Here is a 55,562-nt window from a genome sequence, read left to right on the forward strand (position 1 = left end):
CGGTGCGCCGTCCAGCCCTTCGCGTGTCTCTGTCTGTGGTGGAGCCAGGGAGGATCGAACTCCCGACCTCGTCATTGCGAACGACGCGCTCTCCCAGCTGAGCTATGGCCCCACAGGGACGGCAATTCTATACGCCCTCTTCGCCGCTCGGCAATTCCTCCGGGGCCTCCGCGAGCAGCGGCGCGAGCACGGGTTCCAGCTGCCGGCGACGCCAGCCGCCGAACGCGGACCAGTCGCGGTCGTCCAGCAGCGCCTCGAGCTTCCTGCGCGAGGCCAGCACGCCGTCGGGCAGGCCGAGCCCGGCGCTGACGCCGGCCACGGCATCCTGCAGGCGGCGCAGGGCGCGCTTGTCGCGTTCATCGGTGCGCACGGGCGGCGCGTCGTCCTCGTCGGGCAGGGGCGTGGACAGCGCCTGCCAGAGTTCGCCCGCGAGCTTGCGCGGCGCCTTGGGGTGGCGCTCGAGCAGGACCTTCAGCGCCGCCGGGTCGGCGGGCGGGGTGCGGGCGATGGTGGCGGCCAGATCGTTGTCCAGGATCCAGCTGCGCGGGCGATCGTGGTCGCGGGCCCAGGCGTCGCGCCAGCGCAGCAGGCGCAGCAGGCGCAGCTGGCCCGCCCGGTCGAAGTACTGGGCGGCGCGGATGGGCAGGTGCGGCCAGCGCTCCAGGCTGGTGTCGCGGGCGGCGGCGACCATGCGCGCGCAGTCCTCGCGCAGCCAGTCCAGGCGGCCCAGGGCCTCGAGCCTCGACTCCAGGTGGTCGTGGAGCTCGAACAGGTGGCGCACGTCGTCGGCGGCGTAGGCCAGCTGGGCCTGCGACAGCGGGCGGCGCGACCAGTCCGAACGGGTCTCGCCCTTGCCCAGGCTGACGTCGGCGATGTCGGCCACCAGGCGCTGGTAGCCGGCACCGGAGGCGAGCCCGGCGATCGCCGCCGCCACCTGGGTGTCGAACAGCGGCGCGGGCACCGCATCGCAGGCGTGGAGCAGGGCGATCAGGTCCTCGCCGGCGCTGTGCATCACCTTGGTGATGCCGGGATCGAGCAGCACGCCGCGCAGGGCGCCGGTCATGCCCGGCGCCTGGGTGTCGACCAGCAGGATCTCGTCGTGCACGGCCATCTGCGCCAGTGCCAGATGCGGCCACCAGGTGCGTTCGCGAATGAATTCGGTGTCCAGGCCGATGCGCGCGGGGCGGTTCTCGAAGCGCGAAAGGAGCGCGGCGGGGTCGGCGACCCAGGTGAAATCGTGTTCCATCGGCGCCAGCGTACCGGCCGCGACGCGGCGGCGGCAATCGCGGCGATGTCCCGGCACCGCTGCCCGGCCGCGGCCGCTTGCCGTAATCTGGCGCCCGTGATCGCCCTCAGGACAACCCCAGGACCCGCCGCCAGGCCATTCCGCACGGGCATGACTGTCGCCTTCGCGCTCCTGGTGGCCGCCGGCTGCGGCCGCGAGCAGGCGGAGGCCCCGGCGGTGGAGCCGGCTGCCGACGCAGCGCGCCAGGTCGACGGCAGCGTGACCATCAGCGGCGACGACCGCCTGGCCGGCAGCCTCACCTGGCGGGCACCGCGGGTCGCACTGGCGGAAGGCGACGAAGCGCTGGTCGCCGCGCTGGATCGCGCCGGCGAGGCGCTCGAGGCCGGCGATCTCGAGGCCAGCGCGGATTCGGCGATCCCGCTGTACCTGGCCGTGCTGGAGCGCGATCCGGGCAGCAAGCCGGCCGCCGAAGGGCTCGAGCGCTCGCTGTCGGCCCTGCTGGCGCAGGGCGCCGCCGCGCTGGGCCGCGCCGGCGACGACGACGATGCCCTGCACCGTGCCCGGATGGTGGCCGCGGTGGCGCGCAGCCTGCGCCCCGCGGAGCAGCGGGTGCGCGACTACCTCGCCGACGTCGACCGCGCCGAGCACCTCGCCGAGATCAACCAGGCCGCCGAACGCGAACTCCGCGCGGGCAGGCTGGGCGAATCCGGCGATGGCGCGCTGGCGCGGGTGCGCGAGGCGCTGGCGCTCGACGAGGACCAGCCGCGCGCGCTGCAGCTGCGCGCCGCGGTGGAGAGCGCGATGATCCGCCGTGCCGAGGACGCCGCCTCCGCGGGCGATTTCGATGGCGCCGCCGAATGGCTCGACCATGCCGAAGCCGTACGCGGCGGCGCTGGCGCCGTGGCCGACGCCCGGACCCGCCTCGACACCCGCCGCCGGGCCTGGATCCTGCGCCTGCGCGACGAGGGCATCGCCGCGCTGCCGCGGGCCGGCGGCATCGAGGACGCGCGCGCGCTGCTTGCACGGATGCTGGTGCTGGCAGAGCCGGGAAACGCCGCCGTCGCCGAACTGCGGGAACGCATCGATCTGGCGGTGCACTACGGCAACTTCCGCCCGGGGCAGCGTTTCACCGACCGCGCCGGCGGCGGCCGCGGGCCGCAGATGGTGGTGGTGCCGCACGGCGGCTTCAGCATGGGCGCGGCCGACGCCGACCGCGACGCCGAGGACAGCGAGCGCCCGCGGCGCAACCTGCGCTTCGACCGTGGCTTCGCCCTGTCGCTCACCGAGATCACCGTGGGCGAGTTCCGCCGTTTCGTGGATGCCACCGGCTACCGCACCCGTGCCGAGCGCCGCGGCTTCTCCATGGCCTACGACGAGCGCAGCGGCAACTTCGTGCGCCGCAGCCGCGTGGACTGGCGCATGGACTTCGCGGGCGCGCGGGCGGCTGACGACCTGCCCGTGCTCCACGTCAGCGCGCGCGACGCCCAGGCCTATGTCGACTGGCTGGCCGAGGTGAGCGGAGAGCGCTACCGGCTGCCGAGCGAGGCCGAGTTCGAATACGCGCTGCGCGCCGGCGGCACCGGTCGCTATCCCTGGGGCGACGGGCCGCCGCCCGAGGGCGTGGGCAACCTGACCGGGGACAAGGACAGGTCACCGGGCGGCCGTGGCTGGAGCAACGCCTTCGAGGACTACGACGACGGCCACTGGGGTCCGGCCCCGGTCGGCAGCTTCACGCCGAATGCATTCGGACTGCACGACCTTGAAGGCAACGTCAGCGAATGGGTCGCCGACTGCTGGCATGACAGCTACCGGCGCGCACCGGCGTCGGGCGCAGCCTGGGTCAACCCGGGCTGCCGCATGCAGGTGGTGCGCGGCGGTGCCTGGGCCAGCTCGCCGGCGCAGACGCGCAGCTCATGGCGGGCGCCGTCGCCGGTGGACAACACCAACGCGCGCGTCGGCTTCAGGGTCGCGCGCGACATCTGAACGGGCAGGAGCGTGCCATGCGACGGGATCCCTTCGGGCGGCAGCGGCAGCGACAGGGGGCGGCGCCGCGCCGCGGCTTCAACCCCAGGATCCTGATCCTCCTCGCCTTCCTCGGCTACGGCGCGTACTACTGGTTCTCCAACCGGACGCTGGATCCGGTGACCGGCGAGAAGGTGCTGATCGACCGTTCGCTGTCGGTCGAGGACGAGAAGGCGCTGGGCCTGCAGGCCTACGAGGAGATCCTGTCGCAGGAGCGGCCGGTCGATCCCGACCTGCCCATCGCGCGCGAAGTGCGCGACATCGCGTCCAGGCTGATCGCGAAGGTGCCCGAGGTCGAGGCCGCGCTCGCGGCGGAGAACGGGCAGCAGCCGACCGGGTTCTCGTCGACCTTCGAGTGGGACGTCCAGGTGATCCAGTCCGACCAGGCCAACGCCTTCTGCCTGCCCGGCGGCAAGATGGCGGTCTATACCGGCCTGGTGCCGGTGGCGCAGAACGTGGATGCGATGGCGGTGGTGATGGGCCACGAGATCGCGCATGCGCTGCTGCGCCATGGCGCCCAGCGCATGGCCCAGCAGAAGCTGTCGCAGGTGGGGCAGATGGCGGGCGCGATGAGCGGCATGGATCCGCAGCAGCAGCAGATGGTGATGGCGGCGCTGGGCTACGGCTATCTGCTCCCGTATGCGCGCAAGCATGAGACCGAGGCCGATCACGTCGGCCTGATGCTGGCTGCCGCGGCGTGCTACGACCCGCGGGAGTCGGTACCGCTCTGGCAGCGCATGAGCGAGGCGGGCGGGGGGCAGCCGCAGCCGGAGTTCGCTTCGACGCATCCGAATCCGGGGACGCGCATCCAGAACCTGCAGTCCCTGATGCCCAAGGCGATGGAGTACCGGCGGAAGTTCTGCGCCGACGCCCCCGCCACGCCCCTGTAGGAGCAACTGTCTTTTTTCAGACCGAGGCTGGCTGCCAGGGTTTGCCATCCCTGAGCATGGCGTTGATCTGCCCGAGGAAGGCGCGCATGCAGGCAACCAGGGCCACCTTGGCGCATTTGCCGCGGCTCCTTAGAGCCTCATAGCGTCGCTTCAGGGCGGGCTGGGCGCGGATGGCGCTCCATGTGGCCATGTACAGCACGCGCCGGATTCCGGCACGGCCGCCCTGGATGCGCCGCAAGCCGCGCTTGCCGCCGCTGTCGGCGTTGTAGGGAGCAACGCCGACCAGGGCGGCGATCTGCCGGCGTTCGATCTGCCCCAGCTCGGGCAGGAAGGCGATCAGGGTGGCGGCGGTCACCGGGCCGATCCCGGGTACGGCCCGCAGTTGGGCGGAACGCTCGCTGTCGGCGTCAGCCACGGCTTGGGTGATGGCCTTGTCCAGCAGCGCGATCTCCGCCTGCTGCGCGCGCAGCAGGCGCTTCAGGCTGGCCACCACCAGCGGCTGGCCCTGTACCTGCTGCAGCCGACGCCGATCGTCGTCGCGTTGCTGCACCACCTGCGCACGGCGTTGCACCAACGCCTGCAGCCGCTGCTGTTGCGGCGTTTCCGCAGCGGCCGGCGGCATTTCGGTCACCTCCGCCATATGGGCCAGCATGGCCGCGTCGATCGGGTCGGTCTTGGCGGTCCGGCCCATCGCAGTGGCAAACGAGCGCGCCCGGTGCGGTGGCACGCGCACCACCGGCCATTCATCCTGCAGGGCAGCCATCACCGCCCGCTCGTAGCCGCCGGTCGCCTCCAGCAGCACCCGTTCCACCGGCAGCTTCCGCAGCCGCTGCGCCAGCGACCGGTGCCCGGCCGAGCTGTTGGCCACCTCGAACACCTCTCCGTTGGGCCGCAGCGCCACCGCCAGCGTGGCCTTGGCCACGTCGATCCCCACGAACACAGACATCTGCTTCTCTCCTAGACTGGACGGGAGAGCACTCTTGCCGGCCCATGCTTGTGCAGTGCGAGCTGCTGACTCGTTCAACTGTTCGGGCTCTGGCAAGAGCGTGGAGTGCGGGCGCCCTGGCTCCTACACGTGCTTCAGGGCACCCCAGCTTGTCGGCGTCCCGCACTCCGCTCTCACCTGCACGCTAGGCCAAAGCGAAGACACAAGCAGCTACAGCTGCGACCACGCGGCGCCGGGTCGCAGCTGTAGCTGCTCCTACGCGGGCTTGCGCCGGGTGCCGGCGGGCTCGCGGGGCTTCTGGGGGGCGGCGGCCGAGGCCATGTTGCGCTGGAACTCCTCCCACATCGCCATGTTGCGCTCGGTGATCTGGTTCATCATCGACCACGGCGTCTGGCCGAGCATGCTGCCCATCTGCTGCCGGAACTGCTGCTGCTGGTCGAGGAAGCTCCGCATCGAGCGCTCGAGGTAGCTGCCCATGAAGCCCTGCAGAGAATCGCCGTAAAAGCGGATGATCTGGCTCAGGAGTTCGGTCGAGAGGATCGGCTGGCCGTCCTGCTCCTGCTCCGCGATGATCTGCAGCAGCACCTGGCGGGTGAGGTCCTCGCCGCTCTTGGCGTCGCGGACCTCGAAGTCCTCGCCGTCCACGATCAGCTGGCGTACGTCCTCGATGGTGATGTAGCTCGAGATCTCGGTGTCGTACAGGCGGCGGTTCGGATACTTCTTGATGACGCGCGTGGCCATGCTGCGGTGCCCGTGTCTACGTGACCCACGGCAGCATGACGCAGCGCAACAGTGCTTGCAACCGGACCGCGGCGCCCCGCGCAGGGCTACCAGCCCATGTACTGTCCGCCGTTCGCCGCCAGGTTGGCACCGGTGATCCAGGCCGCTTCCTCGGCCACGAAGAAGGACACGGCGTAGGCGATCTCGTCGGGTTCGCCCAGGCGTCCGGTCGGGATCTGGGCCACGATCTTCTCGCGCACCGCCTCCGGGACCGCCATCACCATGTCGGTCCCGATGTAGCCGGGAGAGACGGTGTTGACGGTGATGCCGAGCTTCGCGTTCTCCTGGGCCAGCGAGATGGTGAAGCCGTGCATGCCGGCCTTGGCGGCGGCGTAGTTGGCCTGGCCGTACTGGCCCTTCTGGCCGTTGATGGAGCTGATCTGGACGATGCGCCCCCACTTGCGCTCGCGCATGCCTTCGATCACCGGGCGGGTGACGTTGAAGCAGGAGTTGAGGTTGGTGGCGATGACGTCGTTCCACTGCTCCGGCGTCATCTTGTGGAAGGTGGAGTCGCGGGTGATGCCGGCGTTGTTGACCAGGATCTCGACCGGTCCGAGCGCTTCCTCGACCCGGCGCACCATGGCCGCGGCCTCTTCCGGCTTGGACACGTCGCCCGGGACGATGGTGAAGTCGAAGCCTTCGGCGCGCGCGGCCTGCTCCCAGGCGCGGGCCTTTTCCTCGTTGCGGTAATTGGTCGCCACCCTGTGGCCGGCCCTGGCCAGGCGCTTGCAGATCGCGGTTCCGATGCCGCCGGTCCCGCCCGTCACCAACGCAACCCTCGACGTCATGTCATCGCTCCCGCTGCCCGGACGCGGCTTGCGTCCGCCCGGGTTCGATTCTATGCATGCCGTATTGCGGCGGCATTGTGCACTGCGGTGGCCGCTATCGGACCGCGCGGGATGCGCGAGGCATCGAAGGCACGCACCGCGGCCTCGAGCGTGGCCGGAAGCGAGACCTTTGCGGGAAGCCGCCGCGGGTCCTGGCCGAGCGCGTGCCACGCGGCGCGCAGCGCCGGCAGCGGATCCGCGTCGTCGACCGGCAGCGAGGCGCGCGACTTCGACAGTTTGCGGCCGTCGTCGTCGAGCACCAGCGGCAGGTGCAGGTAGCGCGGCCGGGGCAGGCCGAGCGCGCGCTGCAGCAGGATCTGTCGCGGAGTGGAGTCGAGCAGGTCGGCGCCGCGCACCACGTCGGTGATGCCCTGGTCGGCGTCGTCCACCACCACGGCGAGCTGGTAGGCCCAACAGCCATCGGTGCGGAGCAGCACGAAGTCGCCTGCCGCCCGGTCGACGTCCTGGATCACTCGACCATGCACGGCGTCGTCGAAGGCCACGCGGCTGCCGTCGGCCACGCGCAGGCGCATCGCGGGGTCGCGCCGATGGGCGCCCCTCCGGCAGCTGCGGTGGATGCCGCCCGCTCCGGCCACGTCGGCGCGGCTGCAGTGGCATTCGAAGGCGAGCCCGGCGTCGAGCAGCCGCCCGAGCGCCGCTGCGTACAGGTGGCCGCGGTGCGACTGGTATTCGACCGGTCCGTCGTGGTCCAGGCCGAAGGCCGCCAGGGTGCGCAGCTGGGACTCCGCCGCGCCGGGGACCTCGCGACCGCGGTCGACGTCCTCGATCCGGACCAGCCATTCGCCGCCGGCGCTGCGTGCGGCCAGCCAGCTGCCGAAGGCGGCCAGCAGCGAACCGAAGTGCAGGGGACCGGTCGGCGAGGGCGCGAAGCGGCCGCGGACGCTGGTCATGGACATGCTGTCGTCACCTTGAATTCAATGTCCGCCGGACACACTTTGCAGCGTGTCCCACGCATTGCACAACGAACTTCCAGGAACCTTCCCAATGCTCAAGCGCGTCGTCCTCTTCCTCGCCACCAACATGGCGGTGCTGGCCCTGCTCAGCATCGTCATGTCGCTGTTCGGCATCAACGCCCAGTCGATGTCGGGACTGCTGGTGATGGCCGCGCTGTTCGGCTTCGGCGGCTCGATGATCTCGCTGCTGTCCTCGAAGTGGGTCGCCAAGCGCGCCGCCGGCCTGCATGTGATCGAGCAGCCCCGCAGCGACGTCGAGCGCTGGCTGGTCGACACCGTGGCGCGACAGGCGCAGGCGGCCGGCATCGGCATGCCCGAGGTCGCCATCTACGACGCGCCCGAGATCAACGCCTTCGCCACCGGCGCCAACCGCAACAACGCCCTGGTGGCGGTGTCCACCGGGCTGCTGCGCTCCATGGACCACGACGAGGCCGAAGCGGTGCTCGCGCACGAGGTCAGCCACGTGGCCAACGGCGACATGGTCACCATGGCCCTGCTGCAGGGCGTACTCAACACCTTCGTGATCGTGCTCGCGCGCCTGGTCGGGCGGGTGGTGGACGGCTTCCTCAGCGGTGACCGCGAGGGCGGCGGCGGGCTGGCCTACTACGCGATCGTGTTCGTGCTGGAGATGGTCTTCGGGCTGTTCGCGAGCATGATCGCGATGTGGTTCTCGCGCCATCGCGAGTTCCGCGCGGACGCCGGCGGCGCCGCGCTGGCGGGCCGGCAGAAGATGGTCGCCGCGCTCAGGCGTCTGTCGCTGAACCAGGGCCAGAACACGCTGCCCAAGCAGGTCGCGGCCTTCGGCATCAGCGGCGCGATCGGCCACGGCCTGCGCCGCCTGCTGCTGAGCCATCCGCCGCTGGAGGAGCGCATCCAGGCCCTGGAGGCGGGCAGCGTGGACGGCGAGGCGGCGCTGCGCCAGGGTCTGCTGGCCTGAGCCGTCGTCCGGCCCTGGCGCCGCTAGCGCGACGCCGGGCCGGCGCTCACTCGAAGTCGTAGCTCATGTCCGGGCCCGAGGGGGCCAGGAAGTGCCCGGACACGTAGTCCACGCCGGTGCCGAACAGCACCGACATGGTGGCGGCGTCGGACACGAAGTCGGCCATGGTCTGGATGCCCAGTTCCCTCGCCTTGCCGGCGATCTCGCGCACGCGCTGCTGGCTTTCGCCGTTGGCCGGCAGGTCCTCGATGAAGCCGGGGTCGATCTTGAGCATGTTCGGCTTCAGGTGCGCCAGCAGCTGGAAGGAATCCAGGCCGGCGCCGAAATTCTCCAGCGCGATGCGGCAGTCCACGCGTGCGGTCGCGGCCGTGAACGCCTGCGCCGCCTTGAGGTGGGTGAACACCTTGGCCTCGGCCAGCTCCAGCACCAGGTACTCGCCGGGCACACCGTGCTCGAGCAGCTGGTCGCCGATGTAGCGCGGCAGGCTGTCGTCGGCCAGCGAGGCCTGGCTGACCTTGACCAGCAGCGTGGTGGGCCGGCCGGCGCGGATGCGCTCGCCGATCACGGCGATCGCGCGGCCCACGACGTAGCGGTCGATCTCCCACAGCAGGCCGTGCTCTTCGGCGATCTGCAGGAAGCTCAGCGGTTTGATCAGTTCGCCGTCGGCGCCCTTGAGGCGCAGGAAGGTCTCGTACACGGCGCCGGTGTCCCCCTGCAGGCTGATCACCGGCTGGTAGTGGAGCACGAAGCCCTCGTGGTCGAGCGCGTCGCGCAGGCGCGAGACCCAGGCCTGGATGTGCTCCTCTTCGGCGCGGTCGACGGCGCTGGGGTCGAACAGCTCGAATCGGTTGCCGCCGGTGGCGCTGGCCGAGGCCATGGCCTCGGCGGCCTTGGCCAGGACCTGGCTGACGCTGGCGATCTTCTCGCCGATCTGCACCGCGCCGATGCTGGCGGTGATCACGCTGGAGCGCGAGCCGATCTCGAAGAGCTCCTCCGAGAACGCCTTGAGCACGCGGTCGGCCACGGCCTCGGTGCCGGCGTGGTCGCTGTTGCGCACCATCAGGGCCAGGGTGTGTTCTCCGAAGCGGGCGGCGACCGCGTCCCCGCCGCCGGCCGCGGCTTGCAGGCGCGCCGCGGTCGCGGCCAGGAGGTCGTCGGCGGAATCCAGGCCGATGTCGGCCAGCAGGTGCTGGTAGTGGTCGGGCTCGAGCAGCAGCAGACCGTGCTGGGCGCTGCGGTGCGCCGCTTCGTCCACCGCGTCCTCGAGCGCGCGCAGGAAGGTCGGGCGGTTGTAGAGGCCGGTGACCTGGTCGCGCTGGCGCAGCTCCTCGATCTCGTGCGCGAGCTCGGGGTCGAGCTCCTGGCGGCGGATCACCACCTGCACGCAGGGCTCGCCCTCGTACTGGGCCTGGATGAATTCCATCGCGGCCGGGAACACGTTGCCCTCGACGTCGCGTGCCTGCAGCTCGTGGCGCGGTGGCGGCGCTTCGCCCTGGGCCAGCGACTTCAGCAGCTGCCGGAACTCCTCCACGTGCTGTGGCGCCACCATGTCCAGCAGCGACATGCCTTCGATGTCCTCGAAGTCGTCGTAGCCGAACATCTCGAGGTAGGCCTGGTTGGCACGGATGTGCATGCCTTCGTGGACGTAGGCGATGGGGTCGCGCGAGGAGTCGATCAGGGCGTCGCAGCGGCGCTCGGTCTCGCGCAGGCGCGCCTCCAGGCGCCGCCGGGCACGCCGGGCCTCGAGGTCGGCCCAGGCGTCGCGGATCGCGGTCAGCAGCAGCGACGCCGGCTCCCGGAGCGCCAGCGCGCGCGCGCCGGCGGTCATGGCGCGGATATGGACGTCCTGGTCGATGGCGTCGGCGACGGCCACCACAGGGATGTCCTTGCCGGTGGCCGCCACCTGCTGCATCACGGTCGCCAGAGGGACGGTCGCCGAATCCTGCTGGGCCACGACCACGTCCACCGGCTGGGCCCCGACCATGCCCGCGAACTCCTCGGCCGAGGCCGGACGCAAGGGCCGCACGGCGATGCCGGCATTGCGCAGCGTGCTGACGATGACTTCGGCCGCTTCGGCGCTGTCGTCGACGATCATCAGCCGCAGGGCGGCTTCCTGGCTTTTCGACATGGGTCTCTCCGTGGAAGCGGCGTTATGCCATGCCCCGGCGCATGGAGTCCACGACGCAGGCCCTTTCGGCAGGATGCGGGGCTGCGGCCGCGACGGCCATCACAGCGCGCGCTTGGACGCGTCGCCGGGGACCTCGCGCACCAGCCGCGGCACCAGGTAGCCGGGCAGGCGCGCTACCAGCGCGGCGTGCAGGGCGCGGGCGCGATCGTCCCCGACCTCGAAATGCGCCGTGCCGGCGACGCGGTCGAGCTGGTGCAGGTAGTAGGGCAGCACGCCGGCCGCGAAGCCGCGCTCGCAGAGGTCCGCCAGCGCATCGACCGAGTCGTTGACCCCGGCAAGCAGCACCGCCTGGTTGAGCAGGCTGGCGCCGGTGCCGCGCAGCGCGGCCATCGCGGCGTCGACGGCGGCGTCGAATTCATTGGCGTGGTTGGCATGGACGACCACCGCCACCGGCCAGGGCAGGTCGCCCAGCCAGGCCAGCAGCTCGTCGTCGACGCGCTCGGGCAGCACCACCGGCAGCCGGCTGTGGATGCGCAGGCGACGCACATGGGGCACGTCGCGCAGCAGGCCGGTGAGTTCGGCCAGCTTGCGGGTGGCCAGCGACAGCGGATCGCCGCCGGACAGGATCACCTCGGTGATCGTGGGATCCGCGGCGATCGCGGCCACGGCGCCGGTCCAGCCACCCGCCGCCGCGGTCTCCTCGGCATAGGGGAAGTGGCGACGGAAGCAGTAGCGGCAGTTCACCGCGCAGCTGCCGGTGGCCACCAGCAGGGCGCGGCCTTCGTACTTGTGGATCACGCCGCGACCGGCCTTCGCGGCGGCGTCGCCGACCGCGTCCAGGCCGAAGCCGGGGACGCTGCGCAGTTCCTCGTCGAGCGGCAGCACCTGCCGCAGCAGGGGATCGTGGCGGTCGCCGTGGCGCATCCGGGCGATGAAGCTTCGGGGCACGCGCAGGGCGAAGGCGGCCACGGCCGCCTCCGGCACCGCGGCCGCTTCGTGTTCCAGCCCGAGCAGGCCCAGCAGCTCGCGGGGGTCGCGCACCGAGGCGCGCCACGCCTGCTGCCAGCCGCGCGGCTGCATGGGAAGGGGGGCTGCGGGTATCATTTCCCCGACATTCTAGCCGCTCCGGCGGCCCAACCCCTGCAGGAGCACGCATGGCCAGCTATGGCATGAACGACGTCAAGAACGGGATGAAGATCCTCGTCAACGCGGAACCCGCGATCATCACCGACACCGAGTACGTCAAGCCGGGCAAGGGGCAGGCGTTCACCCGCGTGAAGTACCGCCTGATCAAGTCGGGCCGCGTGCAGGAAGTCACCATGAAGTCGACCGACTCGGTCGAGGCCGCCGACGTCATCGACACCGACATGCAGTACCTCTACGCCGACGGCGAGTACTGGCACTTCATGAATCCGGAGAGCTTCGAGCAGGTCCAGGCCGACAAGGCCGGCATGGGCGGCGCCGAGAAGTGGCTCAAGGGCGAGGAGGACTGCGTGGTCACGCTCTGGAATGGCACGCCGATCCAGGTCACGCCGCCGAACTTCGTCGAGCTCAAGATCACCGAGACCGACCCCGGCGTCCGCGGCGACACATCGGGCGGCGGCGGCAAGCCGGCCACGCTCGAGACCGGCGCCGTGGTCCGCGTGCCGCTGTTCGTGAACCAGGACGAAGTGATCAAGGTCGACACCCGCTCCGGCGAGTACGTCAGCCGGGTGAAGTGATGACGGTCGAGGGGGCCGCGCCCGAGGCCTGCGATCTGCTGGTCGAGGCCGGACACGTCGTCCCGGTGGAGCCGCACGGCGTGGTCCTCGACGACCATGCCGTGGCGGTGCGCGACGGCGCCATCGTCGCGCTGCTGCCGCGGGCGGAGGCGCGCGCGCGCTTCGCCCCGGCCGAGGTGGTGTCGCGGCCCGGCGGCGTGCTGCTGCCGGGCTTCGTCAACGCGCACACCCACAACCCGATGACGCTGATGCGCGGCATCGCCGACGACCTGCCGCTCAAGGTCTGGCTGCAGCAGCACATCTGGCCGATCGAGGCCGCGGTGATGGCGCCGGACTTCGTCGCCGACGGCGTCACCCTGGCGATCGCCGAGATGCTGCGCGGCGGCACCACGAGCTGCAACGAGAACTACTTCTTCCCGGACGTGCAGGCCGCCGTCTACAGGCGGCACGGCTTCCGCGCCCGCGTCGGCCTGCCGGTGATCGACTTCCCGACCGCCTGGGCCAGCGGCGACGACGAGTACTTCGACAAGGCCGGCGCCGTGCACGACCAGTGGCGGGGCGATCCGCTGGTCGCGACGGCCTTCGCGCCGCACGCGCCGTACACGGTCAACGACGCCAACTTCGAGCGCGTGCGCATGCTGGCCGACCAGCTCGACGTGCCGGTCCACCTGCACCTGCACGAGACCGCGCAGGAGGTCGAGCAGTCGCTGAAGGAGCACGGCCAGCGGCCGATCGCGCGCCTGGACCGCCTCGGCCTGGTCAACGACCGCCTGATCGCGGTGCACATGACCCAGCTGACCGAGGCCGAGATCCACCTCTGCGCCGAGCGCGGCGTGAGCGTCGTCCACTGCCCGGAATCCAACCTCAAGCTGGCCTCGGGCTTCTGCCCGGCCTGCGCGCTGGAACGGGCGGGGGTGAACCTCGCCATCGGCACCGACGGCTGCGCCAGCAACAACGACCTCGACATGGTCGGCGAGACCCGCACCGCGGCGCTGCTGGCCAAGGCGGTGGCGCAGGATGCAGCCGGTTTCGACGCCTTCACCGCGCTGCGCGCCGCGACCCTGGGCGGGGCGAAGGCGATCGGTTTCGATCACCTGGTCGGTTCGCTGGAGCCGGGCAAGCAGGCCGACATGGCCTGCATCGACCTCCGCGAACTCGAGACCCAGCCGCTGCACCACGTGGTCTCGCAGCTCGTCTATGCCGCCGGCCGCCACCAGGTGTCCGACGTCTGGATCGCCGGCGCGGCGAAGCTGCGCGGCCGCGAGCTGGTCGACATGGATCCGGCCGCCCTGGTCGCGAACGCCCGCCAGTGGCGCACGCGCATGGCCGGCATCCGCACCGGCGCCTGACACGCCGGCGCCTTCCCACACTCCCCGAGCAGCCGCCATGACCACCCCATCCCCGGGCACCAATTTCCGCCAGTCCGAGCTCGACAAGTTCGCCGAACTCGCCAATCGCTGGTGGGATCCCGAAGGGCCGCAGAAGCCTCTGCACGCGCTGAACCCGGTGCGGCTGGACTACGTCGCCGCGCGGCGCCCCTGGCGGGCGCGAAGGTGCTGGACGTCGGCTGCGGCGGCGGCCTGCTGAGCGAGGCCATGGCCCGCGCCGGTGCCGAAGTCACCGCCATCGACCTCGCCCCCGACCTGGTCAGGGTGGCGCGCCTGCACGCGCTGGAGTCGGGCGTGAAGGTCGACTACCGCGTGCAGCCGGTGGAAGCCCTGGCCGAGGAGGCCCCCGGCGGCTTCGACCTCGTCACCTGCATGGAGATGCTGGAGCACGTGCCCGACCCCGGCGCGATCATCGCCGCCTGCGCGACCCTCCTGAAGCCGGGGGGCAAGCTGTTCGTCTCCACTCTCAACCGCACCCCCGCGGCCTTCGCGCTGGCGATCGTGGGCGCCGAGTACCTGGCCCGCCTGCTGCCGCGCGGCACCCACCAGTACCGCGACTTCATCCGTCCCTCCGAGCTGGCCGCCTGGCTTCGCGAGGCGCGCCTCGAGCTCGACGACGTCTCCGGCCTGGTGTACGAGCCCTGGGCCAACCGTGCGCGGCTGTCCTCGCGCACCGACGTCAACTACCTCGCCTCGGCCACGAAGCCGGACGCATCGTGAGCGGGAAGGATCCGGGGGCGCGCGGACGCTTCCCGCGCTGCGTGCTGTTCGACCTCGACGGCACCCTGCTCGACAGCGCGCCGGACATGGCCGCGACCGTCAATCGCATGCGCGCGGCGCGCGGCGCACCGCCGATGCCGCTGGCCGACCTGCGCCCCCACGTCTCCAAGGGCGCGCGCGCGATGAGCGCCGCCGCGTTCCCCGAGCTCGCCGGCGAAGTGCCGCCCGAGGTCGTCAGGGAATTCCTGGCCGTGTACGCCGAAGAGCTCGGCCGCCATGGCGCCGCCTTCGACGGCGTCGAGGCGATGCTGGCCGCGCTCGAGGCCGACGGCGCGCGCTGGGGCATCGTCACCAACAAGCCCGAGTACCTGGCGCGCGGCCTGATGCCCGCACTGGGCTGGGACACGCGCAGCGGGGTGCTGGTCGGCGGCGACACCCTGGCCGAGCGCAAGCCGCATCCGCTGCCGCTGCTGCATGCCGCGGAGGCCATGGGCTTCGCGGTCGCCGACTGCGTCTATGTCGGCGACGACGAACGCGACATCGTGGCCGCGCGCGCCGCCGGCATGCGCTCCCTGGTCGCGCTCTGGGGCTACCGCCTCCGGCATGACGACCCGCTCGCCTGGCAGGCCGATGCGATGGTCGCGACGCCCGCCGACCTGCTCGAACCGGACGCCTGGCCGTGAGCATCGAAGGCGTCCGCGGCGAGGCCGCGACCTTCATCGACAAGTGGCGCGCGCGCTGGCCGGAGTGGGAGATCGCCGCGGTGTTCGTGCCGGAACCGCAGCGGTCGCTCGCCGAGGCCTGGTTCGCGCTGCTGCAGGAGCTCGGCGATGCCGCCTGGGGCGGTGCCGACCCGACGCCGGGGCTGGCCAAGCTGGCCTGGTGGCAGGAAGAGCTGGGCGGTTGGGCGAAGGGAGCGCGCCGGCACCCTCTGGGACAGCCGTTGCAGCAGAGGGCGGCGCCCTGGCTGGAGTTGGGTCGCGCCCTGGCGGACCTGCGCTCGCTGCGCGGGGAGGGTGGGGACGCTGAATCACCGGCGGACGCCGTCGCCGCGGGCGAAGCCTTCGCCGCCGCGGTCGCGGACTGCGAGGCTGCGCTGTTCGGTGGCCGCGCGCCGGATCCCGCGGGCCGCGCGGCCGTGCTGGGTTGCCTGCTGGGCGAGCGGGCACTGATGCGGGTCGCGGCCGGAATGCCGTCAACCCCGATTCCGGCGCCTTACGCGGGAACAGGCGCAGGCGCGGACCGGGCGCGCTCGTCGGTGCGTGCCGGCAGCCGCCCACGCGGCGTCCTCGCCGCCCTGGTCGCCGCCCGCCAGGCCCGGCCCGACCGGCCGCTGCCGCCGCTGAGGGCGCTGTTCGCCGCATGGCGGGGTGCCCGGCGCGCGGGTTGAGGCCAGGCGCTCCAGCGCGCGTGCGCGACATGCACCGTTGCGCGGGCTCGCGCCGGGCCGCGGGTACAATTGCAAGCCGTTCTCGATTGCAGGCTTCCGCGTGACCTCTTCCAACCCACCCCCGGTGTTGCCCGATGTCGCCTACGACCGCGCGGCGGCCGCTCGGCCCCTCGACTGGGTGGGCATGCGGCGCATCGCGCTGCCGCTGCGCGTGCCGGACGGGGGTGACGGGTCGCAGCTGGTGCCGGCGTCGGCGGACATCGGCGTGGACCTGGCCAGCGCCGAGACCCGCGGCATCCACATGTCGCGGCTGTACCTGCTGCTGCAGGACGGGCTTCCGGCCGAGCCGCTCTCGGCCTCGTCGCTGCGCGCGCTGCTGCGCGCGTGCATCGACTCGCAGTCGGGCCTGGCGACCCGCGCGCGCCTGACCCTGCGCTGGAACCAACTGCTGCGCCGGCGCGCGTTGGCCAGCGACAATGCGGGCTGGAAGTCGTATCCGGTCGAGGTCGACGCCGTGCTGTCGCCGTCGGGCGCGGAGATCACGCTGGCCTTCGGCATCGACTACTCCAGCACCTGCCCGGCGTCCGCGGCGCTGTCGCGCCGGGCCAACGCCGACCGCTTCGAGGCCGACTTCGCCGGTGACGAATCGCCGTCCAGGGTCGAGGTGCTCGACTGGCTGGCCGAGCGCGGCATGGCCGCCACCCCCACGCCCAGCGCAGCCGCGCCGACGTGCGCGTGGTCCTGCGCAACGACGTCGACGCGCTGCCGCTGCTCGAGCTGGTGGACGCCATCGAGGCGGCGCTCGGCACGCCGGTGCAGACCGCGGTCAAGCGCGAGGACGAGCAGGCCTTCGCCCGCGCCAACGCCGACAATCTGATGTTCTGCGAGGACGCCGCGCGCAGGGTGGCCGCGGTGGTATCCGGCAGTCCGCGGGTGGCCCGCTTCGATGTCACGGTCTCGCACTTCGAAAGCCTGCACGCGCACGACGCCGTGGCGCGCGTGGCCGGGGTCGTGCAGCTTCGCTGAATGCGCTCCGGGTTTCCGGGTTTCCGGTTTCCGGGGTCGTCTCCGCGATAGCATGGCGCGATGCGGAGGGGGGATCCGGAGCTGGACTGGTGGTGCGGCCTGTGGCTGTGCCTGCTGCTGCTGTGCGCGGTCCCGGCCCAGGCTGGCGCATCCTCCTTCGTGCTGCAGTCGCTGCCCGGTGACGCCAGTCCCGCCGACGTGCTGGCCGGACATCACGACCACGAACTCGGCCCGCCGCTTGCGGAGCCGCTGATCCGCGGTCGCCGCGGCGAGACCCGCTGGTGGCGGGTCATCACGCCGGAGCCGCGGACTGCGGAGGATTCCCCCAAGCTGGTCCTGCGCTCGCCCTTCCTGGCCCGGGTGCAGGCCTGGGCGCCGGGAAAAGCGGCTCCGGCGCGGTACGCGCTGTACGGGGACGATGCCGATCCGCGCCATTCCCACCGCGCGCTGTTCGTCGACCTTCCGCAGGGCATCCCCGCCGGCAGCGCGCTTTGGCTGCGGATCGACCCGGGCTCGCGGGTCGCGATGCAGGTGTCGATCGAGCCGCTCGACCAGGTGCGCCGCGACGATCTGGCCTACGTCGCCTGGCGCGTCTTCGTCCTGTCCGTGCTCTCGGTACTGGCGTTGCTGGCGTTCGCCTTCGGCATCGGGACCGGCGAGGCCAGCTTCGGCTGGTTCGGCGCGATGCTGTGCTTCGCGGTGCTGTACACCATGTCCCTGGGGGCGACCTGCGCCTGGTGCCCTGGGCCGAGGCGGTCTTCGGCACCACGCCGCAGTCCAGCCGCATCGTCGGCGGGCTGGGCGTGGTCTGCAGCAACCTGTTCCAGCGCGCCTATCTCGGTCTGCCGCGGAAACTGCGCTGGGCCGAGCGCGCGCTGTGGTTCGGCAGCGGACTGGCCATGGTCACGGTGGTCGGCAGCGTGTTCGTGGATGCCGGGTGGCTGGGGCGCGTCGGCAACATCGGGCTGGTGCTGTCCGCCATCGTGCTGTTCCTGGCCAGCACGCGGCTGGCGGCCGTCGGCGATCGCGCGGGCCGGGTGGTGATGGTGTCGTGGCTGCCGCTGATGGTGCTCATCACACTGGTGGCGCTGCAGATGGCGGGTCTCTGGGCGGGGGCCGCGTGGCTGGCGCAGGGGCTGGCCGGCAGCTTCGCACTGGCCGGCCTGCTGCTGACCATCGGACTGGCGGACAAGCTGGTCCAGCTGCGCCGCGACCTGGACCGCGCCAGCGCGCGGGCGAGCGCCGACGAGCTGACCGGGATGTTCAACCGCAGCGGAATCGAAGGAGAGCTGCGACGGGTGATGCAGGCCGCGCAGGCGCGGTCGATGCCGGTGAGCATCGCCTTCGTCGACCTGGACCGTTTCAAGCAGATCAACGACGAGCACGGGCACGGGGTCGGCGACGAGTGCCTGCGGATCGCGTCGCAGCGCATCCTCAACCAACTGCGCGGCCGCGACATCATCGGCCGCTACGGCGGCGACGAGTTCCTGGTGGTGATGCCGGACACGCCCTTGGCCGATGCGCTGGACGTGGCCGGCCACATGCGCGCAGCGATCGCGAGCCGGCCGCTGGCGACGGCCGGAGTCGATGTGGAGGGGACGCTGAGCATCGGCGTGGCCGAACTGGTTCCCGGCGAGTCGATGGATTCGCTGGTCGAGCGTGCGGACGCGGCGCTGTACGCGAGCAAGGACGCGGGGCGGGACCGGGTCAGCGGCTGACCGCGGCGCCCCGTCTCAACGCCGTTCCAGCACCAGCTGCGGGTCGATGCGGACATCGAACCAGCTCATGCCCCAGTGCAGGTGCGGGCCGGTCGAGCGGCCGGTGGAGCCCACGGCGGCGACGGTCTGACCCTGCTCGACGCGGTCGCCGGGCCGGACGTCGATGCGCGAGAGGTGGAGGAAGTTCGAACTGATGCCGTGGCCGTGGTCGATCAGCAGCGTGCCGCCGGTGAGGTAGAGGTCCGGGTCGGCGAAAGTGACGATGCCGGCCGCAGGCGCCTTGACCGGCGTGCCGGTGGGGGCGGCGATGTCCATGCCCGAGTGCGGGCTGCCGGGCTTCCCGTTGTAGACGCGGGCGCGGCCGAAGCGCCCGCTGACGCGGCCTTCGAGCGGCTGGATGAAGGGCCGTGCGAAATCGGCCCGGGCGTCGTCCCGGTTCCGCGCTTCGGCCACCCGGGCCTGCTCGCGGCGGATGCGCTCGGCGATCGCAGGCGGCGGGTCGACCGTGGCGGGAGGCACGCCGTCGATGCGCTGCTCGGGCCAGTCGCGCGGGTCCACGGCGATGCGGGCGTCGGTGCGGCTGCCGTCGGGGCGGGTGACGGCGACCAGCAGCGGGCCGGTCTCGTTGCGCCCGACGCCGAAGGCCACCGTGCCGTAGCCGGTGCTGCGCAGGACGCGGCCGCCGTATTCGACGCGGCTGCCGGCAGGCACCTTGCCGAGCACGAGCGCGCCCTGCCGCACGCGTTCCGGGAACACCACGCGCAGGTCCGCGGTGGCGGCGGAATCCGCGGCGGCGACCGCGGGGGCGGCCTGCGCGAGTGCAAGCGCCCAGGGGAGGGCGGAGAGCAGGCCGACCAGGACGGCGCCGGCCGCGTTCATGGTGTGGCTCCCGGCGCGCTGGAAGCCGGTGTCACCTTGCGAATTCCAGGCGGCGGCCGGCGGGCGCGCCGAGCAGCTTCGACCCGTTCCAGGACAGGACACCGTTGACCCAGGTCGAAGCGATGCGTGAGCGGAAGGTGGTGCCTTCGAACGGCGACCAGCCGCACTTCGACAGCACGTCTTCGCGCCTCACCGTGAACGGTGTGTCCTCGACCATCACCAGGTCGGCCCAGTAGCCCTCGCGCAGGAAGCCGCGCTCCTTGACGTCGAACAGCTGCGCCGGGGCGTGCGCGAACTTCTGCACCACGCGCGCGATGTCGAAGCGGCCTTCGTGCACGCACTCCAGCGCCGCCACCAGCGCGTACTGCACCAGCGGCAGGCCGCTGGGCGCACGGGTGTAGGGCGCCTGCTTCTCTTCCCGGGTGTGCGGGGCGTGGTCGGTGGCCAGCACGTCGATGACGTCGTCGGCGAGCGCGCGCAGCAGGGCCTCGCGGTCGCTGGCGTCCTTGATCGCCGGATTGCACTTGATCTGGTGGCCCAGGCGCGCGTAGTCGGCGCGGTCGAAGCGCAGGAAGTGGATGCAGGTCTCGGCGGTGATCCGCTTGCGCAGCCGGCCGTCGGCGTCGACCAGCGGGCCGGCCTCGAACAGCGCCAGTTCGTCGGCGGTGGAGATGTGCAGCACGTGCAGGCGGGTGTCGTGGCGACGGGCCAGCTCCAGCGCCAGGCGCGTCGACCTGATGCAGGCCTCGCGCGAGCGGATGTCGGGATGCAGCTCCGCGGGGATGTCGTCGCCGTACTGCGCGCGCGCGGCCGACAGCGCCGCGTCGATCATCGGCGTGTCCTCGCAGTGGGTGATGATCGGCACCGGACTCTCGCGGAAGATCGCGTCGAGGGTCGCCGGGTCGTCGACGAGCATGTTGCCGGTGGAGGCGCCCATGAAGACCTTGAGGCCCGGGGTCGCGGCCGGATCGATGCCGCGCACCGCCTCCAGGTTGTCGTTGCTGGCGCCCATGTAGAAGCCGTGGTTGCCCCAGGCCCGGCCGGCGGCGCGGGCGTACTTGTCCTCCAGCGCCGCGGCGTCGAGCGTCGGTGGGCTGGTATTGGGCATGTCCATGAAGCTGGTCAGGCCGCCGGCGACCGCCGCCGCCGACTCGGTGGCGATGTCGGCCTTGTATTCGAGGCCCGGCTCGCGGAAGTGCACCTGGTCGTCGATCATGCCCGGCAGCAGACGGTGGCCGGCGGCGTCGAACACGGTCTCGCCGGCGCGCGGCGACAGGCTGCCGATCGCGTCGATGCGGCCGGCACGGATGCGCAGGTCGGCCTCGGACTCGCGGCCCTCGTTCACCAGGCGCGCATTCAGGATCAGGGTATCGGTCATGGCGGAGGTCCGTGGTCGCGCGGCGGGACCGGGTCCAGGCCGCCGGGGTGGAGGGGATGGCAGCGGCCGATGCGCCTGGCTGCCAGCCAGCTTCCGCGCAGGGCGCCGTGCACCGCGATGGCCTCCATGGCGTATTCCGAACAGCTGGGCACGAACCGGCAGCGCGGGCCGAGCAGGGGGCTGAGCCAGCGTTTGTAGCCGCGCAGGAGCGCGATGAGCGTGCGATCGATCAAGGAGGCGTCGGCGGATTGGGGTGCGCGGCGGCGCGCGCGGTTGCCGCTGCAGTCGGGGCAGGGTATAACAGCCCGCTTTCCCGTCCAAGCGTCGGGAGTGTGGCGCCGGCCACAAGCGCGTTCCCCCGAACGCTTCCCGGTGGCCGGACTCGACTGTCGTTGCCGCGTGCGGCCACGGATCGGTGACGCCTCTCTCCCGCTGCCTGGCCGACGGCCGGCCGCGCGAGCGGACCGGCGCCCACTTGTCCCAGAAGGATCGCCGATCGTGGCAGTGAAGAAGACCGTCAAGAAGGCCGCCAAGGCCGCCAAGCCCGCGGCCGGGAAGGCCGCCCCGAAGAAGGCCGCCAAGGCACCGGCCAAGGCCGCCGCGAAGAAGGCTCCCGCGAAGGCGGCGCCGAAGAAGGCCGCAAAGCCGGCCGCGAAGAAGGCGGTGAAGGCTCCGGTCCGGAAGGCCGCGGAGAAGAAGGTGGTCGCGAAGAAGGCCGTTGCGAAGAAGGCGGTTGCGAAGAAGGCCGTCACCCCCGCCGCGCCCGCGAAGAAGGTTGCCGCGAAGAAGGTTGCGCCGGCGAAGAAGGCGGCCGTCGGCAAGGCGGCTCCGGCCAAGGCTCCAGCCAAGGCTGCGAAGCCCGTGGCCAAGGCCGCGCCGGCGAAGAAGGTCGCGCCCGCGGTGATGGCGCCCGCCGCCAGGACCGCGCCGGCGACGGCGCGCAAGGCCACCGCCAAGCCCTCGACCAAGGTCGGCCAGGCGCAGCCCGAGGCGCGGAAGGCGCCGGCCCGCCCCGTTGGCAAGGTCGCGGTGGCGTTGACCAACCGCCAGGCCCCTCCGCCGGCCCCGAAGACCCGTTACAAGGTCATCGCCTACAAGACCGACGAGGCCACCGGCCGCCCGATCCTCCCCGCGGGCTACCGGCCCGGTCCGGAGGAGGAGTACATGAGCCCGCTGCAGCTCGAGTATTTCCGCCAGCGCCTGCTGGACTGGCGCGCCGATCTGGTGGACGAGTCCAAGCAGACCATCGAGAACCTCAAGGACGAAGTGCGCGACGTGGGCGACGACGCCGAGCGCGCGACCCGCGAGACCGAGAACTCGCTGGAACTTCGCACCCGCGACCGCTACCGCAAACTGATCGGCAAGATCGACAGCACGCTCAAGCGCGTGGACTCGGGCGAGTACGGTTTCAGCGTGGATTCGGGCGAGGAGATCGGCCTCGACCGACTCGAGGCGCGCCTGACCGCCGAGCGCACCATCGACGAGCAGGAGCGCTGGGAGCACCTGCAGAAGCAGATCGGCGACTGAGTCCGCCCTCCGTCCGCAGGGCGGAAGAAGCCCGTCGTACGGGCCGGAATGGAGTGCCCCGGCGACCAGGGTTGTCGGGGACTCCCTGACAGGGTTTGGCACCTTGTCGCGAAGGTTACGGCTTCGCGACAATCGTTCGGCACGACAACGGCAAATCCATCGAAAGGTGGAGACGTAAAGCCACCGGCCTACAGGCGCGAGCCCAGGGTAGCGGGGCTACCGAATGCAACCCCGCGTCCCGGACCCTGGTCCGGTCGACATGCCCGGGACAGCCCGGTTGCCGTGCCTTGCCTGCGTCTGCGGGCGAGTCCACACCAACCTTGAAGGGGCTACCCGCATGAACCTGAACAAGCTCGCCATCGCCGCCGCTCTGGCGATCACCGCCACCGGCGTGCAGGCCGCCGACACCACCGGAACCTTCACCGTCTCGACCAATGTCACGGCGTCGTGCGAGGTGAGCGCCACCGATCTCGTCTTCACGGACGTCGATCCGCTTGCCAATGCGACCACCGCTACCGACGGCGACACGACCATCTCGGTGACCTGCTCCAACACCACGCCGTACAACGTCGGCCTGAGCGTCGGCTCGGGCGCCGGCGCCACGGTCGCGGCGCGCAAGATGACCCACACCGACACCACCAGCACGCTGGATTACGCGCTGTTCAGTGATGCGGGGCGGACCACCGACTGGGGCCACACGGTCTCCACCGATACCGTCCCCGGCACCGGCACCGGCGTCGCCCAGAGCCTCACCGTGTATGGCCAGATCGCCTCCGGCCAGGAGACCGCCAAGGTCGGTGCGTACACGGACACCATCACGGTCACGGTCACCTACTGATGCGCCATGCGCTGGTCCGGCCCCGCACGTTCGTGCGGGGCCTTCTCGGCGTTGGCCTGGCGCTGCTCGCGCCGGTCGCGCTGGCGGCCGGCTTCCAGGTCTCTCCCACCATCGCGGAAGTCGCACCCGGCGTCCGCGTGGCCAGCTTCGAGCTGCGGAACCCGGGCGAGGAGACGCTCACCATCCAGGTGGATGCGCTGGACTGGACCCAGAGCGCCGAGGGCGGCGACGCGCTCGCGCCCGCACGCGACGTGGTGATCGTGCCGCGTCTCGCCACCCTGCCGCCGCGCGGCTCGCAGCTGGTGCGCATCGCGGTGCAGGGAGAGGTCGCGCGGGAACGCGCCTATCGCCTGCGCCTGCGCGAGGTTCCGCCGCCGCCGCCGCCGGGCTTCATGGGCGTGCGCACCCTGGTGGAACAGCTCGTGCCCGTGTTCTTCCAGACCGCCGCCACCGCCGACGCGGTCGAGTGGCGTGTACTTCCGGGGGCGGCGGGCGAGCTGCTGCTCGCCGCGCGCAATGCCGGCGGGCGCCATCTTCGGCTCAGCGGCCTCCGTCTGGTGGATCCGCGCGGCGCCGTGCTCGCCGAACGCGGGGGCCCCGGCTACGTACTCGCCGGGCAGTCGACGCAATGGCCGCTGGACACGCATGCGCGCCCGGCGCGGGGCGATGCAGTCCGGCTCGAGTTCCTCAGCCATGGCGAAGCGCGTTCCATTCCGCTCCAGGTGGAGTGATCGGACGGGACCTTCTCCCGCCCTTGGCAGGCGGCTGCTGTCCATGACGCTTGCCCTGATGTTCGCCGGCACGGTCTCCGCCGAGGAGCGTGAAGACTGGTACCTGGCCGCACTCGACCACATGGACAGCGGTCTCGGCGTCCTGCTGCTGACGGTCGACGACGGCAACCGGTGGATCCGGGTGAGCGATCTCCGCTTGCTGGAGCTTCCCGTGCCCGCCGCGCCCACGCGCCTGCATGCCGGCGAAACCTACGTGCCGCTCTCGAGCCTGGCGCTCGCGGCCGACATCGACGCGATCGGCGGCCGCCTGCATCTGTTCGATCCGCACACGCTCGCCGTCGCGACCACCGAGGACCTGGTCGTGGACATCACCGTCAACGGCCTCGCCCTGCCCGAACCGCAGATCATCCGGCGGCAGGGCCGGGACCTGCTGTTGTCGCCGCAGACGCTCGCGTTGGCCCACCTGGCGCCCGCGGCCGGCGACGCGGACTGGGTCCCGGTGCGCAGCTTCGCCGGCGACCACTACGTGCTCGATGAGCGCCGCATGCGCCTGGAGATCACCGCGGCTCCCGGGCACTTCGCATCGACCCGGCTGCGGCTTGGGGGTCCCGACGTCGCACCGCTGGCGCACGCGCGCGCCCCCTGTCCGCGATCGTCGGCTACGACATCGGCGTGGGGCAGGGCCCAGAGGGCGAGCGGCGCGGCTCGCTGCTGCTCGACGGCGCCCTGTCGGGAGGACGCCTCGGCTGCCGCAACCGCGCCGTCTGGCGCACGGGCTTCTCCTGGTCGCGGCTCGACAGCACCTGCTTCGTGGACTGGCCGGAGCGGCGCCTGTCGCTCGCGGCGGGCGACGGCATCAGCCGCGACTCCAGCCTCTCGCCGGCGGTGCGCTACGGCGGCGTGCGCGTCGGCACCGATTTCGACCTGCAGCCGCATCTGCGCACCCAGCCCCTGCTCGGCGTCCAGGGAACCGCGCGCCTGCCTTCGGTCCTGGAGATCTGGTCACGCCAGCAGCTCGCCTTCCGCGGCGAGCTGCCGCCCGGCCCGTTCATGGTGGACGGCATTCCCTCGCAGACGGGCCGCGGACTGCTGGAAGCGGTCGTCATCGACGCGCTCGGCCGCCAGGTGCTGGTGAGCACGCCGTTCTACTCCGATCCCGACCTGCTGCGGCCCGGGCTGACCGACTGGTCGCTCGAATCCGGCCGCTTGCGGGAAGGGTTCCTGTCCCCCGACGACCGCTACGGCGACCGCTTCGCACTGTTCTCGTGGCGGCGCGGTCTGGCTCCGTACTGGACCCTGGAAACACGCGTCGAATGGCAGGCTTCGCACCATCTGTACGGTGTCGCCAACCACCTGCGACTCGGCCATTCCGGCGTCGCCGAGATCTCCGCCGCCCGCTCCGAGGGCGGGAGCGTGCGCGGCGACGCGTGGGCGCTGGGGTACACCTTCCAGGGGCAGCGCTGGGCCCTGGGTCTCCGCTACGCGGGCTATGACCGGGAATACCGCGATCTCGCCTATCCGGTGGAAGGCGCCGCCCCGGCGCGCGACGCCCGGGCGAACGCAGGTCTGAGGCTCGGCCGGGCATCGCTGTCCATCGGCGCGGTCGTGCGCGACAGTCGCGCGGCCGGTGAACAACGGCTCGCGCGCGCTGCCCTCAACGTGCCGCTCGGCAGAGGCTTCCTCAACCTGACCGCGTTCCGTCCGCTGCAGGACGCGAGCGGAACGCTGTACGGCGCGATCTTCACCCTGCCCCTGTCCCACCACCGTTCCGCATCCGCCTGGCTGAGCGCCGACAGCGAGGGCATCGACCCTGGCGTCACGCTGCAGCGCAGCCTGCCGGTGGGGCCCGGCTACGGCTACCGGGTATCGCACGAGGACTCCGCGCTCGGGGCGCGCACCACCATGGAGGGCCGGCTGCGCACCGACGCGGCGCAGTGGAGCGCGGCCGCGTTGCGGACCGGCACCGGGACCGACGTCCGGATCGGCGCGACGGGCGCGCTGGTGGCGACCCGCCAGGGCGTGTTTCCGACCACCGACGACGGTGGAAGCTTCGCGCTGGTCGATCTGCCGCAGGCGGATGGCCGCGTCCTGCGCGAGCACCAGTTCGCCGCCTCCACCCGGGCCAACGGCAAGGCGCTGGTCTCCGGCCTGCGACCCTTCGAGTCCAACCGGCTCGACCTCGACAGCACCAGCCTGGCGCTCTCCACCCGTATCCGCGATACCCGCCTCGAGCTGGTTCCGGGCCGGCGCCAGGTCGTCCTCGCCGATTTCGGCGCCAGCCGCATGGTGCCGGTCACCCTGCGCGTGACGACCCGTGACGGCACGCCGGTCGCCGCCGGCGCGCTCGCACGCTGGTCGGACCGCGCATCCACCCAGGTCGGCTACGACGGGCTGATGTACGTGGAGCTGGAAGATGGCGCGCATCCGATCGAGATCACATGGTCGGGACAGCGGTGCACGATTCCCGCGGCCGCGCTCCCCACAGCACCGGACCCTTCCCTGATCTACGAGGCGACCTGCCAATGACTGCTCCCGACCCGCGGCGCCGCTCCCCGTCCGGATGCCGGCCGCTGCTGCTCCTGGCCCTCCTGGGCGCCGGCCCGGCTGCGGCCTGCACCATCGACATCGCCGCGCTCTCGTTCGGCAGCATCGATCCGCTCGCCAATGCCGCCAGCGACAGCGTCACCACGTTCACGGTGACCTGTCCGGTCGACACCGCCTACTCCGCGACGGTGACCGCGGGCGCCGGCAGCTACGCGGATCGCCGGATGACGAGCGCGGGAGGCACTCTCGACTACCAGCTCTACACCGAGGCGAGCAGGAGCCTCGTGTGGGGCGACGGCAGCGCGGGCACCAGCGTCATCTCGGGCGCGGCGGGGCCCGCGGGCGTCACCCGCAGTCTCTACGGCCGCGTGCCCGCGCAACCGATGGCGATCCCCGGAAGCTACTCGGACACGCTGCTGGTGACGGTCACCTACTGAGCGACCGGCCGCGGGCGCCGTGCTATGCGCGTCCGGAAAGCCGGCGCGCCATCTCGTCGCGCATGAGGTGCTTCTGCACCTTGCCGGAGACCGTCAGAGGATACGCGTCGACGAACTCCACGTAGCGCGGGATCTTGTAGTGGGCGATGCGTCCGCGGCAGTAGTCCCGGACGTCGTCGGCGTCGAGCGACGCGCCATCGGCCAGCCGGATCCAGGCGCAGACCTCCTCGCCATAGACGGGGTCGGGCACGCCGAACACCTGGACGTCCAGGATGTCCGGGTGTTCGTACAGGAACTCCTCGATCTCCCGCGGATAGATGTTCTCGCCGCCGCGGATCAGCATGTCCTTGAGCCGGCCGACGATGCGGCAGTAGCCATCGTCATCGATGGTGGCGAGGTCGCCGGTGTGCATCCAGCCGTCGGCATCGATGGCCTCGGCGGTGCGCACCGGGTCGTTCCAGTAGCCGCGCATCACCGAATAGCCGCGCGTGTGCAGCTCGCCGACCACGCCGCGCGGGACGGTGTTGCCGTGCCGGTCCGCGATCCGCACCTCGACGTGCGGGTGGATGCGACCGACCGAATCCACCCGCCGGTCGACGGGATCGTCGGCGGTGGTCTGGAAGCTCACCGGACTGGTCTCGGTCATGCCGTAGCAGATGGTGACGTCGGACATGTGCATGCGCTCCGTCACCTGGCGCATGACCTCGATCGGGCAGTTCGAGCCGGCCATGATCCCGGTGCGCAGCGTCGACAGGTCGAAGTCCGCGAAGCGCGGGTGCGAGAGCATCGCGATGAACATGGTCGGCACGCCGTGCAGGGCGGTGCAGCGCTCCTCCTGCACCGTGCGCAGCGTGGCGTCGGCGTCGAAGCCCTCGCCGGGCAGCACCATGCAGGTGCCGTGGGTGACCGCGGCCAGGTTGGCCAGGACCATCCCGAACGTGTGGTAGAAGGGCACCGGGATGCACAGGCGGTCGCGCTCGGTGAAGCGCAGGCGCTCGCCGATGAAGAAGCCGTTGTTGACCACGTTGTGATGGGTCAGGGTCGCGCCCTTGGGTGAACCCATGGTGCCGGACGTGAACTGGATGTTGATCGCGTCGTGCGGGTCGAGCAGCGGCTGCATCGCGGCCAGGCGGGCATGCGCGTCGGGATCCCGGCAATCCGCGATGTCGTCGAAGCGCCAGGCGCCGGGCGAGCCGTCGCCCTCGGCGTCGTCGCCCAGCAGGATCGCGTGGCGCAGCGTCGGCAGCCGGCTGGAACGCAGATGGCCGGGCGGGGTCGAGTCGAGTTCAGGCGCGATCTCGCGCAGCAGGGCGACGTAATCCGACGTCTTGAACCTGCGCGCCAGCACCAGCGCCTTGCAGTCCACCAGCTTCAGCGCGTACTCGAGTTCGTGCGTGCGGTACGCCGGGTTGATGTTGACCAGCACCAGGCCGGCGCGGGCGCTGGCGAACTGCATGAGGGTCCATTCGCTGCGGTTGAGCGACCAGATGCCGATGCGGTCGCCCCGCTCCAGTCCCAGGGCCAGCAGGCCGGCGGCCAGGCGGGTCACGCGTCCGTCGAACTCGCGCCAGGTCCAGCGCACGCCCTGTGGCGGCACCACCAGCGCCTCGCGTTCCGGCCAGGCGTCGGCGATGCGGGCAAGCATCGCGCCGACGGTTTCCCGCAGCAGCGGCTGCGAGGTGTCTCCACGGACGTGGCTGGGGGCAGGCAGGGAGGTGACGGTCATGGCGCGGCGCGGCCCGGAGGGGGGAATCCCGAGAATAGGGCGTCGGCGCCGGCGGTGCGTACGCGACCTTGGGCGGATGGACGGACGCTGTGTTGCAGCACCCGGCGCCCCCCGGATCAGTGCAGTTCGCGCAGGTCCAGCCGTCGCAGCTTCGGCGCCCGCCACGCGGTCACCGCCGCCACCGCCATGGTCACGCAACCGCCGAGCACCACGGCCGGAACCAGCCCGAGCAACCGTGCCATGGAGCCGGCATAGAAGGCGCCGAGCTCGTTCGACGAGCCCACGAACAGACCGTTGATCGACGACACCCGCCCGCGCATGGCGTCGGGCGTGGACAGCTGGAGGATGGTCGAACGAAGCACCACCGAAACGCCGTCGCACATGCCCGACAACAGCAGGAAGAAGGCCGAGAGCCAGAACGAGCGCGACAGGCCGAAGCCGATGATGCACAGCCCGAAGCCGACCACGGCCAGCAGCAGGATGCGCCCCGCATGCCGCGTCGGGGGACTGCGCGCCAAAACCACGCCCATGGCCACCGCGCCCAGCGCCGGGGCGCTGCGCAGGATGCCCAGGCCCTCGGGGCCGTAGTGGAGGATCTCCCGGATGAAGGCGGGCGCCAGCGAGATCGCGCCGCCGAACAGCACCGCGAACATGTCCAGGGCCAACGCGCCGAGCAGGATCTGGTTGGAGAACACGAAGCGCGCGCCCTCGGCGATGCTGGAGAAGATCGGCGCGCCCTGGAGGGTGATCGCCGGCTCGGTCACCTTCAGCCGGCGGATGGCGACCGCCGCCACCAGCGCGAAGGCCGCGGCCAGCGCGTAGGACGCGCCCATGCCCGCCGCGCCCACGATCACGCCGCCGATGGCGGGCCCGAGCACCATCGCCGACTGGAACACGATGCTGCCCAGGCTGGCGCCGCGGGCGAACTGCGGCCGCGGCAGCACGCGCGCGAACAGGGCGTTGTAGACCGGACCAAGGAAGGCGCGCACGGCGCCGGTCAGCACCAGCGCCGCGTAGATCCAGCCCACGCGCACCTCGCCGGCGACGCCCGAGGCGATCAGGGCCAGCGCGACCGGCGTCAGCGCCAGGCCGATGCAGGCGACCATGCCCAGCCTGCGTCGGGGCAGGTGGTCGACCAGATGGCCGGCGAAGGGCGCGACGCAGAAATAGGGGACGAGCTCGGCCAGTCCGATCAGGCCCAGCATCCACGGGTCGCGGGTCAGCTCGTAGACGTGCCAGCCCACCGTCACCGCCACGATCTGATAGCTCATGATCGTGCAGATCCGGTAGGCCATCAGCCCGCGGAACGAGGGGTTGCGCAGCGGCGCCATGCGACCGTCGTCGGGCGCCGCGCCTGGCACCGGGCCGGACGTGTTCCCGGCGGCCGGCGACTCGCCGCCGGGGCCCGCGACGCTCACGCCAGCGCGCGCTGCGCGGTGTCGCGGATGAAGGCGAGCAGGGCCGCGAGGCCGTTGCTGCGGGTGGGCGAGAGGTGCTTCGCCAGGCCGATGTCGGCGATGTAGGACGGGTCGGTGTCGAGGATGTCCCGCGCGCCGCGGCCCGAATACACGCGCAGGGCCAGGTAGACCAGGCCGGAGACGATGGCCGAGTCGCTGGCCGCGACGAAGTCCAGGCGCGTGGCGTCGCCCGAGGGCACGATCCAGACCATCGACTGGCAGCCATGCAGGCGATGGGCCTCGGTGCGGAGTTCGTCGGGGAACTCCGGCAGTTTGCGGCCGAGGTCGATCAGGTACTGGTAGCGCTCGGACCAGTCGCTGAAGAAGGCGAACTCGTCGCGGATCGCGGCCTGGGCCTCGGCGGCGGTGGTTTCGAGCGGGAAGGGGGTGGCGATATCCATGGTTCAGCCTCGCTTCCAGCGTACGCCCTGCGGTGTGTCTTCAAGCAGAACGCCCTCGGCGGCAAGCTGGTCGCGGATCGCGTCGGCGCGGCCGAAGTCGCGGGCCTGCTTGGCCGCGGCGCGTTCATCGACCAGGGCCTGGATCCGGGCATCGTCGTCGCCGGAGGCGCCGCGTGCGAACCAGGCCGCCGGTGCCTGCTGGAGCAGGCCCAGGGCGCGGCCGCCGGCGCGCAGGGCGGCACGCAGTCCGGACAGGGTCTGCAGGGCGTCATCGCCGGTGGCGGCGCCGTGGGCGATGTCGTTGCGCAGCGCGCGCGCCTCGGCGGCGATCGCCGCCAGTTCGGCCAGGGCCTGCGGCGTATTGAGGTCGTCGTCGAGCGCGGCTCTGATGGCCCCGGGAATCGGGGTCGTCGCCGCGGCCGCAGCGTCCGGCGCGACCCTTGAAGGCTCGCGAAGCGCCCCGGCGTCGCGGGGCGCGAGCAATGCATCGGCGTCGCGCAGGGTGCCGTACAGCCGGTCCAGCGTGCGCACGCTCTGCTCGACCAGTGCGTCCGACCATTCCAGCGGTTGCCGGTAGTGCGCCGAGAGCAGCGCGTGGCGCAGGGCCTCGGGCGGGTGGCGACGGACCAGGTCGCGCACCTTCTCGATGTTGCCCACCGACTTCGACATCTTGGCGCCGCCGAAGTTGAGCATGCCGTTGTGCAGCCAGAAGCGCGCGAACACCTTGCCGCCATGCGCGCACTCGCTCTGCGCGATCTCGTTCTCGTGGTGCGGGAACTGCAGGTCGACGCCGCCGGCGTGGATGTCGATGGTCTCGCCCAGGTGGGTGGCGGCCATGGCCGAGCATTCGATGTGCCAGCCGGGGCGGCCGCGGCCCCAGGGCGAATCCCAGCCCGGAAGCTCGGCGGTGGAGGGCTTCCAGAGCACGAAGTCCCCGGGGTCGCGCTTGTACGGTGCGATGTCCACGCGCGCGCCGGCCAGCATGTCCTCGGGATCGCGGCGCGAGAGCTTGCCGTAGCCGTCGAAGCTGGCCACCGAGAACAGCACGTGGCCCTCGGCGGCGTAGGCATGCCCGCCCTCGATCAGCCGCTCGATCATGGCGATGATCTCGCCGATGTGGCCGGTCGCCTCGGGCTCGATGTCGGGCGGCGCCACGCCCAGTGCGGCCATGTCCTCGCGATAGGCGGCGGCGAAGCGCCCGGTGATCGTCGAGATCGGCACGCCCTGGCCGGCGGCGGCGGCGTTGATCTTGTCGTCGACGTCGGTGATGTTGCGGGCGTAGGCCAGCCCGCCGAAGCGGCGGCGCAGGACCCCGGCCAGGACGTCGAACACCACCGGCCCGCGCGCGTTGCCGATGTGGACGTAGTTGTAGACGGTGGGCCCGCAGACGTACATCGTGATGCGCGCGGGGTCCAGGGGCTGGAAGACCTCGACCCGGCGGGTGAGGCTGTTGAAGAGTCGCAGGGTCATTTCGCGGGCCGTTCGGCAGGCCGTCGATTCTACCGGCGGGGGACCGCGACAGCCACGATTCAGTCCGTTCCCGGGGAAACGCCTACACTGGCGCCTCGCCATGCCTTCATTCCTGCCCGCAAAGCGGTGGCTGCCGCTGCTTCTGGCGGCCGCGTTCGCGGCGGCGCCCGCGTGGGCGCAACATACGGTGATCCAGGCGGAGAACGTGCGCTACGAGTACGCTCAGGTCCTGCGCGCCGAGCCCGTGTACCAGACGCTGCGTGCCACCGGCATGGTCGAGCGCTGCGAGCAGTCGAGCCTGGTGCAGCCCGGAGGGGAGGAGGGGCGGCGCGGTCTGTCGCGCGTGGTCGGCGCCGTGCGCGACGTGCTGACGCCCGGCCGCCGCGATCCGTCGGTCGACGCCGACACCGCGGACGCAGCCGGGGGCGACTGCCGCATGGTGCCCGTCGAGCGGGAGTTCCGGCGGCCCATCGCCTACGACGTCGACTACGTGGTCCGCGGGGTCAAGTACCGCTCGCGGCTGCCGCGCGACCCGGGCAACCGGCTGCGGGTGAAGGTGGCGGTGACCCCGGTCGTGCCGGAAGGCAATATCGACTGAGGCCGCCGGGCGCTTGCCCGCCGCCTGCCGCCATGGGAAGATTGCCGCGATGCAGCACGCCGACGCCCTTGTCCATGACCTCCTGACCTCCGCCCGGATGGCGGCGGGCATGACCTCGCGCGCGCGTCGACCGGAAGCCCACGTTCCCCTGGGTTAGGACCGGACTGCGCCCGTCATCCGTCGTTCGAAGCCCGGCCCGAGCCGGGTTTTTTCGTTTTCCGATCCCTTGGACATCCTCATGACTTCGTCACCCAGGCATTTCCTCAACACCCAGGACTGGAGCCGCGCGCAGATCGACGCGGTGCTCGCGGACGCCGCCCGCATGAAGCGCGAACCGATCGGCGACGCGCTGAAGGGCAGGTCCATCGCCCTGGTGTTCTTCAATCCCTCGATGCGCACCCGCACCAGCTTCGAGCTGGGAGCGTTCCAGCTCGGCGCCCACGCCGTGGTGCTGCAGCCGGGCAAGGACGCCTGGCCGATCGAGTTCGACCTGGGCACGGTGATGGACGGCGACGCCGAAGAACACATCGCCGAGGTCGCGCGCGTGCTCAGCCAGTACGTCGACATGATCGGCGTGCGCGCCTTCCCGAAGTTCGTCGACTGGGCAGTGGACCGCGAGGACCGGGTGCTCGAGGGGTTCGCGAAGTACGCGACGGTGCCGGTGATCAACATGGAGACCATCACCCATCCCTGCCAGGAGCTGGCGCACGCGCTGGCGCTGCAGGAGCACTTCGGCACCAGCGACCTGCGCGGGAAGAAGTACGTGCTGACCTGGACGTACCACCCGAAGCCGCTCAACACCGCGGTCGCCAACTCGGCGCTGACCATCGCCACCCGCATGGGCATGGACGTGACCCTGCTGTGCCCGACGCCGGAGTACGTGCTCGACGAACGCTACATGGGCTGGGCCGGACAGAACGTGTCCGAGAGCGGCGGCTCGCTGACCGTCAGCCACGACATCGAGAGCGCCTACGCCGGCGCCGACGTGGTCTACGCCAAGAGCTGGGGCGCGCTGCCGTACTTCGGCAACTGGGGCCCGGAGAAGCCGATCCGCGACCGGTACCGCCACTTCATGGTCGACGAGACGAAGATGGCGCTGACCAACGACGGCGTCTTCAGCCACTGCCTGCCGCTGCGCCGCAACGTGAAGGCCACCGACGCGGTGATGGATTCGCCGCGCTGCATCGCCGTGCAGGAGGCGGGCAACCGCCTGCACGTGCAGAAAGCGGTGATGAAGGCGCTGGCCGCGCGCTGAAGCCGGTCTGATCCGTCCCCGTGATCCATTATCGAGACCCCCGACATGACCGCTGCATCCGAATCCAAAGACATCGTCCTGGCCTTCTCCGGGGGGCTCGACACCAGCTTCTGCGTGCCCTGGCTGAAAGAGCGCGGCTGGACCGTGCACACGGTGTTCGCCGATACCGGCGGCGTGGACGCCGCCGAGCGGGCGACGATCGAAGCCCGCGCGGCGGAGCTCGGCGTGGCCAGCCATGTCACCGTCGACGGGGGCCCAGCGATCTGGGAGGGCTTCGTCAAACCCTTCGTCTGGGCGGGAGAGGCCTACCAGGGCCAGTACCCGCTGCTGGTGTCCGACCGCTACCTGATCGTGGATGCCGCGCTGGCGCGCGCGCGCGACCTCGGCACCAATGCGATCGCCCACGGCTGCACCGGCATGGGCAACGACCAGGTGCGCTTCGACCTCGCGGTGAAGGCATCGGGAGACTTCCGCATCGTGGCCCCGATCCGCGAGATCCAGAAGGAACACACGCAGACCCGCGCCTACGAGCAGGCCTATCTCGAAGAGCGCGGCTTCGGCGTGCAGTCCAGGCAGAAGGCCTACACCATCAACGAGAACCTGCTCGGCATCACCATGTCCGGCGGCGAGATCGACCGCTGGGAGGCGCCGGGCGAGGGCGCGCGCGGATGGTGCGCGCCGCGCTCGGCCTGGCCGGACGAACCGCTGCAGGTCGCGCTGCGCTTCGTCAACGGCGAAGCGGTGGGACTGGACGGCGAGGACGTGGAGGGCGCGAGGCTGCTGGCGCGCCTCAACACGATGTTCGCGCCCTACGGCGTGGGTCGCGGCATCTATACGGGCGACACCACCATCGGCCTCAAGGGACGCATCGTGTACGAGGCGCCGGGACTCACCGCCCTGCTCGCGGCGCACCGCGCGCTGGAAGAGGCGGTGCTGACCAAGCAGCAGAACCGCTTCAAGCCTGACATCGGCCGCAAGTGGGTGGAGCTGGTGTACGAGGGCTTCTACCACGACCCCCTGAAGGCCGACCTCGAGGCCTTCCTGGCCTCGTCGCAGCGCATGGTCAACGGCGAGGTGATGCTGGAGACCCGCGGCGGCCGCGTCGACGCGGTGGCCGTGCGTTCGCCGCACATCCTCAACGCCAGCGGCGCCACCTATGCGCAGTCCGCGGACTGGGGCGTGGAGGAGGCCGAGGGCTTCATCAAGCTGTTCGGCATGAGCAGCACGCTGTGGGCCGAGGTCAACGCGCCGTGACCCCCCCGCTCGACGAGGTCCTCCGCCACCTCGCGGCGCTGGTGTCGTTCGATACCCGCAACCCGCCGCGTGCGATCGGCACCGGCGGCATCTTCGACTACATTCGCGCGCAGCTGCCGGACTTCTTGGTCACGGTCACCGACCACGGTGCCGGCGCGGTGTCGCTGTTCGCGCGCCGCGGCGATCCGGCGCTGCTGTTCAACGTGCACCTGGACACGGTGCCGGACTCGCCGGCGTGGAGCGGCGACCCGCACGTGCTGCGCGTCCAGGGCGACCGCGCCATCGGGCTGGGCGCCTGCGACATCAAGGGCGCGGCCGCGGCGCTGATCGCCGCCGCACGGGCGGTGCCGGGCGATGCCGCCTTCCTTTTCAGCAGCGACGAGGAGGCCAACGACCCGCGCTGCATCGCCGCCTTCCTGGCCACCGCCCATGGCTTCCGCCGTGTGCTGGTGGCCGAGCCGACCGGCTGCGAGGCGGTGCTCGCGCACCGCGGCATCGCCGCCGTGCAGCTGCGCTTCCACGGTGAGGCCGGGCACGCATCGGGCGCACAGGCGCTGACGGCCAGCGCCGTGCACAAGGCGATGCGCTGGGGCGTGGAGGCGCTGGCGCTGGCCGAGGGCGAGGCGCAGCAGCGCTTCGGTGGCCTGACCGGTCTGCGCTTCAACATCGGCCGCGTCGAGGGCGGCATCAAGGCCAACGTGATCGCCCCGGCCGCGGAAGTGCGCTTCGGCTTCCGTCCGCTGCCCTCGCATGACGTGGAGCAGCTGCATGCGCGCTTCGCCGCGCTGGCGCCGGAGGGCAGCGACTACGCCGTCACCTTCCACGGTCCCTCGCTGCCCGCCGGTGAGGCCTCCGCCGCGGAAGAGCGCCGGCTGGCCGCGCGGGAGTTCGCCGAAGGGCTCGGCCTGCCGATCGGCAATGCGGTCGACTTCTGGACCGAGGCCTCGCTGTTCTCCGCCGCGGGCCTCGACGCCGTGGTCTACGGCCCCGGCCACATCGCCCAGGCCCACACGGCCGACGAATTCGTCTCCATCGACCAGCTGCGCACCTATGCCGGGGCGGTGGCGCGGGTGATCGGGGGAGAAGCATTGGCCACGGATTTACGCGAATGAACGCGGATTTGCACGAACAGGGCAAAGACGGGCGAAAGGAAAAGCGTTCCCGGCCGCGTCATCCGTGGTCAAAAAGCTTCTGCTCTGTCCGTGCAAATCCGCGGCCGATCCGCGTCAATCCGTGGCAAGAAACCGCCATCCAACCTGCGAAGCACGATCCATGCAAGCACACGCCCAGACCCGCCAGACCATCATCCGCCTGCTCTCGAGCATGGGCAGCGCCAAGGAGATCAGCCAGTACCTGAAGCGCTTCTCGCAGGTCGACGCGCGGCGCTTCGCCGTGGTCAAGGTCGGCGGCGCGGTACTGCGCGACGACCTGGAGGCCCTGACCTCGTCGCTGGCCTTCCTGCAGCAGGTGGGGCTGACGCCGATCGTGGTCCACGGCGCCGGCCCGCAGCTCGACGAGGCGATGCAGGCCGCGGGCATCGAGAAGCGCACCGTCGACAACCTGCGCCATACCGACGCGGCGGGCCTGGCGATCGTCCGCCGGGTGATGCGGCAGCAGAACCTGCGCCTGGTCGAGGCGCTGCAGGTGGAGGGTGTGCGCGCCACCTCGATCCAGTCGGGCGTGTTCGAGTGCGCCTTCCTCGACCGCGAGCGCTACGGGCTGGTCGGGCAGGTGATGCGCGTGGACACCGACGGCATCGGCGCGGCGATCAAGGCCGGCTCGATTCCCGTCATCACTTCGCTGGGCGAGACCGCCGACGGCCAGATCGTCAACGTCAACGCCGACTGGGCGGCCAACGAGCTGATCAAGACCCTGCAGCCGTACAAGATCGTGTTCCTGACCGGGACCGGCGGCCTGCTCGGCCCCGACGGCAAGGTGATCGATTCCATCAACCTCAGCACCGAGTACGAGGAGCTGCTGGCGCAGCCCTGGCTGCACTCGGGCATGCGGTTGAAGATCGAGCAGGTGCACAACCTGCTGATGGCGCTGCCGCCGTCGTCCTCGGTGTCGATCACGCGGCCTGACCAGCTGGCGCGCGAGCTGTTCACGCACAGGGGCTCGGGAACCCTGGTGCGCCGCGGCGAGCGCGTGCTGCGCGCGGATTCCTGGGACGGGCTCGACCTGCCGCGGCTGCGCCTGCTGATCGAGTCGGCGTTCGGGCGGAGCCTGCTGCCGGACTACTTCGAGCGCACGCCGCTGCTGCGCGCCTACGTCAGCGAGAACTACCGCACCGCGGTGATCCTGACCGCGGTCGACGGCGTGCCCTACCTCGACAAGTTCGCCGTGCTCGACGATGCCCAGGGCGAGGGCCTGGGGCGCGCGGTATGGCAGGTGATGCGCGAGGAAACCCCGACGCTGTTCTGGCGCTCGCGCCAGGGCAATCCGGCCAACGCCTTCTACTCCGCCGAAAGCGACGGGTCCATCCGGCAGGATCCGTGGAAGGTGTTCTGGTACGGCATGGACGGCTTCCCGGAGATCGAACGCGCCGTCGTCCACTGCGCCGGCCGGCCCGCGACCCTGGCGGACAAGGAGGCAGCGGCATGAAGAAGACCGTCGGCATCATCGGCGCGCGCGGCCACACCGGCGCCGAGCTCATCCGCCTGCTGGCGGCGCACCCGGGCTTCGAACTGGCGGCGGTGTCCTCGCGCGAACTCGATGGCCAGCGCGTCGCCGACCATGTGCCGGAATATGGCGGTGACCTGCGCTACGCCAACCTCGCTCCCGGGGCGCTGGCCGCGCTGGGACTGGACGCCTGGGTGCTGGCGATGCCGAACGGCAAGTCCGGCGTCTTCGTGGAGGCCCTCGCCGGGGCCGGCGCCGATCCGGTGATCGTCGATCTGTCGGCCGACCACCGCTTCGACGACGCCTGGCACTACGGCCTCCCGGAGCTCACCCGCGACGCCCACGAAGGCCGGCGCCGCATCGCCAACCCCGGCTGCTACGCCAGCGCCATGCAGCTGGCGGTCGCGCCGATGCTCGACCTGCTCGACGGCCCGGTGCAGTGCTTCGGCGTCTCCGGCTATTCCGGCGCCGGCACCACGCCTTCGGACCGCAACGACGTCGACAAGCTGCGCGACAACCTGATGCCCTACGCGCTGGTCGACCACCTGCACGAGCGCGAGGTCACCCGCCATCTCGGCGCCCCGGTGGAGTTCATGCCGCACGTGGCGCCGCATTTCCGCGGCATCACCCTCACGGCGAACATGCACCTGCGCGAACCGGTCGTGGCCGAGGCCGTGGAAGCGGCCTATCGCGCCCGCTACGAGGACGAGCCGCTGGTGAGCGTGACCACGGAGGCGCCGTGGGTGAGCCGGATCGCCGGCAGGCACGGCGTCGAGATCGGCGGGTTCACCGTCTCGGAGGACGGGCACCGGCTCGTCGTCGTCGCCACGCTCGACAACCTGCTCAAGGGCGCCGCCACCCAGGCTCTGCAGAACCTCAACCTCGCCTTCGGCTATCCCGAAACCCGGGGCATTCCCCTCGACTGATCCTTTTTTCCTGTAGGAGCGGCTATAGCCGCGACGGGACGCCGACAATCGCGGCTATCGCCGCTCCTACAGAAGCAGCGGCAAGCACATGGAGAATGAAATGAGCGACCTCCTCTGGCAGAAGCCCGGCGTCAGCGTCGATGCCGGCATCCAGGCCTTCCTGGCCGGCGACGACGTGGTGCTGGACCGCGATTTCTTCCTCCACGACATCCAGGCCAGCCGCGCCCACGCCGAAGGGCTGCAACGCATCGACATCCTGTCGGCGGACGAGCTCGCCGCCATCGGGCGCGAGCTGGACGTGCTGGCGGACGATTTCCGCGCCGGCCGCTTCATCCTCGACGAGCGCTACGAGGACGGCCATTCCGCCATCGAGGCGCGCCTGACCGACCGCCTGGGCGACGCCGGCCGCCGCATCCATACCGGCCGCAGCCGCAACGACCAGGTGCTGGTCGCCACGCGCCTGTGGCTGAAGGACAAGCTGGCCCGCACGCGCGCGCTCTGCGTCGAGGCCGCCGGCATCGCCCTCGACCGCGCACGGGCCGAAGCCGACGTGCCGCTTCCCGGCTACACGCACCTGCAGCGCGCCGTGGTCAGCTCGCTGGGCATGTGGTGGGCGGCCTGGGCCGAGGCCTTCATCGACGACGCCACGCGCGCCGCCGACACCCTGGCCTGGATCGACGCCAATCCGCTCGGCAGCGCCGCGGGCTACGGCGTCAACCTGCCGCTCGACCGCGACCACACCACCGCCGCCCTCGGCTTCGGCCGCATGCAGGTGGCGGCGACCTACGCGCAGCTGTCGCGCGGCAAGTTCGAGATGGCGGCGATCGAAGCGCTGTCGAGCGCGATGCTCGACCTGCGCCGCCTGGCCTGGGACCTGAGCCTGTTCACCTCGGGCGAGTACGGCTTCGTGACGCTGCCGGCGCAGTACACCACCGGCAGCTCGATCATGCCCAACAAGCGCAACCCGGACGTGATCGAACTGATGCGCGCGACCTATGCCAGCGTGGCCGCGGCGCGCTGCGAGATCGAGCAGCTGCTGTCGCTGCCCTCGGGCTACCACCGCGACCTGCAGATCTCGAAGGGCGCTCTGTTCCACGGCTTCGGCAAGGGCCTGCAGGCGCTGGCGCTGCTGCCCGACCTGCTGCGCAATCTCGACTGGGACGCGGAGCGGATGCGCGCGGCGCTGGAGCCGTCGATGTACGCCACCGACCTCGCCGTGGACATGGCGCGCGAAGGCTTGCCGTTCCGTGACGCCTACCGCCAGGCCGCCGACCCCGCACGCTGGGCGGAAGGCGATCCGGCCGCGAGCCTGGCGGCGCGGGTGTCGCCGGGCGCGGCGGGCGACCCCAGGTTCGACGAGTTGCGCCGGCGCCTGTCGGCCCTGTGCACGCCGTAGGGTCACCGGCCTGCCGTTCCTGGAGCCGCGCCCTCAGCGGATTCCGTTCGCCGGCCCGTCCTCGAGGAAGCGCGGCCGGCAGGCCTGCCACGCCCCCAGCAACATCACCACCACGCTCACCGCCAGCATCGCGAACGGCCAGGCCAGTCCGCCGGTGGCGTCCTTGAGGAGGCCGAACAGCAGCGGCCCGAGGCAGGCCAGCGTGTAGCCCACGCCCTGGGTGAAGCCCGAAAGCGCCGCCGAGCCGTCGGGCGTGCGCGTGCGCAGGTTGATCAGGGTGAGGCCGAGCGGGAAGGTGCAGCCGCCGATGCCGACCAGCGTCGCCCAGAGCCACGGCGCCGCCATCGGCGCCTGCCACAGGCCGTAAAAGCCGGTGAACTGCGCCAGCGCACAGACCAGCGCCATCGGGAAGCTGTTGCGCAGGCGCACCGCAAGTCCCGGAACGACCAGGCCCCCGAGCAGGCTGAAGCCGGTGTACAGCGCCACCATCGCACCGCCGAAGGCCGGCGACGCGCCGGCATCGACGAAGATCCGCGGCATCCAGGTGAACATGGCGTAGGTCGCGAGCGAGGTCATGCCGAACATCAGCGCCATGCCCCAGCCCAGGCCGGTGTGCCAGACGCGGTTGCGGATCACGGGCGTGGAATCGAGGTCGGTGGCGCCGGCGGCGGGGATGTCCTCGTCTTCTTCGTCGTCCGGGGAGTCGACCGCGCCCGCCCCTGCCGCCGCGGCCTCCGCGGGATCACCCGCCAGCCCGCGCTTCAGCAGCACCAGCCACGGCAGCATCGCGGCCACCGCCACCAGCGTCCACGAGGCCATCGACAGCCGCCAGCCGAAGGCGTCGGCAAGCGGCACCGCGAGCAGGGCGGCCATGATGGTGCCGGCCTGCAGCGCGGTGATGTAGATGACGCTGAGCGTTCCGACGCGGTGCGGGAACCAGCGCTTCACCAATGGCGGCAGCACCACGTTGCCGATGCCCATGCCGGCCAGCGACACCAGCGAACCCGCCACCAGCACGCCCAGGCCACCGGCCAGCGAACGCAGCACCAGGCCGGCCGCGGCCAGCAGCATCGCCAACAGCACGGTGCGCTCGAGCCCGAGCCGTCGGGCGAGGGCCGGGGTGGCCGCGCCGAAGGCCGCGAAGGCCGCCGCGGGCAGCATGCCGATGACGCCCGCCATCGTGGCGCCGAAGCCGAATTCGCGGCCGACCACGTCCAGCAGCGGCGTGATCGAGGTGACCGCGGTGCGCAGGTTGAAAGCGGCGAGCGTGATGCCCGCCAGCGCCAGGAGCCAGCCGCGGCGCCTCAAGGCCGCAGCACCCGACCGGGATTCATGATGTCCAAGGGGTCGAGGGCGCGCTTGATCGCGCGCATCAGGCCCAGGGCCACGGCCGGCTTGTAGCGGGGCAGGATGTCCACCTTGAGGGAGCCGATGCCATGCTCGGCGGCGATGCTGCCGCCGCGGGCGGCCACGGCGTCATGCACGATCGCGTTGACCCCCGCCTCCTGTCCATGCAGGAAGGCGGCGGCATCGCTCCCGTCCGGAGCCTGCACGTTGTAGTGCAGGTTACCGTCGCCGAGGTGGCCGAAGATGACCAGCCGCACGCCGGGAATCGCCTGTTCGAGCCGCGCACCGCAGGCGGCCACGAAGTCCGGGATGCGCGAGACGGGCAGGGCGATGTCGTGCTTGATGTTCAGGCCCTCGGCCGCCTGGGCCGGGGAGATGCTGTCGCGCACCTGCCAGAGGGCGCGGGCCTGGGCGATGTTCGCCGCCATCACCGCGTCGGTGGCGCAGCCGGCTTCGAGCGCCGCCGCCAGCAGCGCCTGGAAGCGGCCCTCGGCGTGCTCGCCGGATGCGTTCATGCCGGCCTCGAGCAGCACGCAGCAGGCGTCGCCGTCGCCGGCCGGGATCGGGATGCGCAGCTGCGGGAACTGGCTCGCGACCACGGACAGCGCGTGCCGGCCGATCACCTCGAAGCCGCTGAGTTCGCCCGCAAGGCGGCGCTGGGCCAGCGCCAGCAGCGCGACCGCCTGCTCCATGGACGGCACCGCCAGCCACGCGGTGTGCGTGGCCGCGGGCCGCGGGAACAGCTTCAGCGTGGCCGCGGTGATGACGCCCAGCGTGCCCTCGCTCCCCACGAACAGATCGCGCAGGTCATAGCCGGTGTTGTCCTTGCGCAGCCCGGAAAGTCCGTCCCACACGTCGCCGGCCGCGGTGACGACCTCGAGCCCCAGGCAGAGCTCGCGCGCATTGCCATAGCGGAGGACCTGGGTGCCGCCGGCGTTGGTGGCGAGGTTGCCGCCGATGGTGCAGCTGCCTTCGGAGGCGAGGCTGAGCGGGAACAGCAGGCCGGCGCCGGCCGCGGCCTCCCGCACGTCGTGCAGCACGCAGCCGGCTTCCACGGTCATGGTGAGGTTGGCGGGATCGATCTCGCGCACCGCGCGCATCCGCGACAGGCTGAGCACCACCCGGGTGCCGCTGTCGTCGGGGATCGAGCCCAGGACCAGGCCGGTGTTGCCGCCCTGCGGCACGATCGCGGTCCCGGTGGCGGCGCAGGCGCGGACCACGGCCGCGACGTCCGCGGTGCTGCCGGGGCGGACCACCGCCAGCGCGCGCCCGCGCGCGCGGCTGCGCCGGTCGCGCTCCCAGGCCTCGAGGTCGCCGCCGGCCAGCACGTGGTCCGGGCCGATGGCCCCGCGGAGGATGTCGATCAGGGATCCGGTCATGTGCGCTCGTCCGGGAATGCGGGTCCCCTGAACGGGAAAGCCCGAAAAACGTAGCGTTCTCCGGGCTTCCAGTGACACCGTTTGGTCGGGGAGACAGGATTTGAACCTGCGACTTCTACGTCCCGAACGTAGCGCTCTACCAGGCTGAGCTACACCCCGACAGGTGAGCTGCGCATTTTAGTGAGTCCGGGGCCCGTAGGGCAAGCGCCGGCGCGCACTCGAGAGAATTCCCCACCGCAGGCCCGGGCGGGCGAACCGGCCGCAGCCGCTAGAATGGCGGGCCCACCGGCCACCGTCCGCACCGGAGATCCGCCTTGATCAAGCCGCGCACGCCCCCTGGCGTCCTGGAGCTGCTGCCGCGCGAGCAGGTCGCTTTCCAGCGCATGCTCGACACCATCCGCCGCACCTTCGAGGCCTGGGGCTTCCTGCCGGTGGAAACGCCGGTGTTCGAGCTGTCCGAGGTGCTGCTGACCAAGACCGGAGGCGAGACCGAGCGCCAGGTGTACTTCGTCCAGTCCACCGGCGCGCTGGAAAAGGCGGCCGCGGGCGGGGCCGACGCCGGGCCGCCGGAGCTCGCGCTGCGCTTCGACCTGACCGTGCCGCTGGCGCGCTATGTGGCCGAGCACGAGCACGAGCTGGCCTTCCCGTTCCGCCGCTACCAGATGCAGCGCGTGTACCGCGGCGAGCGCGCCCAGCGCGGGCGTTTTCGCGAGTTCTACCAGTGCGACATCGACGTGATCGGCAAGGACACGCTGTCGCCGCGCTACGAGGCCGAGGTGCCGGCGGTGATCAATGCGGTGTTCGAGGCGCTGGGCATCGGCGAGTTCACCATCCAGCTCAACCACCGCAAGCTGCTGCGCGGCTTCTTTGCCGGGCAGGGCATCGACGAGGCGGCGCAGCCGCTGGTGCTGCGCGAGATCGACAAGCTCGACAAGCGTGGCGAGGAGGCGGTGCGCGCGACATTGGAGGGCGAGGGCTTCGGCCTGTCGCCGGAGGTGGCCGAGCGGCTGCTGGCGTTCTCGCGCATCCGCTCCAGCGGCCATGACGACGCGCTGGCAAAACTCGACGCGCTCGACCCCGGCACGCCGCTGTTCGAGGAGGGGCGCAGCGAACTGCGCGCGCTGCTGGCGGCGCTGAAGGCCCTTGGCGTACCCGGGTCGCGCTATGCGATCAACCTGTCGATCGCGCGCGGCCTCGACTACTACACCGGCATGGTCTACGAGACCACGCTGGACGCGAACCCGGACATCGGTTCGATCTGCTCCGGCGGCCGCTACGACGACCTTGCGGGCCACTATACGAAGTCGAAGCTGCCGGGCGTCGGGATTTCCATCGGCCTGACGCGGCTGTTCTGGCAGCTGCGCGAGGCGGGGCTGGTGCAGGTCGCGGACAGCCCGGTCGACGTGCTGGTGGCGCTGTTCGACGACGCCGGCCTGGACGACGCGCTGGCGGTCTCGCAGCGGCTGCGCGCCGCCGGCCTCAAGGTCGAGACCCAGCTCGAGGCGCGCAAGCTCGGCAAGCAGTTCCAGTACGCCGACCGCGCCGGCATCCGCCACGTGGTCGTGCGCGGCGGGGACGAGATCGCGCGCGGCGCGGCCACGGTGAAGGACCTGCGCAGCGGCGAACAGTTCGAGGTGGCCATCGACGCCCTGGCGGATGCGCTGCTGGCACGGCGCGGGCCGGCAGCGGTCGGGGGCGATGCCATGCCCGCTTCGACCGAAGGAGACCCCCGATGAAGCCGGTCCTGCTTGACGGTCGTTCGCTGACCCGCCCGCAGCTGGTCGCTGTCGCGCACGGCGCCCAGGTGTCGCTGGACGAGGGCGCGTTGCAGGCCGTCGCCCGCGCCGCGGAGTTCCTGGCCGAGCAGGTCCGTCGCGAAGAGCCGATCTACGGCGTCTCCACCGGCTTCGGCTCCAACGCCGACAAGCTGCTTGGTGCGCATCCGCTGCGCGACGGACTGCCGGGCGCCGCGCCCTCGGGCCGCTCCCTCCACGCCGAGCTGCAGCGCAACCTCGTGATCACCCACGCCGTGTGCGTGGGCGAGCCGATGTCCGCGCCGGTGGTGCGCGCGATGATGTGCATCCGCCTCAACACCCTGCTGCGCGGCCACTCGGGCATCCGCGTGGACACGCTGCAGGCGATGGCCACGCTGCTCAACGCCGGCGTGGTGCCGGTGGTGCCGCAGCTGGGCTCGGTGGGCGCGTCGGGCGATCTTGCGCCGCTGTCGCACCTGGCGATCGTGCTGCTCGGCGGTGGCGAGGCCTTCGTCGACGGCGAGCGCATGCCGGGTGCGGAAGCGCTTCAGCGCGCCGGCCTGGCGCCGGTCGAGCTCTCGTACAAGGAAGGCCTCGCGCTCAACAACGGCACCGCGCAGATGCTGGCCATGGGCGTGCTCGCGCTGGCGAAGCTGGAAGACCTGCTCGACACCGCCGACCTCGCCGCCGCGATGACGCTCGATGCCTTCGCCGGCCGCCTGGGCGCCTATGCCGAAGACGTGCATGCGCTGCGTCCGCACCCGGGCCAGGTCGCGGCCGCGGCGCAGCTCCGCGCGCTGCTGGACGGCTCGACGCTGGCCGACATCGCCTACCACCTGGTGCCGCGTTTCCGGCAGTGGCTGCCCGGCAGCTGGGACGAGCCCGGCGCGCAGGCGCTGCCCTTCGACATCGGCTGGGACTGGGTGCCGTCGAGCCAGCGCCACGGCCGCGAGAAGTTCTACCAGCGCTTCAAGCCCTTCCGTGGGGGCAAGAAGCACCAGCCGCAGGACAGCTATTCCCTGCGCTGCGTGCCGCAGGTGCACGGCGCCGTGCGCGACGCCGCGGCCCAGGCCGCGCGCGTGCTCGAGGTCGAGCTCAATGCGGTCACCGACAACCCGCTGGTCTTCCCCGACAAGGCGGCGGAGCACGTCGAGGAGCAGGTCATTTCCGCCGGCCACTTCCACGGCATGCCGCTGGCGCTGGCGATGAGCTACCTGAAGGCCGCGATCCCGGTGCTGGCCTCGATCAGCGAGCGCCGGCTCAACAAGCTGGTCGACCCGGCCACCAGCGACGGCCTGCCGGCCTTCCTGATCGGGAACGAGGACGGCACCGAATCGGGCTTCATGATCGTGCAGTACACCGCCGCGGCGATCGTCAACGACCTCGCCAGCCGCGCGCACCCGGCCAGTGTGTACTCGATCCCGACCAGCGCGAACGCGGAAGACCACGTCTCGATGGGTGCCAACGAGGCCCGCCACGTGCTGGCCATGGCCGACGACCTCGGCAAGGTGCTGGGCCTCGAGCTCTACACCGCCGCCCAGGCGCTGGACCTGCGCCGCGACATGATCAACGCCGCGCGCGACCTCGCGCGGCGCGACGGCGCGGCGGCGTTTGCCGCGAAGGTGTCGGGCGCGCCGCCGGCGGGGACCCCGGAGCACGCGCGCTTCATGGCCGAGGTCGAAGCGCTGCGCGCGGAGCTTGCCGGCAGCGAGCCCTTCCATCCCGGCCGCGCGGTGGGCGTCGCGCACGGCGTGATCCGCAGCCGCATCGGCGGCATGGACCGCGACCGCGCGATGGACGCCGACGTCGCCGAGGCCGTGCGCCTGGTCGGCGATGGCGTGCTGCTGGCCGCGGTGCGCGAGGCGGGGCGGGGCGCTTGAACCTGCCCCTGCACCTGGGCTGGGCGGGTGCGCTGGAAGCCGGGCTGATCGCGATGGCGCTCGGGCTGCTGGCCTATGCGCTGTTCCATGCCATCGGCCGGCGCGCGCAATGGCCCCACGGGCATGCCGTCGGCTGGGCCTGCCTGTCCGCGGTGGCGATCGCCGCCGGCATCGACGCCTGGAACCTGTTCTACATCGGCGTGGTCAAGCTCGAGTCGCCGCTGTATGCGCGCATCGCCCTGGCGAAGATCCACGATCCCGACAGCCTCGGCATCCGGGTGCTGATGGAAGTCATCGGGGCGCTGGCCGGTGTGGCCGCGGGCTGGATGCTGACGGAGCGCAGGCGGGGCTGAGCCGCCAGGCCCACGCTCCGCCCCTCCTGCGGAAGCGGGGAACCTCAGGCCGCGGAGATCGAGGTGCGCACGCAGTCGCGCCCGTGGGCCTTGGCCGCGTACAGCGCCTGGTCCGCGACCTGCAGCGCATCGTCGATGTCGTCCACGGTGCCCGGCACCACGGTATGCACGCCGACGCTGCCTGAGATGCGCACGCTCGGCCCCTGCGGCGACGCGCAGGCTTCGGCCGAGATGGCGCGGCGCACCTCCTCGGCGATGGCAACGGCATCGTGCAGATCGGTGCCCGGCAGCACGATCACGAATTCCTCGCCGCCGAACCGCGCCAGCAGCGCGTCGTGGGGCCGCAGGGCCTGGCCGATGCGGCGTGCCGCCGTGCGCAGCACCTCGTCGCCGACCAGGTGGCCGTGCTCGTCGTTGATCGACTTGAAGTGGTCCAGGTCCACCATCAGCAGCGAAAGGGGCCGCCGCTCCCGGTTGCAGGCGATCAGCATCCGCTCGAAGGCATCGTGGAAGTGCGAGCGGTTGTACAGCCCGGTCAGACCGTCCCTCCGGCTGGAGTCGTGCAGGCGTTCATGCGCCTCCTCGAGCTTGTCCAGGGCGCTGCGCAGCGCGCGCGTGCGCTGGGCGACCTTGCGTTCCAGCTGCACGTTGGCCTCGCTGACGATGCGCTCGTTGTCGTTGCGCAGCGAGGCATAGCGGTAGCTCAGCGCGATCGACAGGAACAGCATTTCCAGCGCGGAGCCGATCTGCACCCCGTACTCGGTGAGGAAGGTTTTCGGGAGCACGCCGAAGGCGACCAGGGTGAAGACCGCGGTGCCGCCGAGGAACATCGCCCAGGACAGCAGGAACAGCCGCGCCGGCGCATAGCCCTTGCGCAGCGCGACCACGCTGACCACGGTGATCCAGAGGATGCTGGCCAGCACCGCCAGCGAGACCGCCGGTGTGATCAGCCGGTAGGGCAGGAGGACCGCGGCGACGCCGAAGCCGGCGAACGCGGCGATGGCGAGCATGCTCACCCGGTTGCCGGCGGGCCAGCGTTCGCCGAGCCCCAGGAACACGCGCGCGAACTGGTGCATGCCGATCAGCGCCAGGCTGATCGAGAGCGGAACCGACTTGTCCGCCAGCCAGATGTTGTCCGGCCACAGGTATTCGAAGCCCAGGCCGTTGAGGCAGAACAGCACCAGGCCGAACGCGCTGATGTGGAACAGGTACCAGAAGTAGCTGCCGTCGCGCAGCACCAGCCAGAGCACCAGGTTGTAGAAGAACAGCGCCAGCAGGATGCCGTAGTACAGGCCGATGGCCAGCTGCGCGTCGCGCGAGACTTCGGTGAACGCGGCTGGCGTGTACAGCACAAGCGGCACCTGCATCGAGCTCTGGCTCTGCACGCGCAGCAGGATGTCCACGGGCTCGCCCGCCGGCAGGTCGAGCATGAAGTTGGGGTGGCGGTAGCGGATCGCGCGCTCGCCGAAGGGCAGGGTGTCGCCCCCGGCCTGATGAACGACGCGACCGTCGGCATAGCGGAGGTGGAGGTCGAGCCTGTCGCTGAGCGGATAGGTCTGCACCAGCAGCCAGCGCTGCTCGGCGGGATCGCGGTTGATCACGCGGGCATGGACCCAGAAGGCTCCGTCCTGGAAGCCGAAGGCCGGATTGCCGTCGGGAAGCGGCGCGAAGGCCCCGGTCCGGAGCCGGCGCCAGGCGTCCTCGAGGGAGTCGGTGCCCGCGGTGTCGTGGCGGTAGCTGACGTGCGGCGAGAGCTGGAGTTCGCCGGCGTCCGCCCGCAGCTCGATCGCGCCTGCGGCCGCGCGCACCGGCGCCGCCGCCGACAGCGCAGAGGCGAGCGCGAACACGGCCAGCATCCAGGCCGTCCAGGGCTTTGCGAGGATCATCAGGACGTCCTCTCCGACGCGTCCATGGCGGTCATCCACGGCCTTCGCGGAGCCATCATATGCCTGTCGCAGGGCCGTGCGCGCATCCCATGGCTCGCAGCGGGCGCCGGCATAATGCACCCACTCCGCGACCCCGGGACCCCAGATGACGCGTGTCCGCCCCTTGGCCCTGCTGCTCCTGCTGGCCGCGTCCGCCGCGGCCCCTGCCGCCGAATGGCAGGGGCGGGTGTTCGACGACCGCGATGGCGACGGCGTCCAGGCGCCAGGGGAGCCCGGCGTTCCTGGCGTCCGCGTCTCCGATGGACGGACGCTGGCGCTGACGGATGGGGAGGGACGCTACCGCCTCCAGGCGCGACCCGACGCGCCGGTGTTCGTGGTCAAGCCCGCCGGCTGGCGACTGCCGACGCGCGCGGACGGCCTGCCCGCCGCCTGGCATGCACAGCGGACGGGACCCGAACCCCGGGTCGGCGACTTCGCGCTGCGCCGGGACGACCCGGATCGCGACGCGGCGCGATCCGTGCTGGTGTTCGCCGATCCGCAGGTCAAGTCGCCGCTGGACGTCGACTACTACGCACGCGACATCGTCGCGCCGCTCCATGCGGCCGGAGGCATGGGCGCGGATCTCGGCATCAGCCTCGGCGACATCGTCGACGACGTGGTCGGGCTGTATCCGGAGATCAACGCCGTCACCACGCGCCTGGGCCTGCCGTGGCTGCATGTGCCCGGCAACCACGACGTCGACCCCGGCGCCGCGGCCGACGGGGCCTCGCTGTCCGCCTTCCGCGCCAGCTATGGCCCCGACACCTTCGCCTGGGAGGAGGGCGCCGCCACCTTCCTGCTGCTGGACGACGTCGTGCTGCTCCCCGGCCAGCGCCCGGCCTATGTCGGTGGGCTGCGCGAGGACCAGTTCGCCTTCCTCGAAGCCTGGCTGCCCACCGTGCCGAAGGACCGCCTGCTGGTGGTCGGCGTGCACATCCCGCTGTTCGACACCGCGGCGCCCGGGCGCGCCCCGACCTTCCGCGCCGCGGACCGCGAGCGCCTGTTCGCCCTGCTGCGCGATTTCCCGAAGGCGCTCGTGCTCAGCGGCCACCGCCACACCCAGCGCCACCATCGCCACGGCGCCGCCGAAGGCTGGCACGGTGCGGCGCCCCTGCACGAGTTCAACGTCGGCGCCGCCAGCGGCGCGTTCTGGTCCGGCGCGCCCGACGCCGAAGGCATCCCCGACGCCACCATGGCCGATGGCACGCCCAACGGCCACGCCCTGCTGGAGATCGACGCCGACGGCGGCTATCGCCTGTCCTGGCACCCGGCGCGCCTGCCGCCGGACGATCCCGCGCGCACCCGCGCCATGCACCTGCATGCCCCCCGCGTGCTGCGCCGCGGCGCCTATCCCGCCTGGGCGGTCTACGCCAACGTCTACATGGGCGAGGCCGACACCCGGGTGGAATACCGCGTCGGCGGCGGCGATTGGCGGCCGATGGCGCGCATCGAGCGCGCGGACCCCTGGCTCACGGCGGAGAACGCGCGCGACGACGAAGCCGCCGCGCTTCGCGGCTACGACCGCTCGCCGGAGGCCGAGCCCTCGGCGCACCTGTGGCGCGGCGTACTGCCCACCGATCTCGAGCCGGGCGAACACCTCGTGGACGTGCGGGCCTTCGACCGCTGGCACGGCGAGCAGCGTGGCTCCACCCGCTACCGCCTCCAGGACGCCCCGCAGGATCGGCCGTGATGCGTCAACGGCAGTCCGTCCGGTCGCGGCTGCAGCCGCTGGGTGACGGGCTGGACGGGGCCCCTCAGGGCGAGATCGCGTCGAAGCTCTCCACCCGTGGATGGCCGTTGCAAGCGTCGCCGGTCCGCGGCTGCGGATAGTCCTCCAGCCGGTCGACCAGCACCGTGCGCAGGCCGGCCTCGCGCGCGGCGTCCAGCTCGGCGACCACGTCGGACAGGAACAGGATCGAATCCGGGGCGCGGCCCAGCTCGACGGCGATGCGCGCGTAGCTCGCCGCCTCGCGCTTGCCGCCGACCTCGGTGTCGAAGAAGGCATCGAACAGCGGCAGCAGGTCGCCCGCGTCCGAGTGGCCAAAGAACATCTTCTGCGCCGGCACCGACCCGGAGGAGTACACCGCCAGCGGATGCCCGGCCGCATGCCAGCGGCGCAGCCCGTCGACCGCGTCGGGATACACGTGCGCGGTGAAATCCGCGCGCGCGTAGCCCTCGGTCCACATCATTCCCTGCAGGGCCTTGAGCGCGGTGTCCTTGCGGTCCTCGTCGATCCAGCCCTGGAGGGTCTCGACGATCATCGCGTCGTCGCACATCGCGCCGTGCCCGGTGGCGACCTGGTCCAGCCAGCGCCGCACGTCCGGCTCGCTGCCGTGCTCCCGCACGAAGCGCGGCAGCTCGCGGCGGGCGTACGGGAAGAGCACGTCGCGCACGAACGAAATGCTCCCGGCGGTGCCTTCGATGTCGGTGAGGATGGTCGTCTGCATATGGATTTTCCTATGCTTCAGCGCGCCGGCTTTTCGTAACGCGGGAAGCGCCGGGCGATGTCGGTGCCGGTGAAATGGCCGACCCATCCGTCGGGCTGCTGGAAGAAGCGGATCGCGACGAACTCCGGCTCCGGGCCCATGTCGAACCAGTGCGTGGTGCCGTCGGGTACGGCGATCAGGTCGTCCCTGACGCACTCGACCTCGTAGACGCGATCATCCACGTGCAGGGTGAACAGGCCGGAGCCCGCGACGAAGAAGCGGACCTCGTCCTCCTTGTGGAAGTGCTCGTCGAGGAAGGTCCTGCGCATCTCCTCGCGCTTCGGATGATCCGGCGCGATGCTGACCACGTCGACGGTGGTGAAGCCACGCTCGGCGCTGATGCGCGCGATATCGTCGGCATAGGCGGCCAGCACCTCGTCCTGCGACGCGCCGGCGGCGACCGGACGGCCGGCCTGCCAGCGCTCGAAGGTGACGCCGATCTTCCCCAGCTCGGCCGCGATGGCGTCGCCGTCGCGGGTGTCGAGGAGGACGGTGTCGGGCGCGTCGTCGGCGAAGATGCGCAGGCGGCTCATGGGCGGATCTCCAGGTACATCGGTGTCAGTGGCCCCGGGTCAGGCGCCGCAGCTCCAGCTCGCAGTCGAGCAGGAACTCGAAGGCCTCCAGGTGCCGGCGGGCCTCGGCCATGTCGCGCCCCCAGGCGTAGAGGCCGTGACCGTCGATCAGGTAGCCCCACATCGGACCGGCGTCGAGCAGGGCGTCGACCTGCGCGGCCAGGGTCGGCATGTCCTGGGAGTTCGGCAGCACAGGGACCTCGATCGCCGCCTCGTGGGTGTCGTTGCCGCGGAAGGCCTTGAGCAGCTCGTAGCCCTCCAGGCGCACGTGGCCGCTGCCGGCGAACAGGCGCGAGGCCAGCGTCTGTGCCCGCGAATGCGTGTGCAGCACGCAGCCCACGTCGGCGAAGCGCCGGTACAGCTGCGTGTGCAGCAGCGTCTCCGCCGAGGGCCGATGGTCGCTGCCGACGGCGTGGCCGTCGAAGTCCACGACCATGATATCGGCCTCGCGCAGCTTGCCCTTGTCGCGGCCGGAAACGGTGATCGCGGCGTGGCGGTCGTCCAGCCGGTGCGAGAAATTGCTGCTGGTCGCCGGGGTCCACCCGCGCGCCGCCAGCTCGCGCACGTTGACGATGATCTCCCCGCTCAGCTCCCGCAGGCGGTGCACGTCATAAGGCACTGTCTCGCTCATGCCCGGATTCTACCGCCAAAGCCCTGCACGACGGGCCGCCACGGATGGAGCGACGCCATGGAAAAAAGCGCAGCCGAACCCTCTCCGCTTTATCCGTGCAGATCCGCGTGAATCCGCGTCGATCCGTGGCAACGCTCTTCCCGGTCCCCGGTCACGCCGCCACCGGCTTGCGGCGACCGAAGCCGCGGTAGGCGGCCAGCGCGAGGAGCGCGATGACGACGGCGCCGATCAGGGTGTCGATCGGTGTGGACCAGACCAGCAGGCCGCAGGCCACCAGGGCGCCCATTCCCAGCAGGCGGTCGGAGGTGGTCGCCGGGCGCGCGGCGGTGCCCAGCAGCAGGCTCAGCCCCGCGGCCACGTAGGCCATCACCACCAGGGTCACGGCCATGTTGATGATGACCTCGAACTGCGAGGACACCGAGTCCGAAAGCGTGGTCAGCGCGATCAGGGTCATGGCCACGACCACCAGGAGCAGGCCGGTCGACGCGGCGCCGTTGCGGCGCACGCGCCCGAACACCGCCGGCAGGAACCCGCGCTGCGCGGCGCGCGCGCCCGACTCGCCGGTGACCAGCATCCAGCCGCCCAGGGTGCCGGTGGCCTTCAGTGCCGCGGCCGCGGCGATCACCGGGATCGCCCACTCGCCGAACATCCGCCCCGCGACCAGGGCGAAGGGCGCGCTCGACCCCGCCAGCTCCTGCACCGGGACGATGCCCATCATCAGCACCGACGAAGTCAGGTAGACCACGCCGGCCAGCACGATCCCGCCGATCGTCGCGATCGGCACGTTGCGGTCCGGGTCGCGCACCACGCCGGCCACCATGGCCCCGGTCTCCAGGCCGATGAAGGCCCAGAACACCACCGCCAGCGAGCCGAACGCGACCGCCGGGTCGGACTGTCCGCTGACGTTCCAGCCGGCGCCGAACAGTTCCGGGTTGAAGTGCGCCCAGCCGGCGATGAGGATCGCCGCCACCGGCAGCAGGCCGAAGACCACGCAGAACGACTGGAAGCGAGCGATGCTCCGCGGGCCGAGCAGGTTGAGCCCGAACATCGCCCAGATCAGCAACACCTGCCCCGCCAGGCGCACGCCCAGCGTGTCCTCGATCGGCAGCAGGATGATCAGGTAGCCGAAGGCCGCGACCGCGATGGCGTTGTTGCCGATCCACGAGGACAGCCAGTACAGCGTCGACGCCAGGAAGCCCATGTCGCGGCCCAGCGCCGGTCGCACGTAGTCGTCGGGCGAGGTCAGGTCGGGGTGCTGGCGGGCGATGCGCGCGAACGCCGCGCCCAGCGCGACCGCCAGCAGGGTGCCGATCAGCCAGGACAGCGCGGTCACCGTGCCGGACCTGGCCAGCGTGGCGGGCAGCAGGAAGAAGCCCGAGCCGATCATGTTGTTGGCGACCATGAAGGTCGCCAGCACCGGGCCGATCTTCTTGACGGCGGTGGTCGTGGACATCGTGTGGCCCCCGGATCGGCGTCAGCGCGCCTTGTTGAGCTTGCTGTTGCGGTAGCCGTAGCCGAAGTAGATCACCTGTCCGACCAGCGTCCACAGCACGAAGATCAGCCAGTGCTCCATGAACGACTGCAGGAACAGGAACAGGCAGGCGACCAGGCCCAGCGGGCAGACCAGCCAGAACGCCGGCACCCGGAACGGGCGCTGGAGGTCGGGCCGGGTGTAGCGCAGCACGAAGACGCCCAGGCATACGGTGGCGAACGCGATCAGCGTGCCCATCGACACCAGCTCGCCCAGCACGTTCAGCGGCATGAAGCCGGCCAGCAGGCAGGCCACCACGCCGACGATGATCGTGCCCACGTGCGGGGTCTGGTGCTTCGGGTGCACGCGGCCGAACAGCTTCGGCAGCAGGCCGTCGCGCGACATCGAATAGAAGATGCGCGGCTGCGCCATCAGCATCACCAGGATGACCGAGGACAGGCCGGCGATGGCGCCGATCTCGACCGCGGTCTTGAGCCAGCCGAGGTTGGCGGCCGGGTTGTCGCGCATGAGCAGCTCGAGTGCCGTGGCCACCGGTTTGGCGGTGCCGAGTTCGGTGTAGGGCGCGATGCCGACCAGCACCGCGCAGACCGCGATGTACACCACGGTGCACACCACCAGGGAACCGAGGATGCCGATGGGCATGTCGCGCTGCGGGTTCTTGGCCTCGCCGGCCGCGGTCGAGACCGCGTCGAAGCCGATGTAGGCGAAGAACACGATGGTCGCGGCGCGGAACACGCCCTCCATGCCGAAGCGGCCGGGACCCTCGTTCTCCGGGATGAACGGGGTGAAGTTGGCCGGATCGATGTACTGCGCGGCGAAGCCGAGGAAGGCGGCGATCACCACCACCTTGATCGCCACGATGATGCCGTTGACGAAGGCCGACTGGGTGATGCCGACGTAGCACAGGCCGCTGACCGCGGCCACGATCAGGATCGCCGGCAGGTTGATGATGCCTTCGGTCCTGACGAATGCGGCGCCGTCCCAGGTGATGGGCGCCGATGCCAGCTCCGCGGGGAATGGCAGCCCCAGCGTCGTCGTGAGGAAGCTGACCAGGTAGCCCGACCAGCCCACCGCCACGGTGCTCGATGCGAACAGGTACTCGAGCACCAGGCACCAGCCGATGAACCAGGCGACATACTCGCCCAGGGTCGCGTACGAGTACGAATAGGCACTGCCGGACACCGGCATCATCGCCGCGAACTCGGCGTAGCACAGGCCGGCGAAGGCGCAGGCCAGGCCGGCGAGCACGAAGCTGAGCATGATCGCGGGGCCGGCATGGTTGGCCGCCGCCTGGCCGGTGAGCACGAAGATGCCCGCGCCGATCACCGCGCCCACGCCCAGCAGCACGAGATGGCGTGCGGTCAGCGTGCGCTTGAGGGTGGCTTCGCCCTGCAGGCTGCCTTCGACCGGCTCACCGGCATCGACGTGTGGCGCCGGCTCGACCGGCTTGACCCTCATCAGCGTTTGCAGCATCCGCGACTTCTCCCCGAACTGGTGGTTTCCGCGGCACTGCCTCCCCTGGCCGTGCCGCGATGGATGGCGCTTGGCGCCACGGCCGCCGTACCTTGCCAAAGGCAGGGCCATGGACACA

The 55,562-nt window shown here is 71.4% G+C and carries 49 protein-coding genes, 2 tRNA genes, 1 pseudogene and 1 riboswitch; of the genes and pseudogenes, 26 read left to right on the forward strand and 26 right to left on the reverse strand.

Features of this window, described 5'->3' with window-relative positions; all coding sequences use genetic code 11:
* Positions 1–36: 36 nt before the first annotated feature.
* Both FPZ22_RS11765 and rnd read right to left on the reverse strand, forming a co-directional pair.
* Positions 37–112 (reverse strand) — tRNA-Ala (locus FPZ22_RS11765).
* 15 nt (positions 113–127) lie between these two features.
* Entirely contained in the window at positions 128–1,246 is a 1,119-nt protein-coding gene (gene rnd / locus FPZ22_RS11770) for a ribonuclease D (RefSeq protein ID WP_144893187.1), read from the reverse strand.
* Between the two features lie 150 nt (positions 1,247–1,396).
* On the opposite strand from rnd, the gene FPZ22_RS11775 reads away from it, so the two are divergent.
* Together FPZ22_RS11775 and FPZ22_RS11780 are read left to right on the forward strand one after the other, a co-directional pair.
* On the forward strand, positions 1,397–3,229 hold the full coding sequence (locus FPZ22_RS11775) for a formylglycine-generating enzyme family protein (protein WP_246120703.1): 1,833 nt from the start codon (positions 1,397–1,399) through the stop codon (positions 3,227–3,229).
* A 17-nt stretch (positions 3,230–3,246) separates the two neighbouring features.
* Positions 3,247–4,158, forward strand: coding sequence for a M48 family metallopeptidase (locus FPZ22_RS11780; protein ID WP_144893191.1), 912 nt, complete (start codon positions 3,247–3,249; stop codon positions 4,156–4,158).
* 16 nt (positions 4,159–4,174) lie between these two features.
* On the opposite strand, the gene FPZ22_RS11785 is transcribed toward FPZ22_RS11780, so the two are convergent.
* From FPZ22_RS11785 to gluQRS, 4 genes are all read right to left on the reverse strand, one after another.
* Complete coding sequence (locus FPZ22_RS11785; RefSeq protein WP_144890969.1) at positions 4,175–5,104, reverse strand: IS110 family RNA-guided transposase; 930 nt, start codon at positions 5,102–5,104, stop codon at positions 4,175–4,177.
* Between the two features lie 255 nt (positions 5,105–5,359).
* Positions 5,360–5,845 carry a polyhydroxyalkanoate synthesis repressor PhaR gene (gene phaR, locus FPZ22_RS11790; RefSeq protein WP_144893193.1) on the reverse strand — a complete coding sequence of 162 codons (486 nt, stop codon included), beginning with the start codon at positions 5,843–5,845 and terminating at the stop codon, positions 5,360–5,362.
* An 86-nt stretch (positions 5,846–5,931) separates the two neighbouring features.
* The gene (phbB, locus tag FPZ22_RS11795) at positions 5,932–6,672 is read right to left on the reverse strand and encodes a beta-ketoacyl-ACP reductase (RefSeq protein WP_144893195.1); all 741 of its coding nucleotides are present in this window, start codon (positions 6,670–6,672) and stop codon (positions 5,932–5,934) included.
* A gap of 50 nt (positions 6,673–6,722) precedes the next feature.
* Positions 6,723–7,628, reverse strand: a complete 906-nt coding sequence (gluQRS, locus tag FPZ22_RS11800; protein WP_144893197.1) for a tRNA glutamyl-Q(34) synthetase GluQRS — start codon at positions 7,626–7,628, stop codon at positions 6,723–6,725.
* An 88-nt stretch (positions 7,629–7,716) separates the two neighbouring features.
* On the opposite strand from gluQRS, the gene htpX reads away from it, so the two are divergent.
* Positions 7,717–8,622 (forward strand): protease HtpX, encoded by a 906-nt coding sequence (gene htpX / locus FPZ22_RS11805; protein ID WP_144893199.1) that lies wholly within the window; start codon positions 7,717–7,719, stop codon positions 8,620–8,622.
* A gap of 46 nt (positions 8,623–8,668) precedes the next feature.
* Here htpX and FPZ22_RS11810 read toward each other — a convergent pair whose 3' ends face one another.
* Together FPZ22_RS11810 and epmB are read right to left on the reverse strand one after the other, a co-directional pair.
* Positions 8,669–10,750, reverse strand: coding sequence for an EAL domain-containing response regulator (locus FPZ22_RS11810; RefSeq protein WP_144893201.1), 2,082 nt, complete (start codon positions 10,748–10,750; stop codon positions 8,669–8,671).
* A gap of 99 nt (positions 10,751–10,849) precedes the next feature.
* Positions 10,850–11,854 (reverse strand): EF-P beta-lysylation protein EpmB, encoded by a 1,005-nt coding sequence (gene epmB, locus FPZ22_RS11815; RefSeq protein WP_144893203.1) that lies wholly within the window; start codon positions 11,852–11,854, stop codon positions 10,850–10,852.
* Between the two features lie 50 nt (positions 11,855–11,904).
* On the opposite strand from epmB, the gene efp reads away from it, so the two are divergent.
* The 6 genes and pseudogenes from efp to folE2 all read left to right on the forward strand — a co-directional run bounded on the left by efp (position 11,905) and on the right by folE2 (position 16,995).
* Positions 11,905–12,471 (forward strand): elongation factor P, encoded by a 567-nt coding sequence (efp, locus tag FPZ22_RS11820; RefSeq protein WP_144893205.1) that lies wholly within the window; start codon positions 11,905–11,907, stop codon positions 12,469–12,471.
* The gene (locus FPZ22_RS11825; protein WP_144893207.1) at positions 12,471–13,820 is read left to right on the forward strand and encodes a TRZ/ATZ family hydrolase; all 1,350 of its coding nucleotides are present in this window, start codon (positions 12,471–12,473) and stop codon (positions 13,818–13,820) included. Before efp ends, FPZ22_RS11825 begins: the two co-directional genes overlap by 1 nt.
* Before the next feature lie 111 nt (positions 13,821–13,931).
* The gene (ubiG, locus tag FPZ22_RS11830) at positions 13,932–14,579 is read left to right on the forward strand and encodes a bifunctional 2-polyprenyl-6-hydroxyphenol methylase/3-demethylubiquinol 3-O-methyltransferase UbiG (protein WP_246120718.1); all 648 of its coding nucleotides are present in this window, start codon (positions 13,932–13,934) and stop codon (positions 14,577–14,579) included.
* 86 nt (positions 14,580–14,665) lie between these two features.
* A complete protein-coding gene (gene gph, locus FPZ22_RS11835) occupies positions 14,666–15,262 on the forward strand; it encodes a phosphoglycolate phosphatase (RefSeq protein WP_246121107.1) in 597 nt (198 codons plus the stop codon).
* Positions 15,259–15,969 carry an isoprenoid biosynthesis enzyme family protein gene (locus FPZ22_RS11840; protein WP_144893211.1) on the forward strand — a complete coding sequence of 237 codons (711 nt, stop codon included), beginning with the start codon at positions 15,259–15,261 and terminating at the stop codon, positions 15,967–15,969. The genes gph and FPZ22_RS11840 overlap by 4 nt, the downstream gene beginning before the upstream one ends.
* A 100-nt stretch (positions 15,970–16,069) precedes the next feature.
* Positions 16,070–16,995: pseudogene (folE2, locus tag FPZ22_RS11845) on the forward strand (GTP cyclohydrolase FolE2).
* Positions 16,996–17,570: 575 nt separating this feature from the next.
* On the opposite strand, the gene FPZ22_RS13700 reads toward folE2, so the two are convergent.
* Positions 17,571–17,708 carry a hypothetical protein gene (locus tag FPZ22_RS13700; protein ID WP_168198997.1) on the reverse strand — a complete coding sequence of 46 codons (138 nt, stop codon included), beginning with the start codon at positions 17,706–17,708 and terminating at the stop codon, positions 17,571–17,573.
* A 24-nt stretch (positions 17,709–17,732) separates the two neighbouring features.
* Between FPZ22_RS13700 and FPZ22_RS11850 the strand changes: the two genes are divergently transcribed.
* Positions 17,733–18,713 carry a GGDEF domain-containing protein gene (locus tag FPZ22_RS11850; protein WP_144893212.1) on the forward strand — a complete coding sequence of 327 codons (981 nt, stop codon included), beginning with the start codon at positions 17,733–17,735 and terminating at the stop codon, positions 18,711–18,713.
* A gap of 15 nt (positions 18,714–18,728) precedes the next feature.
* Here FPZ22_RS11850 and FPZ22_RS11855 read toward each other — a convergent pair whose 3' ends face one another.
* From FPZ22_RS11855 to yidD, 3 genes are read right to left on the reverse strand one after another with little or no spacing between them, the layout of a single operon-like run.
* Positions 18,729–19,592 (reverse strand): M23 family metallopeptidase, encoded by an 864-nt coding sequence (locus FPZ22_RS11855; protein ID WP_144893214.1) that lies wholly within the window; start codon positions 19,590–19,592, stop codon positions 18,729–18,731.
* A 31-nt stretch (positions 19,593–19,623) separates the two neighbouring features.
* A complete protein-coding gene (locus tag FPZ22_RS11860) occupies positions 19,624–20,970 on the reverse strand; it encodes a dihydroorotase (protein WP_144893216.1) in 1,347 nt (448 codons plus the stop codon).
* Positions 20,967–21,203, reverse strand: a complete 237-nt coding sequence (gene yidD / locus FPZ22_RS11865; RefSeq protein WP_210412669.1) for a membrane protein insertion efficiency factor YidD — start codon at positions 21,201–21,203, stop codon at positions 20,967–20,969. The genes FPZ22_RS11860 and yidD overlap by 4 nt, the downstream gene beginning before the upstream one ends.
* Positions 21,204–21,468: 265 nt before the next feature.
* Between yidD and dksA the strand changes: the two genes are divergently transcribed.
* The 3 genes from dksA (at position 21,469) to FPZ22_RS11880 (ending at position 24,066) form a co-directional block, all read left to right on the forward strand.
* Positions 21,469–22,497 carry an RNA polymerase-binding protein DksA gene (dksA, locus tag FPZ22_RS11870; protein ID WP_246120725.1) on the forward strand — a complete coding sequence of 343 codons (1,029 nt, stop codon included), beginning with the start codon at positions 21,469–21,471 and terminating at the stop codon, positions 22,495–22,497.
* A 139-nt stretch (positions 22,498–22,636) separates the two neighbouring features.
* Positions 22,637–22,721, forward strand: a riboswitch (cyclic di-GMP riboswitch).
* A 113-nt stretch (positions 22,722–22,834) separates the two neighbouring features.
* Positions 22,835–23,335, forward strand: a complete 501-nt coding sequence (locus tag FPZ22_RS11875; RefSeq protein WP_144893221.1) for a Csu type fimbrial protein — start codon at positions 22,835–22,837, stop codon at positions 23,333–23,335.
* Positions 23,335–24,066: a fimbrial biogenesis chaperone gene (locus tag FPZ22_RS11880; protein ID WP_144893224.1), complete on the forward strand. Its 732-nt coding sequence runs from the start codon at positions 23,335–23,337 to the stop codon at positions 24,064–24,066. Before FPZ22_RS11875 ends, FPZ22_RS11880 begins: the two co-directional genes overlap by 1 nt.
* On the opposite strand, the gene FPZ22_RS11885 is transcribed toward FPZ22_RS11880, so the two are convergent.
* Complete coding sequence (locus FPZ22_RS11885) at positions 24,023–24,589, reverse strand: hypothetical protein (protein WP_144893226.1); 567 nt, start codon at positions 24,587–24,589, stop codon at positions 24,023–24,025. The two genes, FPZ22_RS11880 and FPZ22_RS11885, sit on opposite strands and share 44 nt — an antisense overlap.
* Positions 24,590–24,738: 149 nt before the next feature.
* On the opposite strand from FPZ22_RS11885, the gene FPZ22_RS11890 reads away from it, so the two are divergent.
* Both FPZ22_RS11890 and FPZ22_RS11895 read left to right on the forward strand, forming a co-directional pair.
* Complete coding sequence (locus FPZ22_RS11890) at positions 24,739–26,592, forward strand: fimbria/pilus outer membrane usher protein (RefSeq protein ID WP_144893228.1); 1,854 nt, start codon at positions 24,739–24,741, stop codon at positions 26,590–26,592.
* Entirely contained in the window at positions 26,589–27,047 is a 459-nt protein-coding gene (locus tag FPZ22_RS11895) for a Csu type fimbrial protein (protein ID WP_168198998.1), read from the forward strand. Before FPZ22_RS11890 ends, FPZ22_RS11895 begins: the two co-directional genes overlap by 4 nt.
* 22 nt (positions 27,048–27,069) lie before the next feature.
* Here the strand turns inward: FPZ22_RS11895 and FPZ22_RS11900 are convergent, their stop codons facing one another.
* The 4 genes from FPZ22_RS11900 to cysS form a co-directional block, all read right to left on the reverse strand.
* A complete protein-coding gene (locus tag FPZ22_RS11900) occupies positions 27,070–28,773 on the reverse strand; it encodes an AMP-binding protein (protein ID WP_144893232.1) in 1,704 nt (567 codons plus the stop codon).
* Positions 28,774–28,889: 116 nt separating this feature from the next.
* Positions 28,890–30,104, reverse strand: a complete 1,215-nt coding sequence (locus tag FPZ22_RS11905) for an MFS transporter (RefSeq protein ID WP_144894168.1) — start codon at positions 30,102–30,104, stop codon at positions 28,890–28,892.
* An 83-nt stretch (positions 30,105–30,187) separates the two neighbouring features.
* Positions 30,188–30,631 carry a SufE family protein gene (locus tag FPZ22_RS11910; RefSeq protein WP_144893234.1) on the reverse strand — a complete coding sequence of 148 codons (444 nt, stop codon included), beginning with the start codon at positions 30,629–30,631 and terminating at the stop codon, positions 30,188–30,190.
* A gap of 3 nt (positions 30,632–30,634) precedes the next feature.
* Positions 30,635–32,101 (reverse strand): cysteine--tRNA ligase, encoded by a 1,467-nt coding sequence (gene cysS / locus FPZ22_RS11915; RefSeq protein ID WP_144893236.1) that lies wholly within the window; start codon positions 32,099–32,101, stop codon positions 30,635–30,637.
* Positions 32,102–32,201: 100 nt separating this feature from the next.
* Here cysS and FPZ22_RS11920 point away from each other — a divergent pair, with 100 nt between their 5' ends.
* From FPZ22_RS11920 to argH, 7 genes are all read left to right on the forward strand, one after another.
* Positions 32,202–32,699, forward strand: a complete 498-nt coding sequence (locus tag FPZ22_RS11920; RefSeq protein WP_144893238.1) for a hypothetical protein — start codon at positions 32,202–32,204, stop codon at positions 32,697–32,699.
* 238 nt (positions 32,700–32,937) lie between these two features.
* Positions 32,938–33,954, forward strand: coding sequence for an N-acetylornithine carbamoyltransferase (locus tag FPZ22_RS11925; protein ID WP_144893240.1), 1,017 nt, complete (start codon positions 32,938–32,940; stop codon positions 33,952–33,954).
* A gap of 45 nt (positions 33,955–33,999) precedes the next feature.
* Positions 34,000–35,208, forward strand: coding sequence for an argininosuccinate synthase (locus tag FPZ22_RS11930; RefSeq protein WP_144893242.1), 1,209 nt, complete (start codon positions 34,000–34,002; stop codon positions 35,206–35,208).
* Positions 35,205–36,320 carry an acetylornithine deacetylase gene (locus FPZ22_RS11935; protein WP_144893244.1) on the forward strand — a complete coding sequence of 372 codons (1,116 nt, stop codon included), beginning with the start codon at positions 35,205–35,207 and terminating at the stop codon, positions 36,318–36,320. Before FPZ22_RS11930 ends, FPZ22_RS11935 begins: the two co-directional genes overlap by 4 nt.
* Positions 36,321–36,480: 160 nt before the next feature.
* A complete protein-coding gene (locus FPZ22_RS11940) occupies positions 36,481–37,812 on the forward strand; it encodes an acetylglutamate kinase (RefSeq protein WP_144893246.1) in 1,332 nt (443 codons plus the stop codon).
* Positions 37,809–38,756 carry an N-acetyl-gamma-glutamyl-phosphate reductase gene (gene argC / locus FPZ22_RS11945; protein WP_144893249.1) on the forward strand — a complete coding sequence of 316 codons (948 nt, stop codon included), beginning with the start codon at positions 37,809–37,811 and terminating at the stop codon, positions 38,754–38,756. The genes FPZ22_RS11940 and argC overlap by 4 nt, the downstream gene beginning before the upstream one ends.
* A gap of 100 nt (positions 38,757–38,856) precedes the next feature.
* A complete protein-coding gene (gene argH / locus FPZ22_RS11950; RefSeq protein WP_144893251.1) occupies positions 38,857–40,152 on the forward strand; it encodes an argininosuccinate lyase in 1,296 nt (431 codons plus the stop codon).
* Positions 40,153–40,185: 33 nt separating this feature from the next.
* Here the strand turns inward: argH and FPZ22_RS11955 are convergent, their stop codons facing one another.
* The 3 genes from FPZ22_RS11955 to FPZ22_RS11965 all read right to left on the reverse strand — a co-directional run bounded on the left by FPZ22_RS11955 (position 40,186) and on the right by FPZ22_RS11965 (position 43,037).
* Entirely contained in the window at positions 40,186–41,460 is a 1,275-nt protein-coding gene (locus tag FPZ22_RS11955; RefSeq protein ID WP_144893253.1) for an MFS transporter, read from the reverse strand.
* On the reverse strand, positions 41,457–42,878 hold the full coding sequence (locus FPZ22_RS11960; protein WP_144893255.1) for an FAD-binding oxidoreductase: 1,422 nt from the start codon (positions 42,876–42,878) through the stop codon (positions 41,457–41,459). Before FPZ22_RS11960 ends, FPZ22_RS11955 begins: the two co-directional genes overlap by 4 nt.
* A gap of 82 nt (positions 42,879–42,960) precedes the next feature.
* A tRNA-Pro gene (locus tag FPZ22_RS11965) sits at positions 42,961–43,037 on the reverse strand.
* Between the two features lie 155 nt (positions 43,038–43,192).
* Here FPZ22_RS11965 and hisS point away from each other — a divergent pair.
* The 3 genes from hisS to FPZ22_RS11980 are packed head-to-tail and all read left to right on the forward strand — an operon-like array spanning position 43,193 to position 46,865.
* Positions 43,193–44,614, forward strand: a complete 1,422-nt coding sequence (hisS, locus tag FPZ22_RS11970; RefSeq protein WP_144893257.1) for a histidine--tRNA ligase — start codon at positions 43,193–43,195, stop codon at positions 44,612–44,614.
* A complete protein-coding gene (locus tag FPZ22_RS11975; protein ID WP_144893259.1) occupies positions 44,611–46,512 on the forward strand; it encodes an HAL/PAL/TAL family ammonia-lyase in 1,902 nt (633 codons plus the stop codon). The genes hisS and FPZ22_RS11975 overlap by 4 nt, the downstream gene beginning before the upstream one ends.
* A complete protein-coding gene (locus FPZ22_RS11980) occupies positions 46,509–46,865 on the forward strand; it encodes a hypothetical protein (protein WP_144893261.1) in 357 nt (118 codons plus the stop codon). The genes FPZ22_RS11975 and FPZ22_RS11980 overlap by 4 nt, the downstream gene beginning before the upstream one ends.
* 44 nt (positions 46,866–46,909) lie before the next feature.
* On the opposite strand, the gene FPZ22_RS11985 is transcribed toward FPZ22_RS11980, so the two are convergent.
* Entirely contained in the window at positions 46,910–48,751 is a 1,842-nt protein-coding gene (locus tag FPZ22_RS11985) for a sensor domain-containing diguanylate cyclase (RefSeq protein ID WP_144893263.1), read from the reverse strand.
* Between the two features lie 145 nt (positions 48,752–48,896).
* Between FPZ22_RS11985 and FPZ22_RS11990 the strand changes: the two genes are divergently transcribed.
* Positions 48,897–50,480 (forward strand): calcineurin-like phosphoesterase C-terminal domain-containing protein, encoded by a 1,584-nt coding sequence (locus FPZ22_RS11990; RefSeq protein WP_144893265.1) that lies wholly within the window; start codon positions 48,897–48,899, stop codon positions 50,478–50,480.
* Positions 50,481–50,544: 64 nt separating this feature from the next.
* On the opposite strand, the gene mtnC is transcribed toward FPZ22_RS11990, so the two are convergent.
* The 5 genes from mtnC to FPZ22_RS12015 all read right to left on the reverse strand — a co-directional run bounded on the left by mtnC (position 50,545) and on the right by FPZ22_RS12015 (position 55,444).
* Positions 50,545–51,237 (reverse strand): acireductone synthase, encoded by a 693-nt coding sequence (gene mtnC, locus FPZ22_RS11995; protein ID WP_144893267.1) that lies wholly within the window; start codon positions 51,235–51,237, stop codon positions 50,545–50,547.
* A 17-nt stretch (positions 51,238–51,254) separates the two neighbouring features.
* Positions 51,255–51,809 carry a 1,2-dihydroxy-3-keto-5-methylthiopentene dioxygenase gene (locus FPZ22_RS12000; protein ID WP_144893269.1) on the reverse strand — a complete coding sequence of 185 codons (555 nt, stop codon included), beginning with the start codon at positions 51,807–51,809 and terminating at the stop codon, positions 51,255–51,257.
* A gap of 25 nt (positions 51,810–51,834) precedes the next feature.
* Entirely contained in the window at positions 51,835–52,479 is a 645-nt protein-coding gene (locus FPZ22_RS12005; RefSeq protein WP_144893271.1) for a methylthioribulose 1-phosphate dehydratase, read from the reverse strand.
* A gap of 151 nt (positions 52,480–52,630) precedes the next feature.
* Positions 52,631–53,932, reverse strand: coding sequence for an amino acid permease (locus tag FPZ22_RS12010; protein WP_144893273.1), 1,302 nt, complete (start codon positions 53,930–53,932; stop codon positions 52,631–52,633).
* Between the two features lie 21 nt (positions 53,933–53,953).
* A complete protein-coding gene (locus tag FPZ22_RS12015) occupies positions 53,954–55,444 on the reverse strand; it encodes an amino acid permease (RefSeq protein WP_144893275.1) in 1,491 nt (496 codons plus the stop codon).
* Positions 55,445–55,562: the final 118 nt, after the last annotated feature.

Origin of the sequence: Luteimonas granuli (assembly GCF_007795095.1) — a bacterium.
Classification (GTDB): domain Bacteria; phylum Pseudomonadota; class Gammaproteobacteria; order Xanthomonadales; family Xanthomonadaceae; genus Luteimonas; species Luteimonas granuli.

What these genes read in the sequence shown, in the direction of transcription:
- phaR (WP_144893193.1), bottom strand. Translation starts at nt 5,845, where the DNA reads ATGGCCACGCGCGTCATCAAGAAGTATCCGAACCGCCGCCTGTACGAC.
- FPZ22_RS11985 (WP_144893263.1), bottom strand. Translation starts at nt 48,751, where the DNA reads ATGATCCTCGCAAAGCCCTGGACGGCCTGGATGCTGGCCGTGTTCGCG.
- FPZ22_RS13700 (WP_168198997.1), bottom strand. Translation starts at nt 17,708, where the DNA reads ATGGTGTACAGCACCGCGAAGCACAGCATCGCGCCGAACCAGCCGAAG.
- FPZ22_RS11910 (WP_144893234.1), bottom strand. Translation starts at nt 30,631, where the DNA reads ATGGATATCGCCACCCCCTTCCCGCTCGAAACCACCGCCGCCGAGGCC.
- phbB (WP_144893195.1), bottom strand. Translation starts at nt 6,672, where the DNA reads ATGACGTCGAGGGTTGCGTTGGTGACGGGCGGGACCGGCGGCATCGGA.
- FPZ22_RS11855 (WP_144893214.1), bottom strand. Translation starts at nt 19,592, where the DNA reads ATGAACGCGGCCGGCGCCGTCCTGGTCGGCCTGCTCTCCGCCCTCCCC.
- rnd (WP_144893187.1), bottom strand. Translation starts at nt 1,246, where the DNA reads ATGGAACACGATTTCACCTGGGTCGCCGACCCCGCCGCGCTCCTTTCG.
- FPZ22_RS12010 (WP_144893273.1), bottom strand. Translation starts at nt 53,932, where the DNA reads ATGTCCACGACCACCGCCGTCAAGAAGATCGGCCCGGTGCTGGCGACC.
- FPZ22_RS11780 (WP_144893191.1), top strand. Translation starts at nt 3,247, where the DNA reads ATGCGACGGGATCCCTTCGGGCGGCAGCGGCAGCGACAGGGGGCGGCG.
- FPZ22_RS11990 (WP_144893265.1), top strand. Translation starts at nt 48,897, where the DNA reads ATGACGCGTGTCCGCCCCTTGGCCCTGCTGCTCCTGCTGGCCGCGTCC.
- FPZ22_RS11960 (WP_144893255.1), bottom strand. Translation starts at nt 42,878, where the DNA reads ATGACCGGATCCCTGATCGACATCCTCCGCGGGGCCATCGGCCCGGAC.
- FPZ22_RS11905 (WP_144894168.1), bottom strand. Translation starts at nt 30,104, where the DNA reads ATGGCGCCGCTGCGCAACCCCTCGTTCCGCGGGCTGATGGCCTACCGG.
- gph (WP_246121107.1), top strand. Translation starts at nt 14,666, where the DNA reads ATGGCCGCGACCGTCAATCGCATGCGCGCGGCGCGCGGCGCACCGCCG.
- FPZ22_RS11900 (WP_144893232.1), bottom strand. Translation starts at nt 28,773, where the DNA reads ATGACCGTCACCTCCCTGCCTGCCCCCAGCCACGTCCGTGGAGACACC.
- FPZ22_RS12000 (WP_144893269.1), bottom strand. Translation starts at nt 51,809, where the DNA reads ATGAGCCGCCTGCGCATCTTCGCCGACGACGCGCCCGACACCGTCCTC.
- gluQRS (WP_144893197.1), bottom strand. Translation starts at nt 7,628, where the DNA reads ATGTCCATGACCAGCGTCCGCGGCCGCTTCGCGCCCTCGCCGACCGGT.
- htpX (WP_144893199.1), top strand. Translation starts at nt 7,717, where the DNA reads ATGCTCAAGCGCGTCGTCCTCTTCCTCGCCACCAACATGGCGGTGCTG.
- FPZ22_RS11785 (WP_144890969.1), bottom strand. Translation starts at nt 5,104, where the DNA reads ATGTCTGTGTTCGTGGGGATCGACGTGGCCAAGGCCACGCTGGCGGTG.
- FPZ22_RS11925 (WP_144893240.1), top strand. Translation starts at nt 32,938, where the DNA reads ATGACTTCGTCACCCAGGCATTTCCTCAACACCCAGGACTGGAGCCGC.
- FPZ22_RS11940 (WP_144893246.1), top strand. Translation starts at nt 36,481, where the DNA reads ATGCAAGCACACGCCCAGACCCGCCAGACCATCATCCGCCTGCTCTCG.
- FPZ22_RS11975 (WP_144893259.1), top strand. Translation starts at nt 44,611, where the DNA reads ATGAAGCCGGTCCTGCTTGACGGTCGTTCGCTGACCCGCCCGCAGCTG.
- FPZ22_RS11930 (WP_144893242.1), top strand. Translation starts at nt 34,000, where the DNA reads ATGACCGCTGCATCCGAATCCAAAGACATCGTCCTGGCCTTCTCCGGG.
- FPZ22_RS11920 (WP_144893238.1), top strand. Translation starts at nt 32,202, where the DNA reads ATGCCTTCATTCCTGCCCGCAAAGCGGTGGCTGCCGCTGCTTCTGGCG.
- efp (WP_144893205.1), top strand. Translation starts at nt 11,905, where the DNA reads ATGGCCAGCTATGGCATGAACGACGTCAAGAACGGGATGAAGATCCTC.
- FPZ22_RS12005 (WP_144893271.1), bottom strand. Translation starts at nt 52,479, where the DNA reads ATGAGCGAGACAGTGCCTTATGACGTGCACCGCCTGCGGGAGCTGAGC.
- FPZ22_RS11895 (WP_168198998.1), top strand. Translation starts at nt 26,589, where the DNA reads ATGACTGCTCCCGACCCGCGGCGCCGCTCCCCGTCCGGATGCCGGCCG.
- mtnC (WP_144893267.1), bottom strand. Translation starts at nt 51,237, where the DNA reads ATGCAGACGACCATCCTCACCGACATCGAAGGCACCGCCGGGAGCATT.
- FPZ22_RS11825 (WP_144893207.1), top strand. Translation starts at nt 12,471, where the DNA reads ATGACGGTCGAGGGGGCCGCGCCCGAGGCCTGCGATCTGCTGGTCGAG.
- FPZ22_RS11875 (WP_144893221.1), top strand. Translation starts at nt 22,835, where the DNA reads ATGAACCTGAACAAGCTCGCCATCGCCGCCGCTCTGGCGATCACCGCC.
- cysS (WP_144893236.1), bottom strand. Translation starts at nt 32,101, where the DNA reads ATGACCCTGCGACTCTTCAACAGCCTCACCCGCCGGGTCGAGGTCTTC.
- FPZ22_RS11880 (WP_144893224.1), top strand. Translation starts at nt 23,335, where the DNA reads ATGCGCCATGCGCTGGTCCGGCCCCGCACGTTCGTGCGGGGCCTTCTC.
- argH (WP_144893251.1), top strand. Translation starts at nt 38,857, where the DNA reads ATGAGCGACCTCCTCTGGCAGAAGCCCGGCGTCAGCGTCGATGCCGGC.
- FPZ22_RS11775 (WP_246120703.1), top strand. Translation starts at nt 1,397, where the DNA reads ATGACTGTCGCCTTCGCGCTCCTGGTGGCCGCCGGCTGCGGCCGCGAG.
- FPZ22_RS11810 (WP_144893201.1), bottom strand. Translation starts at nt 10,750, where the DNA reads ATGTCGAAAAGCCAGGAAGCCGCCCTGCGGCTGATGATCGTCGACGAC.
- argC (WP_144893249.1), top strand. Translation starts at nt 37,809, where the DNA reads ATGAAGAAGACCGTCGGCATCATCGGCGCGCGCGGCCACACCGGCGCC.
- FPZ22_RS12015 (WP_144893275.1), bottom strand. Translation starts at nt 55,444, where the DNA reads ATGCTGCAAACGCTGATGAGGGTCAAGCCGGTCGAGCCGGCGCCACAC.
- FPZ22_RS11860 (WP_144893216.1), bottom strand. Translation starts at nt 20,970, where the DNA reads ATGACCGATACCCTGATCCTGAATGCGCGCCTGGTGAACGAGGGCCGC.
- epmB (WP_144893203.1), bottom strand. Translation starts at nt 11,854, where the DNA reads ATGATACCCGCAGCCCCCCTTCCCATGCAGCCGCGCGGCTGGCAGCAG.